The organism is Spirosoma utsteinense (assembly GCF_014282275.1).
Lineage (GTDB): Bacteria > Bacteroidota > Bacteroidia > Cytophagales > Spirosomataceae > Spirosoma > Spirosoma utsteinense.
In genome coordinates this window covers 1-57,671 of record NZ_VFIA01000030.1, presented here as the reverse complement: position 1 = coordinate 57,671, position 57,671 = coordinate 1, and the positions used below count along the sequence as shown (strand labels likewise).

General features: G+C 51.4%; 49 protein-coding genes (1 of these 49 running past the window's edge). 31 read left to right on the top strand and 18 right to left on the bottom strand.

Annotated elements, in window-relative coordinates; translation table 11 throughout:
• Both FH603_RS20500 and FH603_RS20495 read right to left on the bottom strand, forming a co-directional pair.
• Window positions 1-902, bottom strand: the 5' portion of a protein-coding gene (locus tag FH603_RS20500) for a hypothetical protein (protein ID WP_186739571.1). It extends 796 nt beyond the left edge of the window; only the first 902 of its 1,698 coding nucleotides appear in the window; the start codon lies at window positions 900-902; its stop codon lies beyond the left edge, outside the window.
• A gap of 85 nt (window positions 903-987) precedes the next feature.
• Window positions 988-1,248: a hypothetical protein gene (locus FH603_RS20495; protein ID WP_186739570.1), complete on the bottom strand. Its 261-nt coding sequence runs from the start codon at window positions 1,246-1,248 to the stop codon at window positions 988-990.
• Between the two features lie 487 nt (window positions 1,249-1,735).
• On the opposite strand from FH603_RS20495, the gene FH603_RS20490 reads away from it, so the two are divergent.
• The 10 genes from FH603_RS20490 (at window position 1,736) to FH603_RS20445 (ending at window position 12,700) form a co-directional block, all read left to right on the top strand.
• Window positions 1,736-1,978, top strand: a complete 243-nt coding sequence (locus FH603_RS20490) for a 4a-hydroxytetrahydrobiopterin dehydratase (RefSeq protein WP_186739569.1) — start codon at window positions 1,736-1,738, stop codon at window positions 1,976-1,978.
• A gap of 175 nt (window positions 1,979-2,153) precedes the next feature.
• Entirely contained in the window at window positions 2,154-2,888 is a 735-nt protein-coding gene (gene rsmI / locus FH603_RS20485) for a 16S rRNA (cytidine(1402)-2'-O)-methyltransferase (protein WP_186739568.1), read from the top strand.
• A gap of 37 nt (window positions 2,889-2,925) precedes the next feature.
• Window positions 2,926-4,122 (top strand): Lnb N-terminal periplasmic domain-containing protein, encoded by a 1,197-nt coding sequence (locus FH603_RS20480; RefSeq protein WP_186739589.1) that lies wholly within the window; start codon window positions 2,926-2,928, stop codon window positions 4,120-4,122.
• 64 nt (window positions 4,123-4,186) lie between these two features.
• Complete coding sequence (locus FH603_RS20475) at window positions 4,187-5,482, top strand: acetylxylan esterase (RefSeq protein ID WP_186739567.1); 1,296 nt, start codon at window positions 4,187-4,189, stop codon at window positions 5,480-5,482.
• 161 nt (window positions 5,483-5,643) lie between these two features.
• On the top strand, window positions 5,644-6,591 hold the full coding sequence (locus FH603_RS20470; protein WP_186739566.1) for a D-2-hydroxyacid dehydrogenase: 948 nt from the start codon (window positions 5,644-5,646) through the stop codon (window positions 6,589-6,591).
• 189 nt (window positions 6,592-6,780) lie between these two features.
• Entirely contained in the window at window positions 6,781-9,525 is a 2,745-nt protein-coding gene (locus FH603_RS20465) for a DNA gyrase/topoisomerase IV subunit A (RefSeq protein ID WP_186739565.1), read from the top strand.
• A gap of 105 nt (window positions 9,526-9,630) precedes the next feature.
• Window positions 9,631-10,326 carry a SanA/YdcF family protein gene (locus FH603_RS20460; RefSeq protein WP_186739564.1) on the top strand — a complete coding sequence of 232 codons (696 nt, stop codon included), beginning with the start codon at window positions 9,631-9,633 and terminating at the stop codon, window positions 10,324-10,326.
• A gap of 86 nt (window positions 10,327-10,412) precedes the next feature.
• Window positions 10,413-11,105, top strand: coding sequence for a LytR/AlgR family response regulator transcription factor (locus tag FH603_RS20455; RefSeq protein WP_186739563.1), 693 nt, complete (start codon window positions 10,413-10,415; stop codon window positions 11,103-11,105).
• Window positions 11,106-11,272: 167 nt separating this feature from the next.
• Window positions 11,273-11,833, top strand: a complete 561-nt coding sequence (locus tag FH603_RS20450) for an RNA polymerase sigma factor (protein WP_186739562.1) — start codon at window positions 11,273-11,275, stop codon at window positions 11,831-11,833.
• A 264-nt stretch (window positions 11,834-12,097) separates the two neighbouring features.
• Window positions 12,098-12,700: a CAP domain-containing protein gene (locus FH603_RS20445; RefSeq protein WP_186739561.1), complete on the top strand. Its 603-nt coding sequence runs from the start codon at window positions 12,098-12,100 to the stop codon at window positions 12,698-12,700.
• Window positions 12,701-12,792: 92 nt separating this feature from the next.
• Here the strand turns inward: FH603_RS20445 and FH603_RS20440 are convergent, their stop codons facing one another.
• Window positions 12,793-13,305 (bottom strand): RNA polymerase sigma factor, encoded by a 513-nt coding sequence (locus FH603_RS20440; protein WP_342355220.1) that lies wholly within the window; start codon window positions 13,303-13,305, stop codon window positions 12,793-12,795.
• A 741-nt stretch (window positions 13,306-14,046) separates the two neighbouring features.
• Between FH603_RS20440 and FH603_RS20435 the strand changes: the two genes are divergently transcribed.
• The 8 genes from FH603_RS20435 (at window position 14,047) to rplT (ending at window position 21,068) form a co-directional block, all read left to right on the top strand.
• Window positions 14,047-14,622 (top strand): DinB family protein, encoded by a 576-nt coding sequence (locus tag FH603_RS20435; protein ID WP_186739559.1) that lies wholly within the window; start codon window positions 14,047-14,049, stop codon window positions 14,620-14,622.
• 87 nt (window positions 14,623-14,709) lie between these two features.
• Complete coding sequence (locus FH603_RS20430) at window positions 14,710-15,162, top strand: EVE domain-containing protein (RefSeq protein ID WP_186739558.1); 453 nt, start codon at window positions 14,710-14,712, stop codon at window positions 15,160-15,162.
• Between the two features lie 30 nt (window positions 15,163-15,192).
• On the top strand, window positions 15,193-16,122 hold the full coding sequence (locus FH603_RS20425) for an RsmD family RNA methyltransferase (RefSeq protein ID WP_186739557.1): 930 nt from the start codon (window positions 15,193-15,195) through the stop codon (window positions 16,120-16,122).
• A 95-nt stretch (window positions 16,123-16,217) separates the two neighbouring features.
• Window positions 16,218-17,396: a tetratricopeptide repeat protein gene (locus FH603_RS20420; protein ID WP_455431008.1), complete on the top strand. Its 1,179-nt coding sequence runs from the start codon at window positions 16,218-16,220 to the stop codon at window positions 17,394-17,396.
• 129 nt (window positions 17,397-17,525) lie between these two features.
• Window positions 17,526-19,469 carry a threonine--tRNA ligase gene (gene thrS / locus FH603_RS20415; RefSeq protein WP_186739556.1) on the top strand — a complete coding sequence of 648 codons (1,944 nt, stop codon included), beginning with the start codon at window positions 17,526-17,528 and terminating at the stop codon, window positions 19,467-19,469.
• Between the two features lie 193 nt (window positions 19,470-19,662).
• Complete coding sequence (gene infC, locus FH603_RS20410; RefSeq protein WP_080240000.1) at window positions 19,663-20,220, top strand: translation initiation factor IF-3; 558 nt, start codon at window positions 19,663-19,665, stop codon at window positions 20,218-20,220.
• 152 nt (window positions 20,221-20,372) lie between these two features.
• Entirely contained in the window at window positions 20,373-20,567 is a 195-nt protein-coding gene (gene rpmI, locus FH603_RS20405; RefSeq protein WP_186739555.1) for a 50S ribosomal protein L35, read from the top strand.
• A gap of 156 nt (window positions 20,568-20,723) precedes the next feature.
• Complete coding sequence (gene rplT / locus FH603_RS20400) at window positions 20,724-21,068, top strand: 50S ribosomal protein L20 (RefSeq protein ID WP_186739554.1); 345 nt, start codon at window positions 20,724-20,726, stop codon at window positions 21,066-21,068.
• Window positions 21,069-21,135: 67 nt separating this feature from the next.
• Here the strand turns inward: rplT and FH603_RS20395 are convergent, their stop codons facing one another.
• The gene (locus FH603_RS20395) at window positions 21,136-23,346 is read right to left on the bottom strand and encodes an O-antigen ligase family protein (RefSeq protein ID WP_186739553.1); all 2,211 of its coding nucleotides are present in this window, start codon (window positions 23,344-23,346) and stop codon (window positions 21,136-21,138) included.
• A gap of 182 nt (window positions 23,347-23,528) precedes the next feature.
• A complete protein-coding gene (locus tag FH603_RS20390; protein ID WP_186739552.1) occupies window positions 23,529-23,972 on the bottom strand; it encodes a nuclease A inhibitor family protein in 444 nt (147 codons plus the stop codon).
• Between the two features lie 122 nt (window positions 23,973-24,094).
• On the opposite strand from FH603_RS20390, the gene FH603_RS20385 reads away from it, so the two are divergent.
• Window positions 24,095-24,649, top strand: a complete 555-nt coding sequence (locus tag FH603_RS20385) for a hypothetical protein (RefSeq protein WP_186739551.1) — start codon at window positions 24,095-24,097, stop codon at window positions 24,647-24,649.
• A 308-nt stretch (window positions 24,650-24,957) separates the two neighbouring features.
• Window positions 24,958-26,889, top strand: a complete 1,932-nt coding sequence (dnaK, locus tag FH603_RS20380; RefSeq protein ID WP_186739550.1) for a molecular chaperone DnaK — start codon at window positions 24,958-24,960, stop codon at window positions 26,887-26,889.
• 80 nt (window positions 26,890-26,969) lie between these two features.
• Here dnaK and FH603_RS20375 read toward each other — a convergent pair whose 3' ends face one another.
• Window positions 26,970-27,545, bottom strand: a complete 576-nt coding sequence (locus FH603_RS20375; protein WP_186739549.1) for a DUF4142 domain-containing protein — start codon at window positions 27,543-27,545, stop codon at window positions 26,970-26,972.
• A gap of 149 nt (window positions 27,546-27,694) precedes the next feature.
• Here FH603_RS20375 and parS point away from each other — a divergent pair, with 149 nt between their 5' ends.
• From parS to FH603_RS20355, 4 genes are all read left to right on the top strand, one after another.
• Window positions 27,695-28,078, top strand: coding sequence for a type II RES/Xre toxin-antitoxin system antitoxin (gene parS, locus FH603_RS20370; RefSeq protein WP_186739548.1), 384 nt, complete (start codon window positions 27,695-27,697; stop codon window positions 28,076-28,078).
• 3 nt (window positions 28,079-28,081) lie between these two features.
• Window positions 28,082-28,531, top strand: coding sequence for an RES family NAD+ phosphorylase (locus FH603_RS20365; protein WP_186739547.1), 450 nt, complete (start codon window positions 28,082-28,084; stop codon window positions 28,529-28,531).
• Between the two features lie 277 nt (window positions 28,532-28,808).
• Complete coding sequence (gene gyrA / locus FH603_RS20360) at window positions 28,809-31,331, top strand: DNA gyrase subunit A (protein WP_186739546.1); 2,523 nt, start codon at window positions 28,809-28,811, stop codon at window positions 31,329-31,331.
• Window positions 31,332-31,478: 147 nt separating this feature from the next.
• Window positions 31,479-32,930: a tetratricopeptide repeat protein gene (locus FH603_RS20355; RefSeq protein ID WP_186739545.1), complete on the top strand. Its 1,452-nt coding sequence runs from the start codon at window positions 31,479-31,481 to the stop codon at window positions 32,928-32,930.
• A 942-nt stretch (window positions 32,931-33,872) separates the two neighbouring features.
• On the opposite strand, the gene FH603_RS20350 is transcribed toward FH603_RS20355, so the two are convergent.
• Both FH603_RS20350 and FH603_RS20345 read right to left on the bottom strand, forming a co-directional pair.
• Window positions 33,873-34,382, bottom strand: coding sequence for a helix-turn-helix transcriptional regulator (locus FH603_RS20350; RefSeq protein ID WP_186739544.1), 510 nt, complete (start codon window positions 34,380-34,382; stop codon window positions 33,873-33,875).
• A 172-nt stretch (window positions 34,383-34,554) separates the two neighbouring features.
• Window positions 34,555-35,370 (bottom strand): 2,3,4,5-tetrahydropyridine-2,6-dicarboxylate N-succinyltransferase, encoded by an 816-nt coding sequence (locus FH603_RS20345; protein ID WP_186739543.1) that lies wholly within the window; start codon window positions 35,368-35,370, stop codon window positions 34,555-34,557.
• 1,342 nt (window positions 35,371-36,712) lie between these two features.
• Here FH603_RS20345 and gap point away from each other — a divergent pair.
• Window positions 36,713-37,705 carry a type I glyceraldehyde-3-phosphate dehydrogenase gene (gene gap / locus FH603_RS20340; protein WP_186739542.1) on the top strand — a complete coding sequence of 331 codons (993 nt, stop codon included), beginning with the start codon at window positions 36,713-36,715 and terminating at the stop codon, window positions 37,703-37,705.
• Window positions 37,706-37,796: 91 nt separating this feature from the next.
• On the opposite strand, the gene trmB is transcribed toward gap, so the two are convergent.
• Genes trmB through FH603_RS20325 form a run of 3 tightly spaced genes read right to left on the bottom strand, consistent with a single transcriptional unit; the run spans window position 37,797 to window position 40,690 of the window.
• Window positions 37,797-38,459 carry a tRNA (guanosine(46)-N7)-methyltransferase TrmB gene (gene trmB, locus FH603_RS20335; RefSeq protein ID WP_186739541.1) on the bottom strand — a complete coding sequence of 221 codons (663 nt, stop codon included), beginning with the start codon at window positions 38,457-38,459 and terminating at the stop codon, window positions 37,797-37,799.
• A gap of 2 nt (window positions 38,460-38,461) precedes the next feature.
• Window positions 38,462-39,748: a bifunctional folylpolyglutamate synthase/dihydrofolate synthase gene (locus tag FH603_RS20330; protein ID WP_186739540.1), complete on the bottom strand. Its 1,287-nt coding sequence runs from the start codon at window positions 39,746-39,748 to the stop codon at window positions 38,462-38,464.
• Window positions 39,749-40,690, bottom strand: coding sequence for an energy transducer TonB (locus FH603_RS20325; RefSeq protein WP_186739539.1), 942 nt, complete (start codon window positions 40,688-40,690; stop codon window positions 39,749-39,751).
• 211 nt (window positions 40,691-40,901) lie between these two features.
• Between FH603_RS20325 and menD the strand changes: the two genes are divergently transcribed.
• A complete protein-coding gene (gene menD, locus FH603_RS20320) occupies window positions 40,902-42,653 on the top strand; it encodes a 2-succinyl-5-enolpyruvyl-6-hydroxy-3-cyclohexene-1-carboxylic-acid synthase (RefSeq protein ID WP_186739538.1) in 1,752 nt (583 codons plus the stop codon).
• Window positions 42,654-42,741: 88 nt separating this feature from the next.
• Here menD and FH603_RS20315 read toward each other — a convergent pair whose 3' ends face one another.
• Window positions 42,742-44,910: a molybdopterin-dependent oxidoreductase gene (locus FH603_RS20315; RefSeq protein ID WP_186739537.1), complete on the bottom strand. Its 2,169-nt coding sequence runs from the start codon at window positions 44,908-44,910 to the stop codon at window positions 42,742-42,744.
• 146 nt (window positions 44,911-45,056) lie between these two features.
• Window positions 45,057-46,145, bottom strand: a complete 1,089-nt coding sequence (locus tag FH603_RS20310) for a tetratricopeptide repeat protein (RefSeq protein ID WP_186739536.1) — start codon at window positions 46,143-46,145, stop codon at window positions 45,057-45,059.
• A 29-nt stretch (window positions 46,146-46,174) separates the two neighbouring features.
• On the opposite strand from FH603_RS20310, the gene FH603_RS20305 reads away from it, so the two are divergent.
• From FH603_RS20305 to FH603_RS20290, 4 genes are all read left to right on the top strand, one after another.
• A complete protein-coding gene (locus FH603_RS20305) occupies window positions 46,175-46,426 on the top strand; it encodes a hypothetical protein (RefSeq protein ID WP_186739535.1) in 252 nt (83 codons plus the stop codon).
• A gap of 194 nt (window positions 46,427-46,620) precedes the next feature.
• Entirely contained in the window at window positions 46,621-48,783 is a 2,163-nt protein-coding gene (locus tag FH603_RS20300; RefSeq protein WP_186739534.1) for a nitrite/sulfite reductase, read from the top strand.
• A 103-nt stretch (window positions 48,784-48,886) separates the two neighbouring features.
• Window positions 48,887-49,645, top strand: a complete 759-nt coding sequence (cobA, locus tag FH603_RS20295; RefSeq protein ID WP_186739533.1) for a uroporphyrinogen-III C-methyltransferase — start codon at window positions 48,887-48,889, stop codon at window positions 49,643-49,645.
• 93 nt (window positions 49,646-49,738) lie between these two features.
• The gene (locus FH603_RS20290) at window positions 49,739-50,743 is read left to right on the top strand and encodes an FAD:protein FMN transferase (RefSeq protein WP_186739532.1); all 1,005 of its coding nucleotides are present in this window, start codon (window positions 49,739-49,741) and stop codon (window positions 50,741-50,743) included.
• A gap of 80 nt (window positions 50,744-50,823) precedes the next feature.
• Here the strand turns inward: FH603_RS20290 and FH603_RS20285 are convergent, their stop codons facing one another.
• The 4 genes from FH603_RS20285 to hisS form a co-directional block, all read right to left on the bottom strand.
• Window positions 50,824-53,019 carry a PepSY domain-containing protein gene (locus tag FH603_RS20285; protein ID WP_186739531.1) on the bottom strand — a complete coding sequence of 732 codons (2,196 nt, stop codon included), beginning with the start codon at window positions 53,017-53,019 and terminating at the stop codon, window positions 50,824-50,826.
• A 52-nt stretch (window positions 53,020-53,071) separates the two neighbouring features.
• The gene (locus FH603_RS20280; protein WP_186739530.1) at window positions 53,072-53,572 is read right to left on the bottom strand and encodes a DUF2271 domain-containing protein; all 501 of its coding nucleotides are present in this window, start codon (window positions 53,570-53,572) and stop codon (window positions 53,072-53,074) included.
• A gap of 4 nt (window positions 53,573-53,576) precedes the next feature.
• Window positions 53,577-55,118, bottom strand: a complete 1,542-nt coding sequence (locus tag FH603_RS20275; RefSeq protein WP_186739529.1) for an ankyrin repeat domain-containing protein — start codon at window positions 55,116-55,118, stop codon at window positions 53,577-53,579.
• A 342-nt stretch (window positions 55,119-55,460) separates the two neighbouring features.
• The gene (hisS, locus tag FH603_RS20270; protein WP_186739528.1) at window positions 55,461-56,825 is read right to left on the bottom strand and encodes a histidine--tRNA ligase; all 1,365 of its coding nucleotides are present in this window, start codon (window positions 56,823-56,825) and stop codon (window positions 55,461-55,463) included.
• 147 nt (window positions 56,826-56,972) lie between these two features.
• Between hisS and FH603_RS20265 the strand changes: the two genes are divergently transcribed.
• Window positions 56,973-57,128 (top strand): hypothetical protein, encoded by a 156-nt coding sequence (locus FH603_RS20265; RefSeq protein WP_186739527.1) that lies wholly within the window; start codon window positions 56,973-56,975, stop codon window positions 57,126-57,128.
• A gap of 49 nt (window positions 57,129-57,177) precedes the next feature.
• On the opposite strand, the gene FH603_RS20260 is transcribed toward FH603_RS20265, so the two are convergent.
• Window positions 57,178-57,510, bottom strand: a complete 333-nt coding sequence (locus FH603_RS20260; protein WP_186739526.1) for a hypothetical protein — start codon at window positions 57,508-57,510, stop codon at window positions 57,178-57,180.
• Window positions 57,511-57,671 lie beyond the last annotated feature (161 nt).

The following is a 57,671-nucleotide window of genomic DNA, read 5'->3' as shown; positions in this document are numbered from 1 at the left end:
TCTGCCTGATCGTTCACGCTGACACCCTGCGCAAAAAGCCCATTACGCTGGTAGGCATGACTCGCCATATGCACCATATGGGCCACCCCCGGCAGCTGGATTTTTAGTCTCTCCGCGTTTGCCAATGCCACTTCCGGTTGATTGGATGCTTCCGTTAAATGAATTAAATAATGGAGGGCAGCCGGATGATTCGGGTAGTTGGTGAGTACGTTTTGGGTTAGCGATACAACCTCCTGCGTCCAGGCTTTCGGCTTCCCCTCCGGCGTCCAGAAATCCCAGGCGTGGATCAGCATGATGGCATCCACGTATAACATGGTCAAGTCCGGGTCGTCAAACTCGGTCATCAGTTGTCGGCTAGCCGCAGCATAGGCTAAATTAAGCGACGGGCGACCAGTATCAGCCGGATCGGCCGAGTAGCGGGTATTCATCACCTGGATCAGCTTTTTTTCTATCGGACTGGCGACGTTCGCCAGTTCGTTCATCCGGGCCAGTACCGTAGGCATATCGCCGGAAACGGTGTACGTATGAGCCGCATTATAATAGGGACCTCCGGCCAGCGCCTGGCCCCACCAGGCCATCGGGCAGGCAGGATCCAGCCGCGCCACCTCTTTAAAGGAAGCCATGGCTTCTTTCATATGGTAGCTGTAATACATCACCAGACCCTGATCGAAGTAAAACTGAGCGCTATCGTTTCGGGTAGAAATCGGATACGAGTAGTTACCCCAACCCGGTAAGGCTACGATGAATTTACCGTTCGACATTGGGTTGATACGACCTTCAGCCGTAGCTCCGCAAAGGGCTATGGAGTTGGTGGGTTCTGGATTGGAATCATAGGCGGTGGTCAGCCTGCAGAAAGCCGTTATGAGCAGAGACAGTGTCAGGATAAGTAAACCAGATTTCATAGCTGTATCGTGTGAGGATTAGTGACGCATCAGATAGCCTGTTGAGGGGCTGATGCAGTTGCCGCTGATCAATAAACAGGTAGCCCTATACCTTGTCGTCATCCATTTTACGTAAATCCTCCTTAATGGCTTCTTTACTGGTTACTGAGAGAGGACCCCTGCCGATGCAACTGTAATAGATGCGACCCGCCCGCAAGGCCGCTCGTTTGCTACCGGCCCTGAGGGCCCGTTGATAGCGGTCATACAGGGTCTCTTCCCGTCCACCTTTGCCCCCGCGTATGATCAGGTAGGTGATAACAGCGAGCAAAATAAGAATTCCACCAATTAAACTGCTTAATAGACTCATAGGCTTGATAGGTTAAAAAAAGTAGACCCGTATACGCGTTGACCTGGGTCAGGCCACCGGGTGCCTTCCAGCGGGTCTTTAGTAAGAAACTTGTCCTTAAATCTTCAGGTGTTGTCGCTATCCTGACCGTATACTAAACAGTGGGTAGATAGAGGTAGGTTGCTTTATAATGACAAGGTAGGCAAGGATACTCCTTTTAAAGAGTCTGCTAGCGAATTTATCAGGGCCACACACCTGATAAACGAATGAGCTGCAAGTCTGCGGTCAGCAAACGGCTGCCTACGTTTTTGATAATCAGGTAATAAGCACGTAAGCGATACTTTTTAAGAATGCATTCCAGGCGTTGATCGTTAATGCTGACAAAAGTCCCGCCAGCGATTGTTGACCGGGCTTTTGTGTTTTATCGGCTGATTTACGCGTGCTTTGTAAACAAGCTTTTGCTGGACCCGGGGGCGTAACACGTTCCAAACTCAACCCTTAAACGCATATGTGGCAGGAACTCGATAATCAACTAACCCGCGATTTTACCTTTGCTGATTTCAGTGAAGCGTTCGCCTTTATGACCCGTGTGGCGCTGGCAGCCGAAAAAATGGACCATCACCCGTGGTGGTCGAACGTCTACAACCAGGTTACCATCAAACTGTCGACCCATGACGCGGGCAATGTGGTAACAGAAAAAGACCGCGCCCTGGCAGGGATCATCGATAAACTAGCTGGGTTGAAGTCGTGATAGTCGTAGAAGTCGTATTAGTCGTAGAAGTCGTAAGTCGTAGAAGTCATAAGTCGTAGAAGTCATAAGGGGCTGGCGCACGAGTGTTGATGCGTCAGCCCCTTACGACTTCTACGACTTACGACTTCTACGACTAATACGACTTCTACGACTCATTTTGCCCTTATCTTGCGGCATGAAACTTTACCTTGTGCCGACACCCATCGGCAACCTCGACGATATTACGCTCCGGGCTATTAAGATTCTACAAAGTGTGGATGCCATTCTGGCCGAAGATACCCGCACGTCGGGGGTGTTGCTTCGCCATCTGGCTATCAGCAAGCCGCTTCATAGCTATCATATTTTTAACGAGCATCAGACCGTTCAACGCATTGTCGATCAGATCAAGGGCGGTAAAACGCTGGCGCTCATCTCCGATGCCGGGACACCGGGCATATCGGACCCGGGGTTTTTGCTGGTGCGGGCCTGTATCCAGCACGACATACCGGTCGAGTGCCTGCCCGGGCCAACAGCCTTTGTGCCGGCTTTGGTCAACTCGGGTCTACCCAACGACCGCTTTACCTTTGAAGGGTTTTTGCCGCATAAGAAAGGGCGGCAGACCCGGCTGGCTGAGTTGGCCGGGGAGGAACGGACCATGATCTTTTACGAATCGCCCCACCGGCTGCTGAAAACGCTCGGGCAGTTTGCCGACACGTTCGGGCCCGACCGACCGGCCAGCGTCTCGCGTGAACTGACGAAGCTATTCGAGGAAAACCGGCGCGGCCCCTTGTCTGAACTTATTACGTACTTTGGCGAGAAAACGATAAAAGGTGAACTGGTTGTCTGCGTTCAGGGAAGAGAAGCGGTCAAGGGAAAGGCTAAACGGGTGTATGATACAGAACGCGATGAAACGGAGGATGAAGATGAATAAGAGCCAGAGAAGCACCCGTCTGGTTTGCCGGTGGCTGATGGTATGGCTGGTCGCCATGAGCGGCTTTCCGCCTGCCGTCGCCCAAACCCTGTCGCCATCGTCACGCGTCAGCCTGATTACCTACGGGCCTGGAGATGATGATATCTCGTCGGCATTCGGGCATACAGAAATACGCATCATCGATCCTGTACTGGGTATCGACCGGGATTATAGTTACGGTGGCTTTGACTACAAGGCCGACTATTTTATCCTGAAGTTCATGCGGGGTACGCTCCCTTATTTTCTGTCGGTTCACAACTTGTACCAGGTCGTTTACTACTACCAGCAGACGAACCGGAGCATACGGGAACAGCAGTTGAACCTGTCGCCAGCGCAACGGCAGCGGCTTTTTGCCGCACTGGAAGAAAACTACCTGCCCCAGAACCGGGAGTATCGGTACCAGTTTTACTACGATAACTGCGCCACCCGCCCCCGCGACATGATTGCCGTAGCCTGTGGCGACAGCCTGACGATTCCATCCCGGGATCGTATGACCGGCAAATCGTACCGCGACTGGATGAACGACTACCTGAATGAACGGCCCTGGTATCAGCTGGGGATGAACCTTGCCATTGGCTGGCCAGCCAACGAGCAGACCGATGGCTGGCGGGCTATGTACCTCCCCGATCAGGTTCATGACCAGTTCAGCCATGCTACCGTACGTCAGGCGAATGGACAATTGATTCCATTGGTACAGAGCGACCAGACCTTGTTTGCGGCTCAGAAGATTCTCCGCCAGCAACTGCCGCTGTTTTTCGATCCCGATGTCGTCTTTGCCATAGCCGGTATTATCATCGCGGTATTTACCATCCGGCGGTACATGAAAAAGGGCAAAGTTGACCGGTGGCTCGACCGGTTGTTATTTAGCCTTTGCGGATTTATGGGCTGGTTTCTGGTGTTGCTTTGGGCCATCAGAGATGATGGCGTAACCGGCTGGAACCCCACACTCCTGATCCTGCTGCCCTGGCACCTGCCACTGATATTCTGGGCGACCCGGTCGACTACCACCAGCCGGCGTCGGACGATGTACTTTGGGATCACAGCCTTGCTGCTGATCATAAGCCTGTTCCTGTCAGACATACCGGGGGGCGTAGATGTATTGTTTCCCCTGACGCTGCTGGTGCGCTGCATCGTGAATATGCAGCCTGCCTGGCGCGGTCGGCAAACGCTCATGCGGGTTGTACCTGAATCCTGACCGGTTATAAGCCCGGGTAAATATGCTTTGACTGGATGTAGACTAAATCGCTACGTTATACTCCATGAAAAGATGTTTGATTCCGGGCCTGTTACTGATTTGGGTTAACACCGCACTGGCTCAACCGGTTGAGCGACTCGTCAAAGTCGTCATTACCCCTAATCATGCCAACTGGCTCTACAAGGTTGGTGAACCAGTTAAATTTGCGGTGTCGGTTTACCGCAACAACGTGCTGCTGAAGAACGCCCGACTACGGTATGAGGTCGAACTGGAAAAAATGGAGCCGATGAAGAAGGAAACCGTTGTCAGTAAAGATGGTACTCTGGCCGTTGACGGAGGTACCCTTCGGACGGCGGGATTCCTGCGCTGCGTCGTCACCGCCGAGGTAGACGGCAAAGAATACCGGGGGCTGACAACGGCGGGTTTCGAGCCGGAGACGATCAAACCCACGGTGGCCAACCCGACCGATTTCAACACATTCTGGGATAATGCCAAAGCCGATCTGGCGAAGGTGCCGATGGATGCCCGCATGACCTTACTGCCGGAACGGTGTACCGAGTTGACGAATGTGTATCAGCTTAACCTGCAAAACGTCAACAACTCCCGCTTTTACGGGATCTTGTGCATCCCGAAGAAGGAAGGAAAATATCCGGCAATTCTGCGGGTGCCCGGCGCTGGTGTCCGTCCCTACGGCGGTATGCTGGCCGAAGCCGAAAAAGGGTTTATTACGCTTGAAGTGGGTATCCACGGCGTTCCCGTTACGCTGGAGCCTGTTGTCTACGATAACCTCAGCCGGGGAGCCCTCAATGGCTATCCGGCAGCCAATCTGGACGACCGCGACCGCTATTATTATAAGCGGGTTTATCTGGGCTGCATTCGGGCGGTCGATTTTCTGGCGAGTATGCCTCAATATGATGGACAAAACCTGGCCGTGACGGGTGGTAGTCAGGGCGGAGCACTCAGTATCGTTACTGCCGGGCTGGACAAGCGGGTGAAATGGCTGGGTGCTTATTACCCGGCTTTGTGTGATGTCACGGGCTACCTCAACGGTCGGGCTGGCGGGTGGCCGCATTTATTTGCCGGCGACAATCTGGCGTATAACAATAAGCCAGACCGGATTAAAACGACGGGCTATTACGACGTAGTTAACTTTGCCCGCCTGGTTACCGTGCCCGGTTATTACTCATGGGGCTACAATGATGAAACGTGTCCGCCAACGTCCATGTATGCGGCTTATAACGTTATACCCGGCCCGAAAATGCTGGATACAGACTATCTGGAAACGGGGCACTGGACTTATCCCGAACAAACGGAGAAAATGACGACCTGGTTGCTGGCGCAACTGAAAGGGGGCAAATGAGGTCAATCAGCTTGTAACCTATTCCGGGCGCTTTCAGGGGAAACAGCAAGTGCTGATGTACTCAACGTAGCGGGACTACCGGCCTTGTGGGCTCAATAAATCACTGTAGCGCCAAGATGAGTGAAACGCAACCAACCCGCCCATTTTTTCGTAGATAGAGTATGAAACTTTTTGTAAACCCAGCGCTGGACGATACCCTTAAAAACGCATTCCAGCAGCGACTGCTGACGGACTTTGGCGCTCATTCGATCATCCCCGTATTTCGGCATGATTTGCCCGAATCGGAACAGCAGACCGCCTTCCGGTCGGCCGATCTATTGCTTGGAAATCCACCCCCGGCCTGGTTTACCCAGCCACCGCCCGCGCTGAGGTTCTGGCAGCTCGATTCGGCGGGTTTCGATGGGTATCAGGCCATCACGCTATCGGCGCAGGTGGCTAATATGGGCGATTACTTCGCCTGGCCTTGCGCAGAAACCATGGTTGCCGGTCTGCTGGCTTTTTACCGTCGTATACCCGAGCTAGCCCTGTTGCAGCATGAGCGCGAGTGGGTAGGCGCAGCGGTTCGAACCCGCACCGGTTTGCTGCGCCACAAACGGGTGGTTATTCTTGGCACCGGTACTATTGGACAAGCCCTGCGTCAGATGCTGACCGGCTTCGACTGCGTCGTAACGATGCTGGCCCGTACCGATCCGCAGGCGGAGCTTCACACGGCTGAGGAATTGCAGGCAGTATTACCGCAAACCGATATTGTCGTCAATTGTCTGCCCGGAACCGCCACCGGCTTTTTCTCTGCCGGGCTGATCTCGGCTATGCAGCCCGGAAGTATATACGCTAACGTTGGACGGGGCAGTACGACCGATGAACCGGCGCTGATTGCAGCCCTGGCATCGGGTCGGCTGGGTGGGGCCGTGCTGGATGTTACAGCTACGGAACCACTGCCCGCCGACAATCCGCTCTGGGCGTTACCCAATGTGGTGCTGACCCAGCATACCGGAGGAGGGCAGCCCGCTGAAGATGCCGGAAAGGTGACGCAGTTTTTGCGGAATCTGGCTTTGTTTGTGTCGGATAACCCATTGGAAAATGCCGTGGAACTGGGGCGGGGGTATTGACTGAACTGTTGACAGAGTGAGGTCATTGCCTCCTTCAGACTGCGTTGTTTCTGATCCTGTCTATGGGAACAAAAACCGCCAAACGAGCACTTCTTTCCCGTTTTTTTTGTATCTTTAAGGAACCGATCAGTAGTCAATACGGTCGGCTGACCCGCCAATTTTCCAACTGAAATAGTTCCGAAGCAATTCATGATGAACGACGAAAATCAGGAACCGATAGACGACGATCTCCAGCCATCGTCAGCAGATATACCTGCCGATGACCCGGAGTTCACCGACGCTATCCTACCCGATGAACAACCGATTGACACCGCTACGGAAGTCCTCCACGATCAGACGGTCGTTTCGGGCCTCTATCAGACGTATTTTCTCGATTACGCATCGTATGTTATCCTGGAACGGGCCGTACCGGCGGTTGAGGACGGGCTGAAACCCGTTCAGCGCCGGATTCTGCACGCCCTGCGCGAGATGGACGATGGGCGTTTCAATAAGGTGGCCAACGTAATTGGCCAGACGATGCAGTTCCACCCGCATGGTGATGCATCGATTGGCGAAGCGCTCGTTAATATTGGTCAGAAAGAGCTGCTGTTCGATACGCAGGGCAGCTGGGGCGATGTTCGTACCGGCGACGGGGCCGCGGCTCCGCGCTACATCGAAGTGCGCCTGTCGAAGTTTGCTCAGGATGCCGTTTACAATGATAAAACCACCGAATGGCAGTTGTCCTATGATGGGCGTAAGCGCGAACCTGTCACCCTGCCCGTAAAGTTTCCGTTGTTACTGGCGCAGGGGGTAGAAGGCATTGCCGTAGGCTTGTCGACAAAGATCCTGCCTCATAATTTCAATGAACTGATCGACGCGTCGATCAACTTGCTGAAGGATAAACCGGTGTCGCTTTTCCCCGATTTCCAGACAGGTGGTTTCATTGATGTCAGTAATTATAACGACGGCCACCGGGGCGGCAAAGTGCGGGTAAGAGCCCGGATTGAGGAAGTTGACAAGAAGGTGCTTGCCATTCGGGATGTTCCCTTTGGTATCACCACACCGCAACTGATCGAATCCATCGTGAAGGCGGCTGAACTGGGCAAGATCCGGATCAAGGCCCCCAGTCGGAACGTAGCCGCTGTGGTTGATAACACGGCAAAAGACGTAGAGATCCTGGTGCACTTGCAGCCGGGCGTCTCACCCGACGTTAGCATCGATGCGCTCTATGCATTTACAGACTGCGAAGTCAGCATTTCGCCCAACGCCTGCGTCATTATCGGCGACAAGCCACACTTTGTTAGTGTCACCGATATTCTGCGGGTCAATACCCACCAAACGGTGCAGCTGCTGCAACGCGAACTGGAGATTCGGCGTAGCGAGCTAATGGAGCGTCTGCTGTACAGTTCGCTGGAAAAGATCTTTATCGAGAACCGCATTTACCGCAAGATTGAGGAGTGTGAAACCTTCGAGGCCGTTATTGCCACCATCGATAAAGCGCTTAAGCCGCACCGGAAGCTGTTCTACCGCGAGATTACGGAAGATGATATTATTCGCCTGACCGAGATCAAGATCAAGCGGATATCAAAATACGATGGTTTTAAAGCCGATGAGCTGATGCGTCGGCTGGAGCAGGAATTAACAGAAACCGATGATAACCTGGCTAACATCACCCGCTACGCCATTGCCTACTACAAGGACCTCCAAAAGAAATATGGCAAGGGTCGGGAGCGCAAAACCGAAATCAGGGCTTTCAACACCATTGCCGCCAGTGTAGTAGCGGCTGCCAACCAGAAACTGTACGTGGACCGTGAGGGCGGCTTCATTGGGTATGGGTTGAAGAAAGACGAGTATGTGAGTGATTGTTCAGATATCGACGACATTATTGTCTTCCGACGCGATGGTAAATGTGTCGTATCGAAAGTACAGGATAAAGTTTTCGTTGGTAAGGATATTGTACACGTATCTGTCTTCAAGAAGAACGACGAACGAAAGATTTATAACCTGGTCTACCTGGATGGAAAATCAGGCATATCGATGGCCAAGCGTTTCCCGGTTACGGGTGTTACGCGCGATCGGGAGTATGATCTGACCATGGGTAATCCGAAATCGAAACTGACTTATTTCAGCGCTAATGACAACGGCGAAGCGGAAGTGATTACCGTAAACCTGACGGCTCAGAGTTCGGCTAAGATCAAACAGTTCGACTACGATTTTGCGTCGGTCGGTATAAAAAACCGATCAGCCCAGGGTAATATTCTGACCAAATACCCAGTTCGGAAAATTACCCAGAAAACAGGGGGTGTTTCAACCCTGGGTGGGGTCGATATCTGGTATGACGAACACCTTGGCCGGCTCAATCGGGATGAGCGGGGTAAATTGCTTGGCAATTTCGATGCAAAAGACAGTATATTGGTCGTTTATAAGGATGGACAGTATGAACTAACCGGATTTGACCTGACCAACCGTTTCGAGCCCAACGATGTTGCCATATTGATGAAGTTTGATCCTGAAACGGTCCTGTCGGCCATCTATTACGAAGCCAACCAAAAGGTGTGGTATGTAAAACGATTTAAGGTGGAGACCACCTCACTCGACAAGAAATTCAGTTTCATCGGCGATGGGAAAGGATCAAAATCACTGGCTATAACCGCCGACCGATACCCACGTATCGAGATTGTTCATCAGGTAAAAGACCGGGGACCATTGGAGAAGATGGTGCTGGAGCCAGAAGGATTTATCGAAATACGGGGGTGGAAAGCCTTGGGGAACAAATTACCTTTTGCCAAAGTAAAAGATGTCAAACTGTTGACGCCCAAGGCTGTTTCAGCAGGTTCGTCTGGTACGAATCCACTTTTGGAAACGGTGAAGGCCGCGTTTGCCGAAGAATCTGAGGCACTGGACGCAACGGATAATGACCCGACGGAGTCTATACAGTTAGGGCTGTTCTCTTAAGTAATCCCCGACGCCAATCATCTTTTGAGGTAATTAAGCTGGAGATGACCGGCAAGGGCAGGCAGAGGGTACAGTCTTCGATCTATGTCCGATATGAGTTTGTAAATGGAGACAACCTTGGCCACCGATTATAGCGATAATATGCCCCGCGAAGGAGTGGGGGTACGCGTGGTCAAATGGACCATTAAAACGACCATAATCCTGGTGTTCACCGGGGCTATGGTCGTTTTGGCTGCTAACTGGTGGGTTGTTCGTACAACTGAAGGGCAGATTTATTTTACCATTCATGCTTTGCCGGCCAACGATGTCGGGCTTGTGCTGGGAACGAGTAAGTTTGTGCGGACGGGTAAAGAAAACCTGTTCTTTCGGTACCGCATGGAGGCTACCGCCCGTTTGTGGAAGGAAGGGAAGGTCAAGTACCTTATTCTTAGTGGTAATAACGATTCAGAATATTACAATGAGCCTGCCGATATGCAGCGTGCGCTGGTTAAACTGGGCGTGCCGGCATCGGTGATGACGCTTGATTATGCCGGTTATCGTACGTTCGATTCGGTCGTACGATGTAAGGATGTGTTCAATCAGGAAAAGATAACGATCATCTCCCAGAATTTTCATAACGCACGAGCCCTGTACATCGGTAATCACGAAGGTATCGAAGCGGTTGCGTTTGCGGCTCAGGATGTGCCCGACGGGTACTCACTCCGAACCCTTATCCGGGAGTACCTGGCCCGTCCTTATGCCTTGCTGGATGTATATGTGCTAAGGCCCCAACCTGAAAAGGGCAATTGGCAACGTAAGTAGGTGAAAAAATACATGTCATCCACCGGACACCACAGACTTTTTGCTGCGGGATGTATCCTTTCAGCAGGCCTACCGTCTTAACCCCCATGCCTACCTACCGATGCCTGATAATTGAAGACGACGATGTTGCCCAGCAGTTTCTGCGGAACTACCTCAAGCGGCTGCCTCACCTGGAAGTTGTGAGCGTATTCACCAATCCGTTGGATGCCCTGCCAACGCTTTATAATAACGAGATCGACCTGCTGTTTCTGGATATGCACTTGCCAGGTATGGATGGGCTTGACTTCCTGTCGTCGCTCAAAAATCCGCCCAAGGTCGTGCTTACAACAGCCGACCCTGCCTATGCTCTGAATGCCTATGAAGCTGGTGTGACCGATTATCTTGTAAAGCCTTATACGTTTGAACGGCTGCTGAAAGCAGTAAACCGGGCTATTAGTGGTGTTGCGGCTACAACGGGTAGTATACCCAGACATATTTTTTTGAAGACAGGCCGGGAATCAGTGCGGGTAGTCATCAGCGAAATTCTCTATGCAGAAGCGCTTGGAGCCTTGAGTAAAGTATATACATCGACGACAGTTCTGGTTGTTAGTGAACTACTGGCTGATCTTCACGAGCAACTCCCGCCTGGTGAATTCATCCGGGTTCATAAATCATACATAGTTGCTCGCCAATGCATCAGTAAGATCTCCTCTAAGTTTATCTCAGTACAACAATATCAAATCCCCATTGGGGCTACCTATCGGAACCAGGTTGAAAATTTGATACAAGTGAACCGCTAAACGAAGTAAATAGCACCTAATATATAGGGATTGAATTTCTTGTTCATTGATTATTTTCGCTGTTTGTAAGCGAATTATCGTGTTTGTGTAATAGCGTACGGGAGGCTAAAAGCCCGGTCTGGCAAAAGTTTATATTTGTTAAACCGTAACCTCCCTCCGTACTTCTAATGGTTCATCTATCCGATCAGGAATTGGTGGCCTTGTATCTCACTACAGGCAGCGATCAATATTTTGCCCAGATTTACACCCGCCACCGCCAGCGTGTCTATCAGAAATGCCTCTACTACACCGGGAACACCTTCGATTCTGAAGACTATGTTCAGGAAATATTCGTTCGGTTAACGCGAAAGCTACACAGCTACAAAGGGGACGCAAAGTTTACAACCTGGCTGCATACAGTCACTGTCAACTACTGTATCGACCAGCTTAGAAAACAGCAGCAAGACCAGGCTTTGTGGCGGGTCTATCTCCTCGATCCTTTCCATACCAGTGACTGGTCGAGTACACATGACGAGTCCCATTATCAAGTATTTGACCAAGTACTTAAAAAATTGCCGAAAAACCAGCGTGAGTTACTACTGGCTAAGTATGAAGCTGGGGCGCAAATCAAAGACATTGCCTTAAGGCAAGACCTGACGACAAGTGCGGTCAAGATGCGTATAAAGCGGGCGCGGGATCGGGCACGTAGTTTATACGATAAATTCGTAGCTGAAGAGCCTGTTCAATAGCGTATCGTTGATTGACCATCCACTTCTGCACTTTTCCTGTAACGTCCTTTCTGCCTTTACCTTCATTCGCTGTCATTACTAATTGATACCAGCGATGAAGGTAAAGGCAGCCTGTTATAGTGGACAATGGATTCGCAGACGACCTCAATAAAAACTATGTACGTTTTATGGATTTCAGTTCATTAGTTGGTTCCATTTAGTTGGAATGGTAATAATAAACCCAGGCGTATACCGTTTAATCAACAAATAAACGTACCTATACGTATGAAATTGATGTATCTTTTAGGGACGGTCGCCCTGCTTTCGGCTGAAGTAGCCTGTCAATCCGACCAGGAATCCACTCAATCACCTGCTCCTGTTAGCTCGTCGGTGTACAAAGAAAACGATAGCCGTGATGTGGCCCCGACAACTCCAAACCAGAACGGGGCACGGGCCTTGGCGGCTTCGTCAAGTCAACAACAGGACGTGTTGGCCTTGATCAATCAGGCACGCTCAAAGCCCTGTCAGTGTGGAACAGTTACTTATCCGGCGGTTCCGGCACTCGTGTTGGCTGCCCAACTGAATGCTGCATCAGATAAATATGCTATTGACATGGCTACCTATAATCGGTTTAGTCATACCGGCCGCGACGGGTCTCAACCATGGGACCGTATGAGCCGGGAAGGATATGTATGGCGGTCGGCGGGGGAGAACATTGCCGCTGGCTATTCAACGCCCCAGGCTGTCGTAGATGGCTGGTTACGGTCGCCAGGTCATTGTAAAAATATGATGAGTGCTGCCTTCAGGGATATAGGCATTGGGTATGGTTATGCCAGTACGAGTACATACCGTCATTACTGGGTCACTGATTTTGGTGCCAGGCAATAGATGAGACCATTTTTGGTAACCTCAGGCCCTGGTCTACCTGACACCAAAGCAGGGCCTGAGGTTGGTACAAGTGAGATAGCTCGATTGAACTGCTACGAATACTGCTCACTGTAAAGCCGACGGATTTTATCCCGGGTGCGTTTCAGGCGCATTTTAACGGCGCTATCCTTCAGGGCAAACTGCTGGGCAATCGCTCTGATGTCCAGGCCATCTTCATATTTTAGCTGTAGCATCCGGGTTTCTTCCGCTGTGATGGTATGCATAACCGAAGCGAGTTGCTGAAGCTGCGATTCCAGTATCTCATGATCAGCTGAATCGACAAAGGTGTGTTCATGCTCATCATCAAGCGAAACTGTCATAGTACGATTCGCTGAACGAATCTGGTCCATGCAGTAATTATACGAGATGGAATACAACCAGGTTGAAAAAGCCGAATGCTCTTTGAATTTGCCTAGATTACCATAAACCCGTATGAAAATATCATGTGTATAATCTTCTGCTTTCGATGAATCTTTAGTCAGCGACAAACATCGGTTGTACACCTTACTTACATACCGTTTGTAGAGAACTTCAAAATAGTTGTTCTGCTGGGTGTGTAAATACATCTTAATTAAATCTTCGTCATTCAATTGGTAATGAGTGGCCATAGATACGTTCCTTTTTATGATTGGGTTAGATTTAATGCTGGTCCCTATATTCATTAATTAGTTACTTTGTTCTCATTAAGATATACTATTTAACAAAAAAAAGTAACAAAAAATTAACGTATATATTTAATGGATACTTATTGTAACTCTTTGTCAATCAAACTGTTGCTGAGCTTAATTTACCTCATGGTTACAATATGTGAATATATAGTGTCAATCTCCATAACAACTAGGTATTTACTGGACGGTAGTGCCTGATTCAGAGAGGAGAAAGGTCGAATTATCGAAAATACATAACATATGCCGCTATATATGTACGATCCCGTTGCCCTGATTGATGCCCGCTTCGATAAAGTTAGAGCCTGATCAATGCCCGGCCTGAATCCAGGGGAATCGTTAATTGATGAAACCTGATCGGTATACTTATTTGCTGCGCCGATGGGGATAGACAGTCAGTCTGCACTCATCGGCGCAGCCGCTTATTTTTGCAAAACACCATGAATATTGGTTTACCTTTGCTGGAAATTACGACCTCGTGTTCAGGCGGGGCTGTATGGGGTCGGCGGTTAAGTCTTTTTTGCGGCTAAACGGCTGATTGAATCGAGAAGACGATCCATACAGGTTACACACTATAAAATTGGTTTAATGTCTGTCAATGGGGATATTCTACAGGGATAGCCACTAAACGACGAACAGATTATGGTTCCGAACGACGAACTTATTCGTATCATTGATTTGCTCAATACCACCTACGAGAGCGAAGAAGCCTGGCACGGGCCTTCTGTGGTTGAAGCCCTTCGGGGCGTAACGCCCGATGTAGCTGGTCGGCGGATAATGCCCAACACGCATACAATTGCCGAACTAGTCTTTCATATGACGAGTTGGCGTATCTTTTGCGTCAAAAAAATGCAGGGTGATGTCGACTTTGATATTACGACGCCTGCGAAAGATTTTGGTGCCCTTCCCGACAAAATCGATGATTTTGAGTGGGAAGCCCTTGAAATGGAATTGAGTCTTAGCCAGGAAGAACTGATCAATGAACTTGACAAACGAGACGACGATGAGTTTTTAGAGGATATTGTGCCGGGCCGGGACTATACGTATTATGACATGCTCCACGGTATTATCAACCACGACATGTATCATACCGGCCAGATCGTCATTTTGAAAAAAGCGCTGACGTTCAAAACCGCCGGGTCGCGCTTCGCCGATTCGGATGAAGATGAGTATGGCTCACCATTTGGTGGTGGCCGGGAACAAGACGATTATTACTGATCAAGACAGGGTGGGCAGGAAAAGAAAGCGGCTCATTTGCCGTGAAGTAGACGCCCTGCCCACCCTGTTGCATGCCCACCTACGCTTTTGAATTATTGGCTCGTCAAATCTGAACCGGAAACCTACGGGTGGCACCACTTTACCCAGCAGGGACGTGCTATTTGGGATGGAGTTCGTAATTACCAGGCCCGCAACAACCTGAAGGCCATGAAAAGGGGCGACCAGGTGCTGTTCTATCATAGTGTAACAAATCCTGCTGTTGTTGGATTGGCAACGATTGTGCAGGAAGCTTACCCGGACCCGACGGTGGCTGAAGATCCGGGTGCTGCGTCCAAAGGGTGGGTTGTTGTCGAACTGGAGCCGCTAATGCCGCTGGATAATCCCGTATCCCTGCGTCATATCAAGGCAGAACCGCTGTTGGCTGCTATTGGTCTTATCAAACAATCCCGTTTGTCGGTGATGCCAATCCGAGTCGATGAATTTGAGCTTATACTCAAGATGGGCGCAAAATCTAGTAAGAATGATCACGAGTTGCTCTAGCAAGCCATCATTATCCTGTAGTTGTTACCTATGAACCTTATTACGCCTGCACCCTGGTCCGATTATGAATTGATCGATTCGGGGGATTTTCAGAAACTTGAACGCTTTGGCACGTTTGTGCTGGCTCGACCTGAACCGCAGGCTATCTGGAAAAAATCCCTGTCTGACGAGGAGTGGGGCCGTCGAACTAACGCCCTGTTCCGTCGCGACCGGCAGTCGCCCGAGCGGGGAGATTGGCAGACAACCCCCGATATGCGCGATCCCTGGTATGTATCATTTCGGCAGGGTGGGCTCAATCTTACCTTCAAACTGGCCTTAACCTCCTTCAAACACGTTGGGCTATTCCCTGAACAGGCCGATAACTGGACGTACATTTACGACAAGGTGACGGAGATGTCCAGCAATGGGAGTGGGGCAGTGGCGCAGCCTAACGTGCTGAACCTGTTTGCTTATACGGGTGGTGCTTCCCTGGCGGCCCGGCAGGCGGGTGCCGCTGTTACACATGTCGATGCTGTAAAACCAGTCATCAGTTGGGCGCGCGAAAATATGGATCACAGCGAACTGGATAACATTCGCTGGGTCGTTGAAGATGCAACCAAGTTCGTTCGGCGGGAAGTACGGCGGGGTAACCGATACAATGGTATTATTATGGATCCTCCTGCCTACGGGCGTGGGCCAGACGGCGAAAAATGGGTGCTTGAAGAGCATCTCGGTGACTTGCTCCGTTCCTGTGCCGATCTTCTGGATCGGGAAGACTTCTTTTTTATCATCAATCTTTATTCATTGGGTTTCTCCTCCCTTATTCTGGAAAATTTGATCCGTCAAACATTTGGTCAGGTTCCAAATGCTGAATGGGGTGAGTTGTTTATGAAGGACAGCGACCAAAAGCGCTTGCCGCTGGGGGTCTTTTACCGCTTTGCGTCCGTACCTTTGTCAATGAGCGAACGGGTTGACGAGTGAAACAGCAACACAAAAAGCGATTAGACTCCCTGGAGGGCAGCAGGGCTGACAAGCGGCAACCGTCCGCTGTTTATTCGTTGCTGTGTTTTTTTGTTCTGGTCGTAAGTATCCTCGCTTGTAGCAGTGATAACCGGCAAACAGCCCGTATCCCCGATTTTCCAAAGCCGGGTGATAGCAGCCGGACTGAAGGAGCCCTGCGCGCCCTCACCCGGTCCATCAATCAGTCGGCCCCGGCATCAGCCTATGCCAAGCGGGCCGTTCTCCTGCTGGAGATGGGTCGTACACGCGATGCACTGGCCGATATTGACGAGGCCATCAGCCGCAACGATAATGCCGGTTCCTATTACCTGACCCGGGCCCAGATACTCCGGGCTTTACAGCAGCCTGAAAAAGCGTTGGTGAATGCGCAACGGGCTGAAATCCTGGGTATCGACACCCCTGAGCTATATACCCTGCAAGGTGACTTGTTTCAGCAGCAGAATCAGTTCGATAAAGCGCGGCTTTATGTGGCTCGTGCGTTGCAAATGGCACCGTATGACGGTGAGGCTTATTTTTTTAATGGATTAATGGCCGCCAAACAGGGTGACACCGTGCAGGCGCTGGCCTTGTATCAGCAGGCACTTCGGTTAAAGCCCCGTTATCTGGAACCGTATAATCAACTGGCGTCTATTTACCGGATACTGGGCGATGTTGCTTCGGCGCTGGCCTATAATAGCCAGGCGCTGCGTTATTTCCCCAAAAACGCACGGCTCAGTTATAGCCGGGGTCTGATCTATCACACGGCTGGAAAAGTGGATAGTGCCATGACCTATTACCAGCAGACTGTTGGCGTTCAACCCACCTATTATCAGGCTTATTTTCAGATGGGCCTGATCAACCAGAAATACCGGAACTACTATGCTGCGCTGGGAAACTACCAGCGTGTGCAGCAACTTCGTCCGCAGTTTCCCCGCATCGACACCTACCTTGGCTATTGCCACGAGCAAATGGGCCAATACGAACTGGCGATTGCGGCCTACACCAAAGCTACCCAGCAAAACCCCGCCGATCGTCAGGCCGCAGCTGGCTTATGGCGGTCAGATCGTCGGCGATACGCGAAAAGCCCGTATAACTCCTTATTTTTGCCGGATGCCCCCGCCGAAACGTCTACCCAGGGCAGGGCTGTCCTTGACACAACGCGGGTTCGAATCACAACGATTCAGCCCAAAGCGCAGGTTATTGGTGATAAGGGTGATTCGCTCCGGCGAGCTGTTAAACCAATAGGACAAAATTAATGAAGGATATAGTAGGTAGTATGTATGTTTATTGGGCAAAGCTCACCAGCATACTTCCCTGTATAGAAGAAAAGTAGCGTACAGTTGTAGGTACGTTGCGGGTGCCCATAGTTTAACCAAGTACAAACAATGATTGCGCAGGACGAACAAATCCGCGTGACGCTGCCCGATGGCAGCGTTCGGCAGTATCCAAAAGGCAGTACCGGTCTGGATATTGCTACCCAAATTAGTGAAGGTCTGGCTCGTAATGTGCTGGCCGCCAAAGTGAACGGTGTTATTCAGGATATCACGCGTCCCATCGACACCGATGCCAACGTACAGTTGCTGACCTGGAATGATGCAGAGGGCAAAGCTACCTTTTGGCATTCATCGGCTCACTTGCTGGCAGAAGCCCTGGAAAGTCTGTATCCGGGGGTTCAGTTCGGCATTGGACCTGCTGTTGAAACCGGCTTCTACTACGATGTTGACCTGAACGGGCAGCCGTTCTCACAGGAGGACTTTAAAAAGGTGGAGGACAAGATGATTGAACTCGCCCGCCGGAAAGAATCGTACATTCGGAAGCCTATGAGCAAAGCCGATGCTATTGCTTATTTCGAGGAAAAGGGAGATCCTTACAAGCTCGATTTGCTCGAAGGCCTGGCCGATGGGACCATCACGTTCTACACCCAGGGTAATTTCACGGACCTTTGTCGCGGGCCCCACATCCCGAATACGGGCTTTATAAAGGCGGTCAAGCTGATGAACGTGGCGGGAGCTTACTGGCGCGGAAACGAGAAGAACAAGCAACTGACGCGGATTTATGCCGTTACATACCCCAAGCAGAAGGAACTCGACGATTACCTTTTTCTACTGGAAGAGGCTAAAAAGCGAGATCACCGGAAGTTGGGTAAAGAACTGGAGTTGTTTGCGTTCTCCGAGAAAGTGGGGGCAGGTTTACCCTTATGGCTTCCTAAAGGTACGATGCTGCGCGAACGACTGGAGAATTTCCTGCGCCGGGCCCAGTTGCGGGCAGGATACCTGCAGGTAGTAACGCCCCACATCGGAAGCAAGCAATTATACGTAACCTCGGGTCACTGGGATAAGTATGGAGAGGACTCGTTTCAGCCAATTAAAACGCCTGATCCGAACGAGGAGTTTCTGCTCAAGCCCATGAACTGCCCGCATCACTGTGAGATCTATAAAACCAAGCCGCGTTCCTACCGCGACCTGCCTTTACGGCTGGCCGAGTTCGGAACGGTATATCGCTATGAACAGTCGGGCGAGTTGCATGGCCTGACGCGGGTGCGTGGATTCACTCAGGATGACGCCCATATTTTTTGCCGTCCCGATCAGGTGAAGGACGAATTTATGAAAGTGATCGATCTGGTCCTGCTCGTCTTCAGATCTCTTGGTTTTTCGGATTACAGCGCCCAGATTTCGCTCCGGGACCCGCAAAAGGAAGGTAAATACATTGGTTCGGATGAACTATGGGAGAAAGCTGAGTCGGCGATCATCGAAGCAGCCGCCGAAAAAGGACTGCCAACCGTAACAGAGTTAGGTGAAGCCGCTTTTTACGGCCCTAAGCTGGACTTCATGGTGCGTGACGCCCTCGGCCGGAAATGGCAACTGGGTACAATTCAGGTGGATTACAACCTGCCGAACCGGTTTGAACTGGAATACATTGGCGCTGATAACCAGAAACACCGGCCTGTCATGATTCACCGGGCTCCGTTTGGATCGATGGAACGGTTCATTGCGATCCTGATCGAACAAACAGCCGGTAACTTTCCATTGTGGCTATCACCTGATCAGATTGCTATTCTGCCAATTTCGGAAAAGTACGAAGACTACGCCAACGATTTGTTCTTCAACCTGCAGGAGCATGATATCCGGGGCTTTGTCGATCTTCGTGATGAAAAGATAGGGCGTAAGATCCGGGACGCCGAAGTTAATAAAGTACCTTACATGCTGATCGTAGGTGAGAAAGAAGCCGCCGAAGGTAAGTTGTCTGTCCGGCGCAAGGGCCAGGGAGACTTGGGTATGATGAGTGTCGACGACTTTGTTAAGGCCTTCCAGGCCGAGGTGAAGATGTGACAGGCAGTCGGTGAGTTGGTGAGTTGGTCAGCCAGATTTGGTACTGATCGGCTCACCGACTGATCAACTCTTCGACTATAAACTTGCTTAGAAGCCGTATTTTCGATAGCTTCCCGAACTTTTTACTACCCAGTACGTTATCCAACCGACTTTATAAAGTCGGTTACCAACTCCGTTACCCTAAACACACTATATGGCATTACCCCAGCGCAGACCACCCCGTCGCGTGGTTGAAGAACCCTACAAAGTCAATGAGCGCATTTTGGCCCGCGAAGTGCGGGTTGTTGGTGAAAATGTAGAGCAGGGAATCTACGAGACAAATCAGGCGCAGGCTATGGCTAAAGCTCAGAATCTCGACCTTGTTGAGGTATCGCCTAACGCCGTTCCCCCCGTTTGCCGGATTGTGGACTACTCAAAGTTCAAGTACGAGCAAAAGAAAAAGCAAAAAGAAATCAAGGCTAACGCCACAAAGGTCGTTATCAAGGAAATTCGGTTTGGCCCCAACACCGATGATCACGACTTTGAATTCAAGCTTAAACACGCCATTAACTTTCTGAAGGAAGGTGCTAAGGTGAAAGCCTATGTGCAGTTCGTTGGACGGGCTATCGTGTTTAAGGACCGTGGATTTCAGCTGCTCGACCGTTTTTCCAAAGGACTGGAAGAGTACGGTAAAATTGAAGCTGAGCCCAAGCTTGAAGGCAAGCGGATGAGCATGTTCCTGGCGCCAAAGGTAGTGACGCCTAAAAAATAAAGTACAGAAAGCAGGAGTGGGACAACAGGAAGGATGGGACTAGATCGATCGAACTATTTCCTTTACCCGGTTGTCCCACTCCTGCTTTCTCCTTTTTTTTCGTATCTTTGCGGCCTGTTTACTATTTTCTCCACAGTTAGCGGTCTATAATAATGCCAAAAGTAAAAACAAATTCAGCCGCCAAAAAGCGTTTTAAGCTGACCGGCACTGGAAAAATCAAGCGGAAGCATGCCTTCCACAGTCATATCCTGACAAAGAAAACAACCAAGCAGAAGCGCAATTTAGTGCATGATGCCCTGGTTTGTGGCCCCGACCAGCCCCGTATCAAAGCGTTGCTGAACATCTAAGGAGTCAAGAAAGACGCAGTTGCGTCTGGTTCACGTTTCACCCGATGCCCGGCTCCAAGAGAATATAAAGGAGGGATGAACAGGAAATAACCGTTAAGGTTCTTTTTGCTGCATGCGTCTTTTGCTTCCGCCGATCGTCAAAAAACAAACAATACTATGCCACGTTCCGTCAATCACGTAGCCTCACGGGCGCGTCGGAAAAAAGTAATGAAGCTGGCCAAAGGTTATTTTGGTCGGCGTAAGAATGTCTGGACGGTTGCTAAAAACGCCGTTGAGAAAGGTTTAGGCTATGCCTATCGTGACCGTCGCGCTAAGAAACGCGATTTCCGGTCGCTCTGGATTCAGCGTATCAATGCTGGTGCCCGTATCCATGGCCTGTCCTATTCAGCTTTAATGGGTGCGCTGAATAAATCTGAAATTCAGCTCAACCGCAAAGTACTGGCCGATCTGGCCATGAACCACCCTGAGGCTTTCAAAGCCGTTGTGGATCAAGTAAAGTAAACAGACCCCACTAAGCAAAAATGCCCCAGTGATGAACTGGGGCATTTTTGCTTAGTGGGGTCATCGACTACCGGGAGAGTTCAGGGATCATCGTTGCCAGTACATCGGGTCTTACGCCCCGAAGACCATCGTCAATGATCTGTTTGACCTGAGGATAGGTAAAGCGTTCGTGGAGGTAGTGGTTATAGAAACTATTCAGGGCAGAGGTCATCTGAACCGTATCGTGCGTATCGAACGCCATCAACGCCCATTCCATGAAAACCTGTGGCGAGAACTGGGCCTTTGAATCCGTCTGGTCAATGCGTTCCACAAATGCGTGGGGGTGGCCGGTTTGCAGGTACACCTGTTTGACAAAATTCAGTTTACTCACCAGTGTTTCAGTATGGATGGTTCGCATTGTCCGGTAACACTGAAGGGTGTCTTTCTGTACGGCAAATGCCAGGGCTTTGTACAAGAGGGGCTCTTGCCAGCCGGGCTGTAGCTGGTAAGCCTGGTCAAAGAGCGCCTGAGCCCGCCTGAACTCGTTCCTTCTGAGATAGGCATTACCTAGTTGCAGGTAAGCCGAGGGGCGTCTGGGGCCTTCAATAGCAATGGCGCGCTTGCATAAATCTATTGTTCGATCTATATCGCCCCCTGCCAGGAATAACGAGGCTGCTCTTGCCAGTAGTCTGGTATAGCCGGGATGACGGTCAACCTGCTGGTTAATTACCTGAACGGTTCGCTGGTAGCAAAACTGTTTAACAGACGGCTGAGCATCGCTTTGTAGTATAGCCAGTGTTTGTGACTCCAGTAGATCGGCTAGATCCAGGCTGCGGAGTGTGGCCTGGTGATACGTTTTTTCGAGCGCATCGAACCGCTGCTGTACGTCGCCCAGATTTTGCTGGTTCTTCAAGTCCCGCCCGGTCCGGTACAATTCATAGACGCCGTACCTGACCAGTACAGTCATCATCAACAGGGCAGCCACCCGGACCGGCACCAGCCAGGTGCGTACCACCCGGGTGGTAGCCGCCGACTGAGGGGTCGTGTTCACCAGTGCCAGCAGCAGAAAGAACGTCTGAAGCGGCAGCAGGCTATCTACATTGAGTATGTTGAAGAAAAAATAAGCCACAAAGACTGATCCAAGGATACCTCGCTCGGTCAGCGTCAAGATGGTTCCGTTCGTTCGCAAAGTGTATACCAGCGCCACCCAGATAAGCAGGTAAGCCAGGAGGCCACCCATGCCGGCCGAGTAGGCCCAGTCTACCAGTACGCTGTGCGTTCGGTCGTACCATTCAAAAGTGCCGCCAATCAAAATGGCCGGGTCGAAATGCCGGGCAAAGCCATAGCTAAATGTTTCCTGTCCCCAACCCAGCCATGGACGTTCTGCGAAAGCGTCGAGCCCAATCTTCCAGCATACATACCTCGGCGACAGGGTATTATTAACGCCCGAATAGTGGGTCAACCGGTAGACAATGGATGACTTTTGTAAAAAATTACTGGTAAGGGCCAAGCGGAACAAACCGAACAGGAGCGCTAGTACCAGAATGAGCCGTAGCGCGATGGGCCACAGGGCCCGTTGCCGTTGCCAGGTAATAAAACTGCTGAGGAAAATAATACCCGCCACCAAACCAAGTACGGCTGATCGGGTACCTGTCAGGTAAATACCCCCTGTCAGGGTTATCACCATTAACCCAACGATCAAACTTTTTATCCAACGTGAAACCGTGGGAAATTGTGTCGACAGGTAGATGACGATAAACAGGTTCATCAGCAGGTATGACGCCAGAAAAGACGGGTTACCCACCGTAGCCACCAGCCGCCGGTCGATGGGCTGCCAGCCTGTCGCGGAAAAGTACCCTTTCAGGACAACGAACATCGCCATACCTGCCGATACCAGTAAAGCCGTGTTCCAGCGTGTTTTGGGAAAGGGGGTCCGGGCAAGGACCAGAAAATACAGGCCCAGGTGCAGATACGTTACAAATCCATCCAGGCGTGTATAGCTGGAAAAGTAACTCAATAACGGATCGACCCCCAGGCCATCAGCCAGACTTAAAATACCGAGAAAAAGTAGTACGGCCCCTTGTAGCCTCGATAGCGTTGTGGTCAAAAAACCGGGTGTCAGCAGAGCGATAACGACCATACAGTCTGTCACGGCATAGAAGAACCAGGTTCGTTCCGTGATAAAACCAAAGAAGGAGGTATCGTTATAAATGAGGGGGGTAAGTAAAGAGCCTAAAAACAGAAAGAAAATAAGGTTCTCTGACGTCCGGCTGGCCGTAGGATGGGGATGCGTTTTCATTACAGGAAGTAGAAGCGGGTGGATACACGGGTATTGAACGCAAGTAACTAAATGTAAATCAATAATTTAAACGGTGTAGGGGAGAAAGGCTCACAAGAGAGAAATCCCATTTGTTGGGCATAAAGAACCCAACCGGGTATCTGGCGGTCGGGCTGTAAATCGATCAGTATAGTAGTGAAGGCTTAGGTCTGTATGATCTTCGTTTTAAATCCGGTCCGTTCACCGTCAGCCTGACGGCCCAGAAAGTAAACATCGCGTTCCGTTTCGCCAACGCGGAATACCTGGCGTACCGTCAATGTCTCTTCCATAATTTTTTTAAGTTGCTGGAACTGCGCTGTACACTGCTTCTCTTCATCGCTATACCAATCCTGGTCAGTTATGACAGGCTCCCAGAATTCGGCTTCCGGCATTTCATCGACATAGATGGCGGGGGGTAGCATCTGCCAGTCTTTTATCTGACTGACCGTGAGGGGGGCGGTCTGATCCAGGTAGCAGGTTACGGCTTCGAGTGGTTCGTCGGATTCGCTGGGATAAAACAAACCGGTGAGCAGCGGGTTAATCTGTTCGGGGAACGATGGCATGTTTTCGGATACTGGTCCGGTACTTTTGGGTTCTTCGTTCGTCATAGTACATACTGGATTTGCAACAAATTAACCGATTCACACGGAAGTATCCATTACGAATTATGGAATTTTAGTAGGGGTGGTTACCGGTCCATTCTTACGAACCATCTAAAATAAATACAATCATGTTAGAGACCTTAATGAACTTAGTGAAGCAGCAATCAGGCCAGGCCGTTATTAATAATCCGGCTATCCCGAATGAGCAAAATGACAACGTTATGCAAACGGTTGCCAGCAGCATTCTGGGTGGTCTTGGCCAGCAGGCGCAAGGCGGTGGTCTGGGTAATTTGCTGGGTATGGTTGTTGGTGGGGGCGGGAATGTGGGGCAGAGCCCTGTTACCGCTGGCGTTCAACAACACGTCGAACAGAACCTGATGGAGAAATTGGGTATTTCTCCTCAGGTGGCTATGTCTATCGCTGGCTCTGTCGTTCCTATGGTACTGAGCAAACTGATGAATAAAGCATCGGACCCGAATGACCCTTCCGTCGATGGCAACACTATTTTGAGTGCAGCCACAGGTCAGCAGGGTACCGACTGGATGGGTATGGCATCGTCGGCCATGACCGATGGTAAACTGGATATGAATGACCTGATGCGCGCCGTCAGTGGGCAGCAGGGGAGTGGTCAGCAGTCGGGTGGTGGACTCGGTGGAATGCTGGGTGGCCTTTTCGGGCGGTAATCTCACTCACTTAGTTTCAATTGACATCTCCCGGTCAGGGTATTGCATTTCAGCACGAAATGCAATACCCTGACCGGGAGATGTTCGTATAAGGCCATTGGTTGCCGGGCCGGGCTCAGGTCTGCCACTATCTGGAGTAAGCCAGGCTATTCAACGCCATTGTGGCCTACCTCTTCGATAAGTTCTGCCAATCTGACAGCAAACGAGCCAATATTCCTGGCTGGCATTTAGATTGATAGGGAGATGATGTCTGTCAGTTTACAACCACAGCAAACAAAGAAACTAAACCATAATTCAATAGCGTAATCATGGGAAAAATAATTGGTATTGACTTAGGCACCACGAACTCGTGCGTAGCCGTGATGGAAGGCAACGAGCCGGTCGTGATCCCCAATTCGGAGGGAGCACGTACGACTCCATCGGTCGTCGCGTTTATGGACAACGGTAACGGCGAGCGTAAAGTAGGCGCACCAGCCAAACGCCAGGCCATCACCAACCCCAAAAATACAATCTCCTCGATCAAACGTTTCATGGGGAAACGGTATAGCGAGGTAACGAATGAGATCAAAAACGTTGCTTACGACGTAGAGAATGGTCCTAACTCGACACCTCGTGTTCGTATTGGTGACCGTCAATATACGCCACAGGAACTTTCAGCGCTGATTTTGCAGAAGATGAAGCAGACAGCTGAAGATTACCTGGGCCAAACCGTAACCGAAGCCGTTATCACGGTGCCCGCCTATTTCAACGATGCTGAGCGTCAGGCTACCAAAGAAGCGGGTGCTATCGCCGGTCTCGACGTAAAACGGATCATCAACGAGCCAACGGCAGCAGCGCTGGCGTACGGCCTGGATAAAACCGACAAAGATCAGAAAATTGCCGTTTTTGACCTGGGTGGCGGTACGTTCGATATTTCGATTCTGGAACTTGGCGACGGTGTCTTCGAGGTGAAGGCAACTGACGGCGACACGCACCTGGGTGGTGACGACTTCGACCAGGTCATTATCGACTGGTTGGCTGATGAGTTCAAGAAAGACGAGGCTATTGACCTGCGGCAGGACCCTATGGCTTTGCAGCGCTTGAAAGAAGCGGCTGAAAAAGCGAAAGTAGAACTGTCGAGTTCAACATCGACCGAGATCAACCTGCCTTACATCATGCCAGTGAATGGTATCCCCAAACACCTGGTGCGCACGTTGAGTCGCTCGAAGTTTGAGCAACTGGCCGATTCGCTGATCCAGCGGAGCCTGGAGCCCTGCCGCAGGGCGCTGAAGAACTCCGGTTTGTCAGCAAGTCAGATCGATGAGGTTATTCTGGTAGGCGGTTCGACACGGATCCCTAAAGTACAGGATGAAGTAGAAAAGCTCTTTGGCCGTAAGCCATCGAAAGCAGTCAACCCCGATGAAGCGGTAGCTATCGGCGCGGCTGTGCAGGGTGGTGTCTTGACGGGCGAGGTAAAAGACGTTCTGTTGCTGGACGTTATCCCGCTGTCACTGGGTATCGAAACGATGGGTGGTGTGTTCACCAAAATGGTGGAGGCCAATACGACTATTCCGAGCAAGAAAGTAGAGGTCTACTCGACTGCATCGGACAATCAGCCTAGCGTAGAGATCAATATATTACAGGGTGAGCGGCCAATGGCGCAGCAAAACCGTCAGTTAGGTCGATTTATCCTGTCGGATATCCCGCCCGCACCGCGTGGTGTTCCACAAATTGAAGTAACCTTCGACGTGGATGCCAATGGTATCCTGAACGTAACGGCCAAGGATAAAGGAACGGGTAAAGAACAGAAGATCCGGATCGAAGCATCGAGCGGGTTGACTGACGCTGAAATCAGCCGGATGCGTGAAGAGGCTAAAGCCAACGAAGCGGCTGACAAAGCCGAACGGGAATCTATCGAGAAAGTCAACGCGGCCGACTCCATGATTTTCCAGACGGAGAAGCAACTGAAAGAATACGGCGATAAGTTGAGCCCGGCTAACAAAACCGCTATCGAAGACGCACTGGGTACGTTGCGGACGGCCCATGGCTCCCGCGATGCAGCCGCCATCGATACGGCGCTGGAAGCGTTGAACGCAGCCTGGGCTACGGCGTCTACCGAAATGTATAATACGACCAACGATGCGGGTGCCAATCCAATGGATGGTGCCGGATTCGACGGTGGCAATGCCAATCCCGGTAACGGACAAGGCCAGCCAACAGACGGTAACGTGTCGGATGTGCCTTACGAAGAAGTGAAGTAATCGCGTTCCGACGTGTAATAAGAAAGCCCCTGCTGGAAACGGCAGGGGCTTTTCTTTTCCAAGAAAGGCGGCTATCCGGCTTACTTCATGTTCTTATCGATCGTGGTAATACGTTCCAGGTGTTTCTGAAGGGTTGGAAGCGTTTTTGTCGCATAGGCTTTCAGATCGGCGTCGTCTACATCATCAGCCGCTTTCTGAAACAGTTTAATATCTTCTTCGTGGTCGTCGACCATCAGATCCACATACTTCTTGTCGAACTCGCTGCCGGTAAGCTTGGCGAGTTCATCGACATGTTTCTGCTCGTCGTCGCCTAATCGGGCGGGGAGGGTAATGTTTTTGCGCCCCGCCAACGCCTTCAGCTCATCGTTGGCTTTCTGGTGATCGCTGAGCATCATGGCGGCAAATTCTTTCACATCATTGTTCTGGGCTTTTTCGCGGGCCATTCGGGCTACCTCCATTTCAAGCATACCCCCATTGGCTGCTTTTACCGCAAAGTCATTATCGTCATCGGCTTCCCCCGTTCCTTTTTCTTCGTTGATATCGTTCGCGTCGTGGGCGTTTTCGACGCTGTCGCTACTCGTCTTTTTGTTTTCGTTGCAGGCCTGGAAGCCCAGGCAAGTAACAGCAATGGCCAGTATCAGACTTATCTTTTTCATACCGTTGTGATTAAAAGTGATGAACTACTACACGAACAAACTACGGGGAGGGACGTAAGTTTTATTCCTGTTTTGCTTCTATCGAATGGTCTATCGGAACGTCTGGACAATTTTCTCTGTTTGACAGACAAAAGTCTTATATTTGTCTTATGATAACGCACGATCAGACGGCCCTTATTATATCAGCCTTGAAAGGGGTATCCGCTACCCGTTTTTTTGAGGCTGCCGACCTGACTGGCTACAAGCGTGAGCAATTGGCCGAAGTCTTCGATACGTCGCTTAAAACCTTTCAGCGGTACGAGCGCGAGCAGAAAAAACTCAATCCGCAGGATAGCGAGAAAGTGCTGAAGATCATGGCTCTTTTTCAACTGGGCGAATCGGTTTTTGGGTCGGCCGATGCGTTCCGGCGGTGGATGGACAAGCCCGCTTACGGCCTTGGGAATCAGATCCCCTTCGATCTGCTACATACCTCGGGCGGAATCGATCTGATTCTGGATGAGGTCGTTCGGATTGAATATGGCGATCTGGCGTAGACGATGATCGTATACCGGATCACGAAGGCGGTATACGCCAGTCAGCTGGTAGCCTCGGGTGGGGCTGCCCGCTGGAACGGACGAGGGCAGTTCGTTATCTACACGGCGGCTACGCGTGCCCTGGCGTGTCTGGAAAACGTAGTTCACCGGAGTGGGGAGGGGCTGCATGACGTATTTCGGGTTATGGTGATTGAGGTGCCCGACGACCTCACCGTGGAAACCATCGCGGTCAGTGACCTGCCTGCGGACTGGTCCGATTTTCAACAGTATGATACCTGCCAGCGAATAGGAGGGGACTGGCTTCGGAGCGGTCGATCACCGGTGTTGCGGGTGCCATCCGCGATTATAGCGCAGGAGTGTAACTACCTGCTCAATCCGGCCCACCCTGACTTTTCCCGTATACAACTCCTGCGTACGGAACCCTTCTTATTTGATCCGCGAATCAAAACCTGAGTGGACGTATAAGGGCGGAGTTACCGGTTTGTTCCACTGCTGCCGGGGGTGTCTTTGGGTTGAAATAGAATTGTATTTCATTTAGATGATAATGGGCTGGCATATAGGCCGGTTAATTGGGCGTGGGTTGGGTTGAATTTTTCAGCAGTGTGCACTAGAGGGGGTATTTACGGCATTATTTCCTTTTTCTCTTAAAATTTTGTATATTTGTCTATACACCGGTTTACGCTTTTTGTATAGACCGAAATAGTAATTTTCTGCGAAACTCCAAGTACACATGGCGGAAGAAACTCCCGACCTCCAATCGCCCAGTAACATTATTCCCATCAATATTGAGGACGAAATGCGCGGTGCCTATATCGACTATTCGATGTCGGTTATTATCTCCCGCGCCCTGCCCGATGTACGGGACGGTCTCAAACCGGTTCACCGCCGGGTATTGTTTGGAATGGCCGAACTGGGAGTCAACTACAACAAACCACACAAGAAATCAGCGCGTATCGTTGGTGAAGTATTAGGTAAGTATCACCCGCACGGCGACTCATCGGTGTACGACACGATGGTTCGTATGGCCCAGGACTGGTCGCTTCGGTATCCACTCGTCGATGGCCAGGGTAACTTTGGTTCTATCGATGGGGATTCGCCGGCCGCGATGCGTTATACGGAAGCCCGTCTAAAACGGATTGCCGATGAACTCCTGTCGGACATTTACAAAGAGACGGTTAATTTTCAGCCCAACTTCGACGATTCCCTGGAAGAGCCGAGCGTGATGCCGGCCAAGTTGCCTAACCTGCTGCTGAACGGCTCGTCTGGTATTGCTGTGGGTATGGCCACCAACATGGCACCCCATAACCTGACCGAAATCGTAAACGGGATTATGGCGTATCTCGACAACTACGACATCACGGTGGAAGAGTTGATGCAGTACGTGAAGGCACCTGATTTCCCAACCGGTGCCACTATTTACGGTATGGAGGGGGTGAAGTCAGCGTTTATGACCGGGCGTGGCCGCGTAGTCATGCGGGCCAATGCCACGATCGAAGAGAACAAGGGCAAAACCCAGATCATCGTCACCGACGTACCCTACATGGTCAACAAGGCCGTGATGCTGGAGAAGACGGCTGAACTGATCAACGATAAGAAGATCGAAGGCATCATGGCTTTCCGGGATGAATCGGACCGCGACGGCTTACGCGTCGTGTACGATCTGCGTAAAGACGCCATTCCGAACGTCGTGCTGAATAATCTTTATAAGCATACGTCCCTACAGTCGTCGTTCAGTATCAACAACGTGGCGCTGGTGAAAGGTCGGCCGATGTTGCTGAACCTGAAGGACATGATGAAGTATTACGTTGAACACCGGTTCGACGTGATTACCCGCCGAACAGAATACGAACTGCGGGAAGCGGAAAAACGCGCTCACATTCTGGAAGGGTTGCTGATTGCGCTTGACAATATCGACGCGGTTATTGAACTGATCCGGTCATCCCGCGATCCTGAGGTAGCGCGGACGGGCCTGATGGAACGTTTCTCGCTGAGCGACGTGCAGGCTAAAGCCATTCTTGAAATGCGTCTGCAACGGCTTACGGGTCTGGAACGGGATAAACTTCAGGCTGAGTACGACCAACTAATGCAGGAAATTGCTGACCTGAAGGAAATTCTGGCCAGTGAAGAACGGAAGCGGCAGGTTATCAAAGACGAGCTAACCGACATCCGGAGCCGGTATGGCGACGAACGTCGGACTCAGATCAATCCCCTTGGCGATGGTAATATCAGCGATCTCTCGCTGATCGCCGATGAGGACATGGTGATCACTATTTCCCACGAGGGCTATATCAAGCGAACACCAACCACCGAGTATCGTTCGCAGAGTCGGGGTGGAGTAGGAGCGAAGGCGACTGGTTCGAAGGAAGAAGACTTCACGGAGCATCTCTTCACGGCTACCATGCATAACACCCTGCTGGCCTTTACCCAGAAGGGACGGTTGTACTGGTTACCCGTTTATGAACTGCCCGAGGGGTCGCGTACCTCGAAGGGGCGTCCACTGGCGAACTTCATAAATATTGAGTCGGATGATAAGGTGCGCGCTGTAATCAACGTGACCGATCTGAAGAACGAAGATTATATCAACAATAATTACCTGGTGATGTGTACCCGGAAAGGTACGATCAAGAAAACGATGCTGGAGGCTTACTCCCGCCCTCGTCAGAATGGCATTATTGCTATCACCATCGATGAGGACGATCAGCTGATCGGGGTTTGTATGACCAATGGTGATAATGAAATCGTCATTGCGTCGAGCGCTGGTAAAGCTGTCCGATTCCACGAAACCCGTACCCGCCCAATGGGTCGTACGGCCGCCGGGGTACGGGGTATATCGCTGGATGAAGATGATCCGACCGATCATGTTATCGGGATGGTTTGTATTGCGTCGACGGAGGCTCAGCTGTTGGTTGTATCCGAGAAAGGATATGGCAAGCGCTCCGACATCGATGGCTACCGGATAACGAACCGGGGTGCCAAAGGGGTTGGAACCCTGAAAGTAACGGAGAAAGTAGGGCGTCTGGTTGCTATACTTGATGTCGCCGATAATGATGACCTGATGATCATTAACAAGTCGGGGATTGCTATTCGGACGCCGGTGGCGGATATCAGTGTGATTGGCCGAAACACACAGGGAGTTCGATTAATCAATCTGCGCGACGGAGATGCTATCTCGTCGGTAACGAAAATCAAACGGGAAGAAGTGGAGGAAGTAGCCGTGTCTGAGTCGGTTGAACCGATTGTCGATGTCGACTAGTAAGGGCCTTCTTTAATTCCTGCGAGCCACCCGTTCTGACCGTTTTTGGCAGGCGGGTGGCTCAAACATTTCCGGGCGGACCATGCTTATACAGATTGATTCCGTAATTTCGTTTTTGAAAACAAAACTCACAATCCCAATTTACACATGAAAGCAATTGTTTTAACGCTGCTATGCTGTTCGCTATATACTACCGGATATGCTCAGCAGGCGCAGGGAACAGCGAATACGCTGGACGCTGCGATGGCCGAGTCTATGAAAAAAGACAAGGAAAAAAGTGATAAAGATATTACAGATGCTAAAGCATCGACGAAGGCAAGCACCTGGATGGACCGAGCAAAGACCTACCAGAACATTGCATTGCAGAATATTAAGCTCGACTCGAACGCGGCTGTTGTAGCTTATGAAGCCTATAACAAGGTTGCCGAGATGGACAAGGATAAGAAGGGTGGTCCGGGTAAACTAGCGAAGGAAGCAACAGAAACGCTCAAAAGCCGGGAGTTATACAACGCAGTCATGCAGCAGGGGGTTGCTAAATTTCAGGCCAAAAACTTCGCTGAAGCGGTGAAGGTGATGTCGCTGGCGGGGGGGATTCTGCCAACCGATACACTTGCTCCGTTATATACGGCCATTGGTGCGCAGCAGATCCAGGATAACGCGACGGCGAAAACCCAGTTGGAGAAATACATTGCCAACGGAGGTAAAGACGTTTCGATCTATGGTTCGCTAGCCATGCTGTACCGTAATGATAAGGAAGTTGATAAAGCGTTGTCGATACTGGATAAAGGTATCGCCATGTCGCCGGCTAACAAGGACTTGTCGAATGAGCGCATCAACCTGATGCTTGCGTCTAACCGGATGGATGAGGCTATTACCGGTATGAAGCAAATGGTTGAGAAAGAACCAAATAATGTTCAGAATCTGGTGAACCTCGCCATTCTGTATGACAACGGTGCTGCGAAAATGGGTGATGAAATTCGCAAAATGGGCGGAGACAGTAAGCAGTCGAACAGTTCGGCCAAGAAGCTGACGGCTGAAAAAGATGCCTTGAGCGCCATTACCGGTGAAGTTACCCGGTTGTCGGCTAAAGTGAAAAAAGAGCCTAAAAACGCTGAAGCAAAGCGTCAGCTGGCAGATGTTCAAAAGCGTTTAGTTGATACCAAGGCTAGCGTTGCCCAACTGGAAGCACAGGCGAAGGAAGCGGCCAGCAATGCGGGCGCTATGGGTGACAACCAGAAGAAAGTAGCTGATCTGAAGCAGAAGCAAACGGAGCAGCGTACGATGGCCAGGGAATACTATACCAAAGCACTTGCCGTGGATCCCGCTAACTACGATGCCAATTACAACATGGGCGTTTTCTATTTTAACGATGCCGTTGAAATGAAGAAAGCGGTAGACAACATGGATATGGCCGATTACAACAAGCAGGGTAAAGAAGTTGACGGCAAGGTATGTGGTAAGTTCAAGCAAGCCTTGCCTTACTTCACGAAGGCTAAAGCTGTCAAGGACGAAGCCGATCTAAACGAAAACCTGACGAACTTACAGAATATCCTCAAGCAGTACGAGGAGCGTAAAGTCGTGTGTGTAGAAAGTAACTAAGAGGAGTAATAGGGCTGGCAGACGTGTCAGCCCTATTCGTTTGTTATTCTAGTTAACATAATACAAATTATACAACAAAACGTATTGCCCTGAAATAGCTATACAACTGGACAACTGGCTCTGTATGTGATAAGACTATGAAATGAACTGGACCTGACAGCAGTACAAGAAGAGATCGTAAAATAGAGGTAGACTTTTTTTATAGAACAGGTAGTCATAACTGATAAGGTAACCGGTAAGAACTGCAATTATACTACGTGTATGAGCCAGTATAAATAATAAATCGAAGTAGCCGGAGTAATGACGAATCAGATGTATGCAACCATGGAATTCGGGATAAACTTTTCACCAGTCGACGATAGCTTCTATCTACACATCACTTTGGTGCCGAAGACTACCGGATCTCAGGGCAATTCATTCTTAGTAGCAAACTCAGTAGCAAAGTAGATGATAAGCGTAAAAACACAGAACGCTGAGTAGCCGGTTTAAGATTATTCTACAAATTGATCTTGCTCTATTAGAAGACAGATACTGGCTGTATTGCTTCGGACAGGAAAAAATCGGGGAAGCACGTTATTTCAAGGAATGAACTATAGAAACGTTCTGATCCATACCGGGGGAAACCACACTCCCACTTTCTGTTCCTTCTGTCGTAAAGCCGATCAGCTTCCAAAACTATAGTAAATTGTTAGGCCACCACCTGCTAACAACGTTGTCAGACCAAAATAAAGCGACGTTTTCAGCTTATCCACACGCTTATAAACAACTTATCCACGTGGAACACTAATGTATTGCTTCACAAGGAGTTAGCTGAATAGGATCAAAATGTGGCTTAAAGAGGGCGTAAAGGCCTATTTTGATGGCTACAAAAAAGTAATAGTTTAATAACCTGATACACAATACATGCGGTACTTTAATGCAGACTCTCTCTTAAGTTCTGGATTAAATCGCTGGCCCGTATTCCCGAAAGGATCCATCTGTATAGAAGATCAAAATCCGTTCTACTTTTTTTTCGGCTTTTTCGATCGGCGTTAGCGGGTCCTGAATGGTAGTCGGTTCGACGGGGGCAGTAGCCACAGGTTGTTGCATAACCGGCGGAATCTCATTACGCTGGCTTCGAACGTGTATAGACGGGGCTGTATAGGATACGGATGGCTGAGATACATACCGGTCTCTACGGTCTACTGGCTGCGCCAACGGGTTGTTTCTGGGAACACCATAGTTCAGTTGACCGGACTGATTCTGCGGCTGCTGATCTTCTTCCATAATCCACTCGTAACCAAGTTCAGGAAAGCGACGGATTATCTTCTGGATAATATCAAAACTGGGCCTGTTTCTGCCCGACAGAATGTGTGAGATACTCGATCGCTGTACCCCTATCTCATCAGCAAAGTAAGATGGGGTTAAATTTTTGTCGATCAATATCTGTTTAATTTTGTCATTTATGTTCATGGCTTATCTGTTGGTATAGTTTATTGACAAACATAGCAGGCATAAACGTAAATAACTAGAGTAGTTAAATGTAAATTTACAACGACCAATGTATTTACAGGTATGTATTTACATTGGTCGAATAGTTATGTCAATTTACAGAAGGATACACGTGAGTATTACGATTACGTTGTTAAACCGTTACATTGTTCTCTCTCAGTGCATCGTTCAGGGAAGTTTTCAAATCAGTTGATTCTTTTCGCTGTCCAATAATAATGGCGCAGGGAACCTGATAACTGCCCGCTGGAAACTCTTTAGTATAGCTACCCGGAATAACAACTGAGTTAGCTGGAACAAACCCTTTATACTCTACTGGACTAGACCCCGTGACATCAATTATTTTTGACGATCCTGTTATGGTTACGCCAGCGCCTAAAACTGCCCGTTTGCCAATACGGGCACCTTCCACAACAATACAGCGGGAACCAACAAATGCGCCATCCCCGATAATAACCGGTGCCGCCTGGGCTGGCTCAAGTACCCCTCCTATTCCGACCCCTCCACTGAGGTGAACATCTTTACCAATCTGAGCACAGCTTCCAACCGTTGCCCACGTATCGACCATTGTTCGCTCACCGACGTAAGCACCAATATTAACGTATGATGGCATTAAGATTACGCCTGGTGCTAAATAAGAACCGTGTCGGGCTACCGCCGGTGGAACAACCCGAACGTTGGATTCCGCGAAATTTGTCTTGAGTGGAATCTTGTCGTGGAAAGAAAAAATACCAACCTGTTCTGGCTTCATTTGCTGACTGATAAAATAAAGCAGAATGGCTTTTTTTACCCACTCATTGACGACCCATTCATCGGCTTCGTTGGCTGGTGGTGTGGCCACCCGTAACTCCCCTTTATCCAATTGATTAATTACGTCTTTAATAGTCTGTATTGAATCCTGATGAGTCAATAGACTTCGATCATTCCACAAAATCTCGATTTTTTCGGTCATTATGTTAAAGTAATTGGTGAATATAATTTAGTCAATAGCTTGATATTCGAGTAGTTAACCAAAATACCAAATATAATTCTGTTTCCTGTGAAAACGTAGCTATAACTAAATGCTGTACCTGTCAAAGGTAATAAGGAGCGTGTATAGTTGAAATATATGCGGTTTTTATTTCTTTCAAGACTTCTAACCGTACGCTATGATGTGTTCCTTATAGTGCGCGCTGAAGCCTTCTAAACGGATAAGTCAGGTAATGTGTTTCCCTGGCTGTAAAGTCTGCCACAGGCCAAGAATATGAGCCTAACCGGTAAGCAATAGAAACATGCTATTATAAAGACGTCTAAATGATGGAATGGTCATTTTAATTACACAATTGCCATGCCGCAGAGATTAATCGCTCAGTATGTATGGTAGCAGTTTATGGACTGTCTTCTCGCTCTTGTCACTTAAGGACTGACTGGCACAGTTCCCAGTGAATTAAATGCTCGCCTGCCCTGAGATATAATAACACTGGAGTGACTGATCTGAATCGTGCATTAAAAAAGAGATGTCGGTAGTACGGTCATGTTGAGAATAGCAACGGGTTTAAGCCAATGGCTCTATCGAGTATCCGATGGTATGCGGTCCTGCTTAGGGAAGTGATGTTACGCCCCAGGTTTAGATTACGTTCTGCCGGGGAAATCTACTGCAAAGCTTACGTTCTCCTCCGGGGCTTGCTGGATGGAGCCATTTCAGGTTTTCTGTTACTACCAACGCTTACGCCCCGCTGGGCTTGAGAAGTATGCACTTTTTGGCCCCGGGGCGTGGTTACGTACCGATTACCATCAGTTAGCTAAAGCGGTTACGAATTAAATTATAGGCAAGGAGTAAAATGTTGCTGTAGGGACAGTGCAGTTCGTTGGAAGGAGCCCTAGCAGAAATAAAAAAGAACTCGATTGTCTGACGAATCAGGTTCTTTTGTTCAATCCTACTTAAATACCTGCTAAGAAAGGTTGTTGGTATCAGTTTGGAGTACTAATAAGTATCACATAGATGAGTTAGGAAGCACTAACTAATTTGGAGCCCTGTGAAATTTAGTAAAACAATAAAACACTCCCCTACTCTAACTAATTTTTAGCAAAAGTAGTATTAATAGTAGTAAATATTAGCAGCATTGAGCAATAATACTACTTTTCTTAGCATATAAAGCCTACTTTACTAATAATTACTACAATTTTTTGCTATTAAAATGCTAACCTATATAAATACTACTAAATTACTAAACACCCCCTCCCTTTATAGATACCCATTCTCTTACCAACCAGAATCCGTATATTTGAAGCGAAAACAAACCTATTACTTGTTCATGGAAAAAATTCGCGTTGCTATCAATGGTTTTGGTCGTATCGGACGTCTATCGTTCAGAAGACTGCTGGAAAAAGAAAACATTGAGATTGTTGCTATAAACGACCTGACAGATAATGCTACGTTAGCACACCTCCTCAAATACGACTCTGTACACGGTAAATTTAGCGGAGAAGTAAGTTCAGATACTGAAAGCCTGACCGTAAATGGAATTCGTATCAATGCCTATGCTGAACGGGATCCGAAGAAACTACCCTGGAAAGAATTAAACATCGATGTGGTGTTAGAGTCAACAGGCCGGTTTGTCGATGAAGCCGGTGCAGGCATGCACCTGGAAGCGGGTTCTAAAAAAGTAGTAATCTCCGCTCCTGCTAAAGGAAACATTCCAACCGTTGTGTTAGGCGTCAATGACGACACGCTAACGGGTTCGGAAACAATCGTATCAAATGCTTCCTGCACCACGAACTGCCTGGCCCCGATGGCGAAGGTACTCGACGATGTATTCGGTATTGAAAAAGGGTACATGACAACCATCCACGCTTATACCGCCGATCAAAACTTACAGGATGCTCCTCACTCCGATCTTCGTCGGGCTCGCGCAGCTGCCTTATCGATCGTGCCAACCTCAACGGGTGCCGCAAAAGCAGTTGGTCTGGTACTTCCCCAATTAAAAGGTAAACTGGATGGAAACGCTATGCGCGTACCTACTCCAGACGGCTCACTTACCGACCTGACGGTAGTATTGAAGCGAGAAACGACCGTAGAAGAAATCAATGCGGTTATGAAACAGGCTTCAGAAGGTGCCCTGAAAGGAATAATGGAGTATTGCGTTGATCCAATCGTATCGATCGATATCATTGGCAATCCCCACTCCTGCATATTTGATTCCGAACTGACAGCCGTAAACGGTACGCTGGCCAAAGTTGTGGGTTGGTATGACAATGAATATGGTTACTCCAGCCGGGTGGCTGACTTAATCTGTAAACTATTTTAGTTTGTAAATTACAATCACTAATGTAAATTAAAGTATTATTTACATTAGTGATTGTTGCATAAATGACATATGTAAAACGCCTGTGATTATGTTAAATCACAGGCGTTTTACATTGTAAATAGTTAATTGTAAATCCTTTATCGAAAAACAGTTGTTCGTACTTTGTCTTGATCCCGAGATGGATTCCGTTAAGCGATGATGTATATAAATCAGTTGTATAATGTAAATCGGTAAACTTCTCCTCCTGTACCTTCTCTAGGCTGTATGAAAAAAGTGCTGGACTATCTGTCTTCAAATGGAACGTCCCTCCTGGTGTGAGCAGACGCTTGTAGGTCGTTAAAAATCGGGGGTGAGTTAACCGATGCTTCTCTTGCTTTGGCCTCGGCTGTGGATCCGGAAAGGTCACCCAGATCTCATTTACTTCCTGCTCCTTGAAAAACTCCGTAATAAAATTGATATCCGTTCTCAGGAACGCGACATTGGATAGCCCGAGTGTGTGGGCCGCCTGCGACCCACGGGCGATTCGATCCCCCTTTATATCGACACCAATAAAATTTACGTCGGGGAATGCCTGGGCCAACCCAATCGTATACTCCCCTTTCCCGCAGGCCAGTTCCAGCACTATCGGATTTTGATTCTCAAAATAGTCGGTTCGCCAGTTCCCTTTTATGGTTTTGTACCGGGGTTTACCCACTTCAATTACGTTTGTACTTTCGGCATTTTGAATGAACCGATGTTGCTTCCTTCGAGTCACGGTTATAGGTTTGTTATTTCGGCAATGATGTAATTACTTCCCGTCACAACGATTAAATCAGTTGGCGTCGACTGGGATAAAGCGGCCTGTAAGGCCGTGTCGACATCGGGGAACGCGGCCCCGGAAAGCCCAACCGATTCAGCCTCCCGTTGCAACGTATCGGCGGGTAAGGCACGGGGCGTCTGTGCCTGGCAAAAATAATATACCGCTTCTTTCGGTAAAACGGAGAGCACCGACGCCCGGTCTTTATCAGCTACGAGCCCCAGAACGATGCGTAACTCGTGGCGGGGAAACGTCTCTATCATCGCAAACAGCGCCCGCAAACCAGCTTCGTTATGGGCGGTGTCCGCAACGACAAACGGCTCCTGCTGCAGCACCTGAAAGCGACCCTTGAGTCCTGTCGACGATACGACCGACGCAAGACCGATCTGTTGGGCAGATTCAGCCACAGGAAAGGGCGTCTGTAATCCGGTTATCGTAGCCAGAACCGCCGGTAGGTTCCGTAGTTGGTACTGCCCCAGGAGATCGAGTCGATAGGTCGTCTTAGCGCCCTTTACGTCGACCGTAGTTACCAGACGTCGTCCGTTAGTAATCCCGCTGTCCTGAAGGCTGTACTGTTGATCAGCGAAGGAAATAGGCGCGTTTGCTAAAGCAGCAACCGAGCGAAAGACCGATTCCGTTTCAGCCTGGGTCTCACCCACCACCACAGGTACGCCCGCTTTAATGATCCCCGCTTTCTCCGTAGCAATCGCCGACAGGGTATCGCCCAGTATGTCTGTATGGTCGTACCCGATATTGGTGATGACCGAAATCAGGGGCGTAATTACATTGGTCGAATCCAGACGGCCCCCCAATCCTACTTCAATGATCGCCAGATCGACATCCTGACGGGCAAAGAAATCGAAGGCCATTGCCACCGTTACTTCAAAAAAAGAAGGCTCTACCGTTTCGATCGTATCCCGGTTTTTTGTTACGAACTCGGCTACAGCCTCTTCAGAAATTGGCTGGCCATTAATCCGGATGCGTTCCGTGAATGACTTCAGATGGGGTGAAGTATATAATCCTACCCGGTAGCCAGCCGCCCCGTAAATAGACGCCAGCATATGGGAGGTGCTGCCTTTTCCATTCGTACCGGCCACGTGGATGCTTCGGAACTGGTCCTGGGGATTTCCCAAAGCCGCACAAAGCCGCAGGGTATTCCCAAGCCCGGGCTTGAGGGCCTTGGCTCCGATCCGATGAAAAACGGGTAGTCGACTATAGAGGTAGTCGATCACTTCCGAATACTGCATTTACTTGGAGGTAATAATGAAGGTAATAGTGCCCGAGGCCGTAGGGGGCGTTGCTCCGCCCTTAGGTCGTAGCCGCAACCGCTGAACAGCTTTCCGGTATACATCCACAACGGAGGGACTTACCGTCGTTTGCTGCGTTTGTACCCGGGTTATCTGGCCATCTTCATCGACAGTTATCTTGAAAATAATTTTACCGGTCTCATCCGAATCGTCATTTACATTCGGTCGTCCGGCCAGCGACCAGCCCGATACATCAAAGGCAACGCCCGACGACGAACCACCCGGGGTTCCGTACAGGGACTTGGCATCAATCTTACCGTTCGGGTTTCCTTTATCCCCTACGCCACTGGCATCGTCACCATTGTTGTTGCCACCGGTGCCGGCCGCTTTTCCGACCGTACCATTCGAGCCACCCCCACCCGAGGATTTTTTAAAAAGTGCATCGTTATTAACTGTTTCTACTTTTTTCGGCGGTGCCGGTGGGGCCGGTCGTTCTACCGGAGCCGCGGGCCGGGCTGCTTCTACCCGTTTGGGTTCGGGCCGTTCCGGCGTGGAAACGGGACTTTCAACCTTACTGGTGATCTCCGGCTTTTCGCTGACTGTCTTAGCCGGTTTAGCCTCAACCACTTTAGGAGCAGGAGTTACCCGAGTTCGTTCCAGCCGGGGCGTGGTGTTGACCTTAGGATTGGGCTTGTTCTCCGATGGTTTGACATCCACCGGATTGGGCGAGTCAGAGGCTTTGTTGTAGGTCTGAATTTTACCGCTGCCAATGGCATCTGTGCCAAAGTTGACTTCGATAAATTCAATGGGGGGCGGGTTAGGAACCGTTTGTGATAGCTTCACAAACAGCAAAACCAACAGCAGCACCAGGTTGATAGCCGCTGCGCCCGCAAACGACTTCATCCTGATCTCTTTTTCGTTGTCGAAGGTGATGCGATTCATAGATTGACCGGAAATTTGATTGTATAACGTGGCTACAGCACCGGTTCGTTTATACCAAATGGGGCAAACCAGGGCCATAGACTAAACAAAGTAACGTAAAATCCGGGAGAGATGGCCGGGATACGAGTTTGCGGGATACGGGCGCGGTAAGCAACTCAGGGCGGTAAGCCCACAATGCGTATGTTTGCAACCCAACTGCGTCCCTGTTCCCATGCCCATTCTGCAAGCTGTCGTAAACATTGCCGAACTCCTCCACCAGAAAGGAATTACCGATGTCGTCGTGTGCCCCGGTTCCCGCTCAGCCCCATTAACCCTGGCCGTAGCCCGCCATCCCAGGCTGCGGGTGCGGGTTATGGCCGACGAACGGTCGGCGGGGTTCGTGGCATTGGGAATGGCCCAGCAGCGCAGACAGCCCGTTGCTATCATCTGTACGTCTGGCAGTGCGGTCTATAACCTGGCCCCCGCCGTGGCCGAAGCCTACTTTCAGCAGGTGCCGCTGCTGCTGCTCACCGCCGACCGTCCCCACGAATGGCTTTACCAGCAGGATGGACAGACGATCGATCAGGTCGGTATCTTTGGCAACCAGGTAAAACGGGGCTATGACCTGCCAGCCGACTATACCCATGCCGACGCCCGCTGGTTTATCGAACGGACGCTCAACGAAGCCATTAACCTGTCCCGGCTTAGTCCGGCCGGACCCGTACATGTCAACGTACCCCTGCGTGAACCTTTCTACCCGACCGCCGACGAGGCATTCACCTATGAACGGGTTCGGGTCATCGATGTGCTGGCCGCGCCACCCACCCTGCCCACCGAAACCTGGCACCAGCTGCTGGCGGTCTGGGACAGGACCGAACGTGTCCTTATCGCTGTAGGACAACTACCCTGCGATCCGGCCATGCTGGCCATCCTCAAGAAGTTCAGCGACGAACTGGGCGTACCCGTAGTGGGCGAGATTACGGGGAATATACCCATGAATGATAGCTTCATTACCAAAGGAGATACGTTCCTCTCGGGCCTGACCGACTCCGCAGGTCAGGGGTTCCGGCCCGATCTGCTGATTACGATCGGCAATTCATTTCTGACCCGCAACCTGAAAACTTTTTTCCGTCAGTACCCGGCACAGCAGCACTGGCATATTCAGCCTACCGCCGACCGGATCAATGATTCGTTCCAGAGTCTGACAACGCTCATTCCGGCCGAGCCACTTCCTTTCCTCGAAAAATTATTCGCGGACGTCGATTACCAGCGGTTCCTGCAGGGTGATGATGAGGATGAAACAAATGGATTCCTCAGTCACTGGCAAGCCGCCGACCGACTGGCGGCTAAACTCGTTCAGCAAACGGTATCCGACCCGGGCGATCTCCTCACCGACTGGTCGGCGGTCCAACTGGTCCTCGATCAGTTACCGGAAGGCTCCGTCCTCCACCTGGCCAACAGCATGCCCGTCCGTTACGCCAATCTGTGCGGGATCCACGAACGCCAACATATCAGCGTATGGGGAAACCGGGGGGTCAGCGGCATCGATGGCTGTCTGAGTACGGCCTTGGGGGCGGCCCTGATAACCGATCAACTCGTGACGGTATTGATCGGGGATGTAGCGTTCTTCTACGACCGGAATGCCCTCTGGTCGGCACCCGTTCCTCCAAACCTGCGGATCATCCTGCTCAACAACGACAGCGGGCACATCTTCCGGATCATCGACGGGCCAAGTCGCCAGCCCGAACTGGAAGCGTATTTCGAGACCCCGCACGGCTATACCGCCAAACGAACCGCTGAAGACGCCGGGATCCGCTACCAATCAGGCAATACGATCGAAAGTCTCCGGTCACTCCTACCCGACTTCTTTCAACCCGGACCAACGGCCGCCCTGCTTGAGTTGACCACCGATAAACTTGCCAATCAGCAACTATTTACCCGCTACAAGGAAAACGTAAAAACGCAAATCAGCCCAAAACTATAACTACCGGTATAGTTGTAATTACCAGGTGATGGTGAGGGGCTGTTGCCAAGTGGGTGGGCCTGTAAGAAAAAGGAAGGTATTATCCGAATTAGGTAAGAACCGCCTGCACGGTTACCGGTACGCCCGATAGCGACGCATTCCCGGTGAGTTCGTCGAGCCGTAACTCATCGGTCAGGTCGTTGATGCTGACGCCCGCATGTTTTTGAGCCACATCCAGCCGGGTACCGCTTCGGTGGTGGCCGTACCCATGCGGCATGCACACCACACCCGGCATCATGTCGTCCGTTATCTCAGCGGGGAGTACCACCCTGCCAACCCGGGACCGGACCTCAACCAGTTGTCCCTGGCCAATTCCCAGACGCCGGGCATCGCCCGAGTTGACCTGTAGCGTACAGCGATTGGGGCCTTTCACGAGCCGATGGGTATTATGCAGCCACGAATTGTTATCGCGCAGGTGCCGCCGGCTGATCAGCAGCAGCTCATCCCCCACCCGATTTGGTGCGGTTAATGCAGCCCGTACCCGATGCAGGTCCTGCTGAAACGAAACGGGCAGGAGATTTATCCGTTTCGTTTCCGTCATCAGCCGATCGGGCAACTGCGACTGCAGGGGCCCCAGATCGATCCCGTGGGGGTGTTCGAGGAGAGTTTGTACTGACAGGCCACCCCCCGCCGGATTACCGTTATTCATGCCGTAAGACCCATAACGAAGTCCTTTATCGAGCTGGACCGCCGGATCCTGGGGGGCAGGCGCTGTGGCCGGATCATAGGTATCTGATTCCAGCCGGAAGCGGAGGGCCTCGAAAATTTCCCAGTCGTAACGGGCGTCCGGTCCTTTATCGATCATGGGCACCGAGTACCGGCTCGTATTGCGGATGGCGAGCGCATGAAACGTAAGATCGTAATGAGCAGTTTCGAGTCCGGTGGCGGGTGGCAGAATGTAGTCGGCATGGCGGGTGGTCTCATTCAGGTAAATATCCACCGACACCATGAAATCAAGTTGGCCGAGGGCTTCTTCGAGCTGGCACCCGTTGGGCGTCGACAGGACCGGATTGCCGCAACTGGTCACCATGGCCCGAATCCGGGACCAGTCAGGATCTGCCGACTCGGTCAGGATCTCAGCGGCCAAACAGGAAACGGGTAATTCGCCCATAAACTCGGGACGGTTAGTTACCCGGCTCCGGTAGCGGTCATAGCGCCGGTAGGGTTTGGCAGGACCCAGCACGTCGATGGCGGGCGTCGTGAACATCATCCCGCCCGGCTCATCCAGATTGCCCGTGAGCAGGTTTATGACGTTGATCGCCCACAAACACAAACCACCGAACGTCTGTACCGACACGCCCACCCGCCCATAACAGGCCGCCCGGTCGGCACCGGCAAAATCCCGGGTCAGTTGCCGGATAATATCGGCCGGAATGCCCGTCATACTAGCTGCTACGTCGGGGGTGAAGTCGGCAACGGCAGCACGCAGACTATCCACTTCATGCGTAACGGTGGCCAGCCGACCGAGCCGGACCAGCCCTTCGGCAAAGAGAAATTGAATCATCGCCAGCAACAGGTACACATCGGTACCAGGCCGGATAAACTGATGCTGGTCGGCGCGGGTGGCCGTTTCGGTTCGGCGGGGGTCGATGACTACTACCCGGCCACCCCGTTGCCGGATAGCCTTGAGCCGGTTAGCCACATCGGGGGCAGTCATGATACTGCCGTTGGAGGCAATGGGATTACCGCCGATGATAAGCCAGAAATCAGTTCGGTCGATATCGGGAACGGGCAGCAGCAACGGGTGTCCGAATAACTGCCAGGCCGCGAAATGATGCGGAAATTGGTCTACCGACGAGGCCGAGAATACATTCCGGGTGCCGAGGGCTTTAATGAATCCGGGGGCGGTCAGAAATGTCCCGGAGTTGTGTACCGATGGATTCCCGGCGTAAACCCCAATAACGTTGGCCCCGTAGCTGGACCGGATCTGCCGCAGCCGGTCTGCGACCTCATCGAAAGCCTCCTCCCAACCTATCTCCTGCCAGTCATCCGTGCCGTCCTCCGCAATGAATCGTTTGAGGGGGCGCTTGAGTCGGTTGGGGTCTTCATAAATATCCTTGAGCGCTACAGCTTTGGGACAAATGTGTCCCCGGCTAAAGGGATCATCCGGGTCGCCTTTTATACTGATAATCTCGGTACCAGCCGCTCCATGGCGGTACGTAATCACCAGGCCGCAAATGGCTTCACACAAGTTACAGGCACGGTAGTGGGTTTTCATAGGGAAGGGAAGAAAGGGAGGAGGGGGAGGGAGAAAAGGAGGAGGGAGAAAAGGGAGTGGAATGAAGTAAGGTATAAAATTACTACTTCCCCTCCTCCTTTCCTCCTCCTTTCCTCCTCCTTTCCTCCTCCTTTCCTCCTTCCTCCCTAATTCCCACACCCTTTACGATACGCTTCCTTAGCACGTTCGTCGCCGGCCGAAGCCCCCCGTCGCCAAGTGTCGCAGGCACCGGCCACATTCCCCGCGGCCGATTCGGCTGTGCCTATATAATAATAGAGTTCATCGACCGACGCATCGAGGGTTTCGGCCTGACGAAATTCGGTCAACGCGTTGGTGGGCTGTTCCTGGTCCAGGTAATAGAGTCCCAGTGTTCGGTGAGCCCAGGCATTCTTACTATCCAGCCGCAAAGACTGCTCAACCAGCGGCAGCGCTTCGGCCGGGCGGTTTAGCCTGAGCAACAAATAAGCTTTGTTATTGAGGTAATACGGCTGGGTAGGCTGCACCCGCAACGCACGCTCCACATACGACAGAGCCTCGGTATACTGACCAACCCGGGCCAGCAATAAACTCTGGTTATTTAAGGCGGCATCCTGCTTCGGGTTCAACGCCAGGGCTTTCCTGGTATCGGCTTCAGCCTGTTGGTAAGCCCGCTGGGTATAGTAAAGAGCCGCCCGGTTGGTGAGGCCCTCCACATTGTCAGGATCGAGCTGCACGGCCCGGTCATAGGCGGCCTGCGCCCGGGCAGGATCATTGAGCCGGACGTAGGTATCGCCAAGCCGGGTTTGATAACCGGTCGAGTCCCGGTACGCTTTCTCGATACGCTGCAGATCGGCGAGGCTTCCGGCAGCATCGCCCGTTTCAAGCAACACCTCCGCCCGGTTCAGGTAAGCAGCCCCGAAATCAGCATCCGTTTCAATAGCGCGGGTGTAGTCTGCCAGCGCCCCTTCCCGATCGTCATTGCGAAATTTAGCGAGCCCCCGGTTGTTGTAGGCATCAGCGAAATCCGGCTTTTTATCCAGTGCTTCCGTATAGTACCGAATGGCTTCCCGATACTCCCGCTTTTGTAACTGGACATTACCGCGCAGAAAAAATTGGGCAGCCTCGTCAGTCTGGTCGTTGGAACAGCTAACCGGCAGGAAAAGCAAACTACACAGAGTCACCAGCCAAACAACCAGACGTTGGGTCTGGTTACCTATCTTTGCCGTCGTACGCTTACCCGTTGTAAAATCATTCATCGTTCATCATTTATCATTCCCTTTCCTCCGTGCGTTTCGTTCACGACATCCCCCACCCGCAGTTCCGCATTGGCCTCTACGCCTGGAATGGCAAATATATCGTCAAAATTGACGCTGGTCCGTATGAGCAGACGTATAAAATCAGTGAGATGGACATAGCCGGTGGTACCGACGACGTGCAGGCGATGCTCGATGAACCCTTTCTGGCAGCGGTAGCCGCCCGGTTCCAGGCCATGGATCGTGACTGGCAGGAAACTGGCGACCGAAATGAGGTGTTATAACGGCAGGAAGGGCATTCAGGCCAACTAAGTCGATAACCTGACAGAATCGACCATAACCAATAGTTATGAAAATAGCGAACTGAACCCGACCGAATTTCCTTTATCATTGTGGCTACATACCCGAAACCGACGCCGGAAATAACCGGCGTTTCGTTTTATTAGTTAGCCTTTAAAATCTATAGACTTTATACTATATGTCGATCCAACTCACCGACAACGTCAGTAAAGCCGCCCGGCGGGATATTCTGGACCTCGACCAAAAGATCAACTCCTTCCGGTCGGGTGACATAGCCGACGAAGCGTTTCGGAAGTTCCGGCTTACGCGGGGTGTCTACGGTCAGCGTCAGCCCGGGGTTCAGATGATTCGGATCAAACTGCCGTATGGTCGTATCACCGCCGATCAGCTCATCCGTATCGCAGACCTGTCCGACCGGTTTGCAACGGGCAACCTCCACGCGACCACCCGGCAGGATATCCAGCTTCACTTCGTTAAACTGGGCGACTCTCCTCAGCTGTGGGCTGAACTGGAAGACGCAGGTATCACCCTTAAGGAAGCCTGTGGCAACACGGTTCGGAACGTGACGGGTTCTGCCCGGGCAGGTATCGATCCGCTGGAGCCATTCGACATCAGTCCCTACGCCTTCTCCATCTTCGACTACTTCCTGCGCAACCCGATCTGTCAGGATATGGGCCGCAAGTTTAAGATATCCGTATCCTCCAGCGAAAAAGACTCAGCCTATGGTTTCATGCATGACGTGGGTCTGGTTCCCCGCATGCAGGATGGCCAGCGTGGCTTCAAAGTCATGCTGGGCGGTGGTTTGGGAGCCCAGCCCTTCCCGGCACAAACGGCTTTTGAATTCCTGGCCGAAGAGAAAGTAATTCCATTCATCGAAGGCGTCATCCGGGTATTCGATCGCTACGGCGAGCGGGTAAAACGCCATAAGGCGCGGATGAAGTACCTCCTCAACGATATCGGGCTGGACGAACTCCTCCGCCGGGTCGAAGAAGAAACGCTGGCCCTGCGGGTGCAGACGCTTCCCATCGCCGAGAAGCTGATCTACCCGACAACCGTTGGTATCGACGACCTTACCCCGTCGGCCAGCCCGATCCCGACATCGGACAACCCGAAATTCAACACCTGGCTCCGCACGAACGTATTCGAGCAGAAGCAGTCGGGCTGGTATGCGGTTCAGCTGCGGGTGCTGCTGGGCGATATGCCCGCCGATACGGCCCGGGCACTGGCGCAACTGGTGAAGCAATACGCAGCCGACGACATCCGGGTAACGGTCAATCAAGGGTATCTGCTCCGGTTTGTCCGTCCTGAGCACCTGCCTGACCTCTTCACGGCCCTCGACACCCTCGGACTGGCCGAACCCGGCTTCGACACGACCGCCGACATCACCACCTGCCCCGGAACGGATACCTGTAACCTGGCCATTTCGAGCAGCTACGGGATTACCCGGGCGCTGGAAGTGTTGATGCGCGACGAATTCCCGGATATCGTCTTTAACGACGATATCAAGATCAAGATATCGGGTTGTATGAACGGCTGCGGCCAGCACTCGGTCGCCAACATTGGCTACCATGGCTCATCGCTGAAAAACGGTGCCTATGTGCTGCCCGCCCTTCAGGTACTGCTGGGTGGTGGATTTAACGGCAAAGGTGAAGGGCTGATCGCCGATAAGGTGATCAAGATCCCGAGCAAACGCGGGCCCGAATCACTCCGGACGCTGCTGCGCGACTACGAAGCCAACGGCTTCGACGGCGAGTATTATTCCGATTACTACGCCCGGCAGGGTAAGAACTACTTCTACCAGTTACTCAAACCCATTGCCGACCTGAAAACACTTGTCGACAGTGATTACATCGACTGGGACCATACAGAGCAGTACGTGACCGAAGTGGGTGTGGGCGAATGCGCCAGTGTACTGATCGACCTCGTGGCAACTACCCTGACCGAAGCAGGCGAAAAGCTGGACTGGTCGCGGGAAGCCCTGGCCGAAGGTCGCTGGGCCGATGCCATCTATCATGCCTACAACACCTTTATCACCGGCGCGAAGGCCGCGCTGATGAGCCGCGATATCCCTACGAACACCCAACACGGGATTGTCAGCGATTTCGACAAAACGTTTGCCGGTGTTTCCTCGCCGAACGGAGCTGATTTCCATGAAGCCGAAGGGGACTTCAAAACCCTGGTCTTTAGCATTAACAAGCAGGAGCCTGCCGAAACCTTCGCCCGCCAGTTTGTGGCCCAGGCCGAAGCATTCCTGCCCGCCATCCAGGCCTACCGCGAAAGCCAGATCGAACTGGAAGGCCTGCCGGTCCTTCAGGAGTTGAGCCAGGCGAAAGACAGCTAAATCAACGAGCGAACGAATGAACGAGTGAATGGGGCCACCGGTTCGGAGCGAACCTACCGCAGCAACCACTCGTTTATTCGTTCGCCTGTTCACTCTTTATAGTATGAAACTTACCCTTGTAGGAGCCGGTCCGGGCGATCCGGAGTTGATAACGCTGAAAGGCATTCGGGCGCTGCAACAGGCCGATGTGGTCATGTACGACGCCCTCGTGCATCCAGACCTGCTTGAGCACTGCCGCCCCGATGCCCTGAAGGTGTATGTGGGGAAGCGTCGGGGGGCTTATTCCTGCATGCAGGAAGATATCAACCCGCTCATTGTTCATTATGCCCAACAGTACGGCCATGTGGTTCGCCTGAAAGGGGGCGACTCCTTCGTGTTCGGCCGGGGGTATGAAGAGGTTGAATTTGCCCGGCAGCACGGCATCGAAACGGCCGTTGTTCCAGGCTTGTCGAGTTCGTACGCGGTACCCGCATCGGCGGGCATTCCACTGACCACCCGCGGCCTGTCGGAAAGCTTCTGGGTAGTCACGGGAACGACCAAAGCCGGTCAGCTTTCCAGAGACTTATACCTGGCGGCTCAGTCCTCGGCTACGGTCGTCGTGCTGATGGGGATGCACAAACTCCCCGAGATCATGGCAGTTTTTGCCCAGCAGGGCAAAAACGAAACCCCCGTCGCCATTATTCAGAATGGCACCCTGGCCGAAGAACGAATGGTCGTTGGCCAGGTCGATTCCATTGAGCAGCTAGCCGCCGAGCGTCAAATCGACAATCCGGCCATTATTGTCATTGGTGCCGTAGCCGGCCTGTCTGCTGGCGGGCAACAAGCCGAATTAGCGCATCTCATTACTAAGCATACCGCTTAATTCATTCAGCCTACGATTGATTCAGTTGACTCGATCCCTATTCAGCCCTCGACACGCGAAGTGGACCTTATAAGCCGGTTTGGCCCGACAGGTATGTTTTTACAAACAGCCATAAAACAGGCATTTCTAGTCGTGCTGCTCGTATCCGGTTTTAGTGCTACGGCTCAGGTAGTACGAAAGCGGGCGGTTAAACTGATGGGCAGCCGTTTTGATATTACCATTGTTGCGCAGGATTCCCTCCGCGCTGAACAGAGTATCGATCGGGTGATAGCGGAAGTGACACGGATCGAGAATTTGATCTCCGACTGGAAGGCTGATTCGCAAATAGCACAGGTCAACAAAAACGCAGGCGTCGCTCCGGTCCGGGTGGATGCCGAAGTATTTGCCCTTACCGAGCGGGCGCTTCATTTCTCCAGCCTCACAAACGGAGCTTTCGATATTAGTTTTGCCGCGATGGACCGGATCTGGAAATTCGACGGGTCAATGACTCAGATGCCCAGCCCGGAGGCCATCAGAAAATCGGTGGAGAAAGTGGGGTATCAGCATATTGTGCTGGACCGGAAGCGATCCACCATTTTCCTGACGCGCAAAGGCATGAAAATTGGATTTGGTGCCCTGGGAGAAGGGTACGCCACCGACCGCTGCCGCGACATGATGCTGGCCGACGGTATTAAAGCCGGTATTGTAAACGGATCGGGCGATATGAGCACCTGGGGCAGCCAGCCAGACGGGAGCCCCTGGGCTATCGGCATCACCAATCCGCTACGCAGAGACACGGTTTTTGCGGTGGTACCCCTCCGCCAGAGTGCCGTGGTGACCTCCGGGAGTTACGAGAAATTCGTGGTATTCAACGGCAAGCGGTACGCCCATATCATCAACCCCAGCACAGGCTACCCGGCCACCGGCCTGAGCAGCGTAACGGTTTTCGGCCCCAGTGCCGAAACAGCTAACGGCTTCAGTACCTCGCTGATGGTGCTGGGCAAAGAGGCTGGCTTGAAACTGATCCGAAAATACCCGCTCTACCGCTATATCCTGATCACCGACGAGGGCCGGATATTCTCCTCCCCTGCGCTGGCTATGGAAAAGTACCGTCTCTAGACAGAAACCGGTATCAATGGCTTTGTTGATCTGTTGCTCACAGGTATTTAGTTGGCTATCCCCGACCGGGAGTCAGGTACTCAGTAACAGTCCGTGCGGATCTGGCTGTGCGCCTGATACACACTTACGGGATTCCCTAATTTTGTCTGGCAGATCGTATCGAGCAGATCGATCACGTCTTTTTGCATCGCCAGTGACCCACAGATCATAATGACCCCTTTCAGCCTCAACGCGTTGGCGACAACATCAGCGTCGCGACTAAGCAGGTCGCTGACATATTGTTTGTTCCCTTCCCGTGAATACGCGACGTGTAGACCGGTGAGTTGTTGAGCCGTCCGGCTTTCTTCCAGTAAATCCCGGTACATGTCGAAAGATTCGTGCTGCCGGAAACCGCAATACAAATGACAGGGTATCTGCTGCCTGTTCTGGCTGATCATCCCCAGAAAGGGAGCAATCCCGGTACCATTGGCAATCATCACCACGACCGGCGCTTTCCGGGGGAAATGAAAATGGTCATTGGAAACAATGCGGGCGTGAATCGTTTCGCCGGGCGTCAGCCCGTTTAGAAAGCCGGATCCCAGCCCGCCCGGTTGAAGCCGGACACTAAGCTGAAGTTCCCGGTCCAGTACGCCAATCGAATACAGTCGTTCGCGGTGGTCGTTTGCCGGGTAGATAGCTAGCAGATCACCCGACCGAACGGCCTTTTTGGGGGCGGGTTGCAGGCGAATTAAAAAGGTCCCGTCTGGCTGGGCCGTACCGGTATTGGTGGTAACGGTTAGCCGATCAGGAGCGGGCACCGGCACCTTCAGCAAGGTTGCTGGAAGGGTCAGCGGCCAATTGGTTTGCTGCGACCAGGCTTCGGCCCATAACCCAAAATCGTCAGGCGACCGATCATTGACCGTATGCATATCGACCAGCGGCACGGCCCACGATTGCCACGCCAGCCGTTGATTCACCTCGTAGGCAAACTGACAGAAGTCGGGATACGCGTGGGAGCCAAAACCAACGACCGAATAGTGAATCGGTTGGGATTGCGGGTATTTTTCGAGCAGGGTTTCAAATCGGTTGGCGTTGGTCGGCGCATCGCCCAGCCCATACGTAGCCGTCAACGCGATCAGGTACTCGGCCCTGGGAAAAACGGTGTAGTTATTCAACTCGGTCAGATAGGATTTCTCGCCTTGCCGGAGCAACTGTTGATGGATGATTTGAGCAAATCGGAACGTACTCCCGTTTTCTGAGCCAACCAGGATGATGAACCGGCTCTCACTGGCCGAATAGCTGTTTTTGACCCGGTTAGCCCGTCGTTTCCAGGTGATGGCAAAGCCGGAATAGATAAAAAAGAGAATATTACCCGAAGCCACGGCCAGGATGATCGCCCAGATGGCACTGGCCCGTCCCGTGTGCAAATCCAGACTCAGGTTGGTCAGCAAAACGGCGGTTGGGTACCGATTTTCGCTGAGGATATCGCCCGTTAGTTGGTTGACGGCCAGTTCACGGTCCTTGAGTTTCAAGGTATAGTAGTCCTCGACATCTTCCGAAAATGGAAACTCGATGCGCTGTACCGCTGAAAGCTGCGTTGTCTGGAACACGGCCATGTCGGCCAGTTTTCGTTCAGGAGTTGCCTTGATGGCGTCGAAATCAATTTTTACGGGTATTTTCTCCGTCTCAACGAGGCCAAATCGCTCCAGCGAAAGGTACGTTCCCGACAGGGCAATGACAACGATTGGAATCAGCGACAGCCGCCCCAGCACGACATGGTAATACTGGGCCGCGTTGTCGCGGACAATCCGGGTAAAAAACCGCCGGACTCCCCGTTGCCGCTGGATAATCAGCAGGGTACCGGAAACTGTGATCAGGAGGAGCAGAAAGGCGGTGAGTCCAATAAAAAACCGACCCGCTTCGTGTAAAAACAGGGACCGGTGCAGGGCCGTAACCCACTGAAAAAATTCATGTTGCGGAGTAGGCGAACCCAGGATTTTGCCCGTCCGGGGATCAATATAGGCGGTCACGTTTTTGCCGTTGGCATCGCTCCCCTTGATAAGCACAAACTGGTTGGCATCCACGCTTAGCTCACTGATCTCAGCATAGCTTTTTTTGAGAACGGGTAACGTCTGGGCCAGGGTAAGCTGGCTGATAGCGTCGGACCGATACGGCTGAGTTTTCTGCACTACGGGCTCGAAGGCCAGAATAACGCCCGTTATGGAAGCCAGCGTCAGCAAAAGAAACGAAGATACAGCCAGGGCCAGATGGCTGTATCTCCAAACAGAAATGGTCATAAATCCAGCCGACTAGTAGTAAAGCAACCTGGTTGGCACAAGGTAATTGGCCTTAGTTGCTGGTGTTAGGGCTAAAGCGTACGTAGCGAATGTAGCCGGTACCTTCGCTCTTGGCAGAAAGCCCCTCTGTCGTCAGCGGGATCTCCAGATCCTTTACGTGATAGTTTTTATCCTCTACCGCACTCTCAAACCGCAGTTTATAATCCTTGTTGAGCTTAGTGTTGTCGATTTCCAGTACGGTAACGCTCCGGTCGCCCCCGGCTACGGAAGCCCCGGTGATCGCACTGATGTTAGGTGTTTTTTTACCCAGGGCCTTGTGCCATTCTTTTACATCGGGGTACCATTTTTTGTCAGAGCCGAGTACGTACATGGTTTTCTCGTAGGCCCCTTTCCCATTGATGAGCGAAACGACGATGTAAGCTCCCTCACCCATGTAGTTGGTCATCTGGATCATACACTTGTACTGGGACGTACCCGGTTGTTGAGCCAGCAAAGCCGATGCGGAACTCATTAACGCCAACACCAGCAGGCCAATCTTATGCAAACAGGACATATAGTTATTTCAGAAAAGTAAGCGATACATTGCTTTTTACCAGTGATTCGTTTTCGCTGGCCAAATCGAATGCGGTTTCTTTTAAATCAGTCGGAATGTCTTTTTTAGCCCCGATCGACAACAGGTACTTCAGCAGGGCGTCATCTTTCGACACCATGGCCGCTTTGTGCAGAGCCGTAATACCTTCTTTGTTGCGGCTGTTCACATCGATCTGAAGGGGCTCCAGCTTTTTCAGCAGCGACAAATCGTTCCTGGCAACCGCTAAGTGATACAAGGTATTGCCGTTCTTCTGCGGTGCCTTCACGTCAAGTCCTTTTTCCTGGAGCAGTTTCAGCTTCGCCGTAAACTCATCCGCCGGTGGTCCGTTGCCAGCCTCAGGACGTGGGTTGCCTTCCGGGCGGGCGGGGGCTTCGCCCCTTGCTCCGCCATTGGCAGGCGTAGACTGAATCAGATAAGCAGCCAGGTTATCGCCTTTTTTGTCGGTTACGGTAACGTCGGCTCCTTTACTCAACAGGTAGGTCACTACCTCCGGCGAATTACCTTTGATGGCCATAGCCAGTGCCGTTACCCCTTTCTGGTTGGCCTGGTTGATATTTTTCACCTTCGGCACGAGCAGTTCCATCACCGCCATATCCCGGTTGGTGGCAGCCGCGTTCATAAACACGGTGTTACCCTCGGCGTCGGCCTGGTTTACATCGACGCCTTTGGTGAGAAAGTACTGAATGAGTTCTTGCTGACGGGGTCGGCGAACGATGGCATGCAGCGCGTTTTCGCCGTTTTTGTTGGTTACGTTTGGTTTCAGGTTCAGGCTTTCCAGGTACTGGAACACCTCGGGCGAGTTGGCTCCCCGACGACCACCCTGACTGGCCATGATAAACGCATTATCCTGAGCCGGCACCCCTTTTTCTACCAGGGCTTTCATGCTCGCGATATTGCCACCCCGGGCCGCGTAACTAAACGCATTGTTACCAGCGGCATCCGTGCTGTTGAGATCCAGGCCTTTCGAGACAAAATAATTGGTCAGTTTGAGATCCTTGTCGGTTGCAATGGCCAATAACAGGGCATTGGCACCGTCATGGTTCAGGTCTTTTTTCAGGACAGCCCCGTTCGTCAAACAAAGGTCATATACCTGCGTGTCAGGCTGGCCACTGGCTGCGGCAAAATTCAGGACGGTCATCCCGTGATTATCTTCCAGATTAGCCTTGGATCCTTTGGCGATCAGCTTTTCCATCAACGCCACGTTGCCCCGGTTGGCGGCCCAGTGCATGTAAATACGACCATCATGCGTTAGCTTCGACACGTCGTTGCCCGGTTGCAGCAGCAGGTAATCGACTACCTCGTTGGGAACGCCCGCATTGATGGCCATCACGACCGGATCAAAGCCCATTGGGTTAAGCTGCGACGGATTACTGCCTTTGGCGACCTCTGCCTTAACCTGGTTCACATCCGGCTTGCTCTGCCAGAAGGACTGGTCCAGCAGCACGTTTTTCTGAGCCTGAGCGGAGAGGGCAAAACCTACCAGCAGGGCAGTCAGTATTTTTTTCATATAGATTATAAGGTAAGACCCGATGGGTTGACTGGCGTACGACGGCCCGGTAAGGGCCGGTGACAACCTGAACGACCGCAAAGTTAATAAGATTCATTCTAAATAATAGCTGAAGGCGTCATTTCTGCCTGCTTATTTTGCGGATAGCAATCCGTTCGATCCCTTGTCAACCTATAATCCAACCGAAAAACGGATGAAGGCTACCCCGAACGAATATAGGCGACCAGGCCCCCTGGAAATAAATAGCCTATCCACCCGACAGGGCGAAGGCCAGTTGGGGAGGATAGGCTATAAGCGAGGATAGAGACAGTTGCCTGATTTGCCGGTACACCGGTGCTGGGTTTACAGCGTCAATAACGACAGCACTGCGTCGGCGGTCATTTTGGTTTGTTCACCGGTGACCATATTCTTAACCGATAGCAGGCCCGTCTGCACCTCTTCGGAACCGATCAGTACGACGTAGGGAATGGCTTTGGCATTGGCATAATCCATCATCTTCTTTACCTTGGTCAGATCGGGGTACACCTCAGCGGCTACACCTGATTCCCGCAACTGACTTAGTAAGGGCAGCGCTACGCTACGCGCTTCCAGATCGAACGGAATCAACAACACCTGGGTACCCTGCCCGACCCCGGCCGGAAACAGCTTCAGTTCCTCCATAACGTCATAAATCCGGTCTACCCCGAACGAGATGCCTACGCCGGAGAGTCCCGGCATGCCGAAGGTACCCGTGAGGTTGTCATACCGCCCGCCCCCGCTGATACTGCCGATCGACACGCCCCTGGCTTTGACCTCGAAAATAGCACCGGTATAATAGGATAGTCCGCGGGCCAGCGTCGGGTCGAATTCGATGGGCGCATCGGCCAGACCATATTGACCAACCAGCTGAATCATTTCCTGTAACTCGGCAATACCGATCCGCGCCGTTTCTGACGCACCAAGCCAGGTTGTCAACTGAACCAGCACCTGATCGAGCGGTAACTCGCTGAAAGCAAACAGTGGGCTCAGCTTCGTGAGGGTTTCATCCGAAAAACCACGCTCCCGCAGCTCATCCTGCACTTTGTCCCGGCCAATCTTGTCCAGTTTGTCAATGGCAACGCTCAGGGTGGCTTCCTGTCCTGGTACCCCAATTACCTCGGCGATACCCGCCAAAATTTTCCGGTTGTTGACTTTGAGCGTGTAATCGATGCCCAGGTTGCGGAACACGTCATCGATCATGAGTACGATCTCGGCCTCGCATAGCAGCGAGTCGGTACCGACTACGTCGGCATCGCACTGGTAGAATTCCCGGTAGCGACCTTTCTGCGGCCGGTCGGCGCGCCAGACGGGCTGCATCTGGTAGCGTTTAAACGGCATCGGCAGGTTATTGCGGTTCATGACTACGTAGCGGGCAAAAGGCACCGTCAGGTCATAGCGCAGGCCTTTCTCGGCAATGCTGGGGGTCAGTTTCTTCGAGCCGGATGCCAGATCGAGTTCGGTCAGGCCCGCAGCATAATCGCCCGAGTTCAGGATTTTATACAGTAGTTGGTCACCCTCATTGCCGTACTTCCCGGTCAGTGTCGACAGGTTTTCCATGGATGGAGTCTCAAGGGGTTGAAACCCAAAGCGTTTGAAGGTATGCCGAATGGTATCGAATATAAATAGCCGGTTGCGCATCTGCTCCGGTCCAAAATCACGGGTGCCTTTGGGTAAAGTGGGTTTTTGCATGGGACAAAATTAAGCCCAAAGGCCGAAAACTCCGATCAGGCATTTACTTTGTCAGGCAAAAACACTAATTTTGCACTCGCTTTCGTTCAACCGGCCGGTTTAACGATTGGCCGCTATTGAACCGACAAGTTAAAACATACTACGATAATGGGAGTAACAGAATTAAAGCGTAAAGGCAAACGGAATCGCGCCATCGCCAGCAACAAGGTAAACGCCATCAAACAACTGCTGCGTAAACCAACCATCAAGAACGTTGATATTGAAGCGATCAAAGCATCGTTCGCCGAGAAGAAAGCAGCTTAAGCGGTGCCTTTTTCGACCGAATCGATTCTCAATAACGAGCCTCGCCCCTTCAGGGTGAGGTTTTTCGTTTCCGGCTGGCCCACTCCCGGTCCCGTTTCTTCAACTCCCGGCGCACAAACCGGCGGTAATCCAGCTGGGCCCGAAACCGTACGGCCTGCCCAAACAGCGACAGGCCGCCGTTGATCAGGATCAGGCTGTAGGTGCCCCACAGAAACCATTGCCGGAAGGGAGCGCCCGTATGTTTGGCCTGGGCCGCTTCGCTGAATACGCACAGTCCCGCACCGATGATCAGCAAACTCAACGGAGCCAGTAACAACCATTTTGTACGGGTTGAGAGTCGATTAACCAGTCGGCGGCCGGGGGGTTCTGGTACTTTAGCCATACGTTGCAGCTATCTTTCTAAGGATGTTAGTGGTATCGATCAGTCATCTACTAGTGCTCTTCCAAATTAATAGTTGAAGTAAAATAGAGTAGCTTTGTAGTATGGGCCAAATCGCTACTCCATTCGTCTTGTCAGAAGCCGATCAGACAACACTTGATCAA

Coding starts and splice junctions, on each gene's coding strand:
- rpmI (WP_186739555.1), top strand. CDS start 20,373: ATGCCAAAAGTAAAAACAAATTCAGCCGCCAAAAAGCGTTTTAAGCTG.
- thrS (WP_186739556.1), top strand. CDS start 17,526: ATGATTGCGCAGGACGAACAAATCCGCGTGACGCTGCCCGATGGCAGC.
- FH603_RS20490 (WP_186739569.1), top strand. CDS start 1,736: ATGTGGCAGGAACTCGATAATCAACTAACCCGCGATTTTACCTTTGCT.
- infC (WP_080240000.1), top strand. CDS start 19,663: ATGGCATTACCCCAGCGCAGACCACCCCGTCGCGTGGTTGAAGAACCC.
- FH603_RS20390 (WP_186739552.1), bottom strand. CDS start 23,972: ATGACGAACGAAGAACCCAAAAGTACCGGACCAGTATCCGAAAACATG.
- FH603_RS20495 (WP_186739570.1), bottom strand. CDS start 1,248: ATGAGTCTATTAAGCAGTTTAATTGGTGGAATTCTTATTTTGCTCGCT.
- FH603_RS20285 (WP_186739531.1), bottom strand. CDS start 53,019: ATGACCATTTCTGTTTGGAGATACAGCCATCTGGCCCTGGCTGTATCT.
- FH603_RS20355 (WP_186739545.1), top strand. CDS start 31,479: ATGAAAGCAATTGTTTTAACGCTGCTATGCTGTTCGCTATATACTACC.
- FH603_RS20365 (WP_186739547.1), top strand. CDS start 28,082: ATGATCGTATACCGGATCACGAAGGCGGTATACGCCAGTCAGCTGGTA.
- FH603_RS20440 (WP_342355220.1), bottom strand. CDS start 13,305: ATGTATTTACACACCCAGCAGAACAACTATTTTGAAGTTCTCTACAAA.
- FH603_RS20435 (WP_186739559.1), top strand. CDS start 14,047: ATGGTTCCGAACGACGAACTTATTCGTATCATTGATTTGCTCAATACC.
- FH603_RS20470 (WP_186739566.1), top strand. CDS start 5,644: ATGAAACTTTTTGTAAACCCAGCGCTGGACGATACCCTTAAAAACGCA.
- dnaK (WP_186739550.1), top strand. CDS start 24,958: ATGGGAAAAATAATTGGTATTGACTTAGGCACCACGAACTCGTGCGTA.
- FH603_RS20345 (WP_186739543.1), bottom strand. CDS start 35,370: ATGACCGAAAAAATCGAGATTTTGTGGAATGATCGAAGTCTATTGACT.
- FH603_RS20300 (WP_186739534.1), top strand. CDS start 46,621: ATGTCGATCCAACTCACCGACAACGTCAGTAAAGCCGCCCGGCGGGAT.
- FH603_RS20455 (WP_186739563.1), top strand. CDS start 10,413: ATGCCTACCTACCGATGCCTGATAATTGAAGACGACGATGTTGCCCAG.
- FH603_RS20280 (WP_186739530.1), bottom strand. CDS start 53,572: ATGTCCTGTTTGCATAAGATTGGCCTGCTGGTGTTGGCGTTAATGAGT.
- gyrA (WP_186739546.1), top strand. CDS start 28,809: ATGGCGGAAGAAACTCCCGACCTCCAATCGCCCAGTAACATTATTCCC.
- FH603_RS20350 (WP_186739544.1), bottom strand. CDS start 34,382: ATGAACATAAATGACAAAATTAAACAGATATTGATCGACAAAAATTTA.
- rplT (WP_186739554.1), top strand. CDS start 20,724: ATGCCACGTTCCGTCAATCACGTAGCCTCACGGGCGCGTCGGAAAAAA.
- FH603_RS20445 (WP_186739561.1), top strand. CDS start 12,098: ATGAAATTGATGTATCTTTTAGGGACGGTCGCCCTGCTTTCGGCTGAA.
- FH603_RS20460 (WP_186739564.1), top strand. CDS start 9,631: ATGGAGACAACCTTGGCCACCGATTATAGCGATAATATGCCCCGCGAA.
- FH603_RS20315 (WP_186739537.1), bottom strand. CDS start 44,910: ATGAAAACCCACTACCGTGCCTGTAACTTGTGTGAAGCCATTTGCGGC.
- FH603_RS20325 (WP_186739539.1), bottom strand. CDS start 40,690: ATGAATCGCATCACCTTCGACAACGAAAAAGAGATCAGGATGAAGTCG.
- gap (WP_186739542.1), top strand. CDS start 36,713: ATGGAAAAAATTCGCGTTGCTATCAATGGTTTTGGTCGTATCGGACGT.
- rsmI (WP_186739568.1), top strand. CDS start 2,154: ATGAAACTTTACCTTGTGCCGACACCCATCGGCAACCTCGACGATATT.
- FH603_RS20275 (WP_186739529.1), bottom strand. CDS start 55,118: ATGAAAAAAATACTGACTGCCCTGCTGGTAGGTTTTGCCCTCTCCGCT.
- hisS (WP_186739528.1), bottom strand. CDS start 56,825: ATGCAAAAACCCACTTTACCCAAAGGCACCCGTGATTTTGGACCGGAG.
- parS (WP_186739548.1), top strand. CDS start 27,695: ATGATAACGCACGATCAGACGGCCCTTATTATATCAGCCTTGAAAGGG.
- FH603_RS20290 (WP_186739532.1), top strand. CDS start 49,739: ATGTTTTTACAAACAGCCATAAAACAGGCATTTCTAGTCGTGCTGCTC.
- FH603_RS20475 (WP_186739567.1), top strand. CDS start 4,187: ATGAAAAGATGTTTGATTCCGGGCCTGTTACTGATTTGGGTTAACACC.
- FH603_RS20480 (WP_186739589.1), top strand. CDS start 2,926: ATGGTATGGCTGGTCGCCATGAGCGGCTTTCCGCCTGCCGTCGCCCAA.
- FH603_RS20395 (WP_186739553.1), bottom strand. CDS start 23,346: ATGAAAACGCATCCCCATCCTACGGCCAGCCGGACGTCAGAGAACCTT.
- menD (WP_186739538.1), top strand. CDS start 40,902: ATGCCCATTCTGCAAGCTGTCGTAAACATTGCCGAACTCCTCCACCAG.
- FH603_RS20450 (WP_186739562.1), top strand. CDS start 11,273: ATGGTTCATCTATCCGATCAGGAATTGGTGGCCTTGTATCTCACTACA.
- FH603_RS20425 (WP_186739557.1), top strand. CDS start 15,193: ATGAACCTTATTACGCCTGCACCCTGGTCCGATTATGAATTGATCGAT.
- FH603_RS20375 (WP_186739549.1), bottom strand. CDS start 27,545: ATGAAAAAGATAAGTCTGATACTGGCCATTGCTGTTACTTGCCTGGGC.
- FH603_RS20265 (WP_186739527.1), top strand. CDS start 56,973: ATGGGAGTAACAGAATTAAAGCGTAAAGGCAAACGGAATCGCGCCATC.
- FH603_RS20310 (WP_186739536.1), bottom strand. CDS start 46,145: ATGAATGATTTTACAACGGGTAAGCGTACGACGGCAAAGATAGGTAAC.
- FH603_RS20260 (WP_186739526.1), bottom strand. CDS start 57,510: ATGGCTAAAGTACCAGAACCCCCCGGCCGCCGACTGGTTAATCGACTC.
- cobA (WP_186739533.1), top strand. CDS start 48,887: ATGAAACTTACCCTTGTAGGAGCCGGTCCGGGCGATCCGGAGTTGATA.
- FH603_RS20330 (WP_186739540.1), bottom strand. CDS start 39,748: ATGCAGTATTCGGAAGTGATCGACTACCTCTATAGTCGACTACCCGTT.
- FH603_RS20465 (WP_186739565.1), top strand. CDS start 6,781: ATGATGAACGACGAAAATCAGGAACCGATAGACGACGATCTCCAGCCA.
- FH603_RS20385 (WP_186739551.1), top strand. CDS start 24,095: ATGTTAGAGACCTTAATGAACTTAGTGAAGCAGCAATCAGGCCAGGCC.